Genomic DNA, 56543 nt, shown 5'->3' with positions numbered 1-56543 from the left:
GTCTCGGAGACGAGCACAGTTCCGTCGATCCACAGGTCGTCGAGGATACTTATGGCGCCGAGATCGTCCGTGACCTGTTCGAAGGCCTGATGAACCAGGACGAGGACGGAAACCTCGTGCCGGGTGTCGCGACCGGCTACACCACCAACGATACCAAAGACGTTTATACCTTTACCCTGCGCGACAACGCCAAGTGGTCGAACGGAGACCCTGTGACCGCAGGCGATTTCGTCTACGCCTGGAAACGCGCCGTGGATCCAGCACTATCGTCGCCATACGCGTGGTTCATGGAACTGATGTCGATCGAAAACGCCGCTGAGATTATTGCTGGCAACGCACCCATCGACGATCTGGGCGTCAAGGCCATCGACGATCACACGCTGGAAGTCCGATTGAGCGCACCACTGCCCTATTTCCCGCAGATGACGACGCATTCCACCACGTTCCCCTCCCCGCAGAAAGTTGTCGAAGAATTTGGCGACGCCTGGACGAGACCCGAGAATATCGTCTCGAACGGAGCCTATATCTGGACCGAGCACTTGCCGCAGGAACGCTCGGTACGTGAGCGCAATGAAATGTATTGGGACAACGAAAACACGATCCTCGATAAAGTCGTGACGTTGGTGATCAACGACGAAAACGTTGCCCTGACCCGTTATCTTGCAGGTGAATTGGACCGTACTGAAATTCCGGCCGGTCAGTTTCCCCGCCTCCGCGAAGAACACCCGGATCAAGCAATCAGCTTCCCGCGCCTTTGTAACTACTATTACACGTTCAACCTGACAGAAGACGGTCCCGAGGCGTTCAAGGATCCCAATGTCCGTCAAGCACTGTCATTGGCCGTAGACCGTGAAATCATCACCGAAAAAGTCATGGCTGGCGGTCAACCGCAGGCCTTCACCTTCGCGCCCGAAGCGACCGCCGGTTTCACTGTGCCAGAGGTTGAGATGGCATCAATGACTCAGGCCGAGCGGGATGAGTTGGCGAAAGAGTTGCTGGCTGAGGCTGGCTATGGCCCGGACAATCCGCTGAGTTTTGAAATGGTCTACAACACCAACGAAGACCACAAGAAAGTTGCGGTCGCGCTGAGCCAGATGTGGAAACAAAAGCTGGGCGCCAATGTCGAACTGGCCAACATGGAATGGAAAGTGTTCCTGGAAGAGCGCGGCAACCAGAACTTTGATCTGGCCCGTGGTGCCTGGTGTGGCGACTATAACGAGGCGTCCACATTCCTGGACCTTCTGCAATCGCAGTCTGGCTACAACGACGGCAAATATGCCAACGCTCGCGTAGACGAACTGCTGGCCGAAGCGAAAACCTCGGATGACCCGGCCCCTCTGTACACCGAGGTGGAACGGATCATCGCGCAAGAGACCCCCGTTATACCGATTTATCACTATGCTGGCGTCTACATGATGGACACCGATGTCGGAAACTGGCCGATCAACAACGTCGAGCAGAACTGGTACTCGAAGAACCTCTACAAGCTCGCCGATTAATCGTCTTTGAACCACGCCCTGTCCCGGGGTCACCCCGGGGCAGGGCCAATAAACACGGGGGCATGAAATGCTTGCCTATAGTCTACGGCGACTTCTAATCGCCATTCCGACGATCCTGTTGCTGATCGTCGCCTGTTTCTTTCTGATGCACTTCGCGCCCGGCGGGCCTTTCACGTCTGAACGCCCTCTGCCGCCAGCCGTTCTGGCCAATATCGAGGCACGCTACGGGCTGGATCAGCCGCTATGGAAGCAGCTGTGGGATTACCTGTACAATATCGTCGTGCATTTTGACTTCGGCCCATCCTTCAAGTTTAAGGACCGGGACGTGAACGACATCATCGCGCAGGGTTTCCCAATCTCGCTGACCTATGGCTCATTGTCCTTCCTGGTTGCGACCTTCATCGGCGTAAGCCTTGGGATTGCCGCCGCAATCAAGCACAATAGCTGGATCGACTATTTCGCCGTCGGCTTGGGGATCGCAGCGCAGGCGCTGCCGAACTTCATCATGGGCCCGATCCTGATCCTGACTTTTACCTTGTGGCTGGGATGGCTGCCGGGTGGCGGCTGGCACGGCGGTCAGTGGCAATATCTGATCATGCCGGTGATTGCACTGGCGACCTCTTACATGGGGTCGATTGCACGGATCACACGCTCTTCGATGCTTGAGGTCTTGAACTCGAATTTCATCCGCACCGCCCGCGCCAAGGGGCTGCCTACCAGAACCGTGATCTGGCGTCATGCGCTGAAACCTACTCTGTTGCCTGTCGTGTCCTATCTGGGTCCGGTCTTTGTCTACGTTCTGACAGGATCGGTCTTTGTCGACTTGTACTTTTCGACTGGTGGTCTGGGTCAGTCTTACGTGAGCTCTGCACTCTCGCGTGACTATGCAGTGCTGTTGGGGGTCACGATCCTCTATGGCGCGCTGACCGTCATCGTGAACCTGCTGACCGACCTGGCTTATGCCTGGTTCGATCCGAAAATCCGCTACTGAGGGGCTGGCAATGCTTGGAAAATCACAAAAAGCCGCCCAGCTGGCCGACGATGTCACCGATTACACCGTCATTCAGGGGCGATCACTTTGGCAGGACGCACGCATGCGGTTTGTCCGCAACAAGGCCGCTATGGCCAGCGTTTTCATTCTGGGCTTGATCGTACTGTTTACGATCATCGGCCCGTATTTTGCCGTATGGAACAACGAGGAAATCGACTGGAACGTCATGGGTGACGTGCGCGGCATGGGAATGCCCTCGATCGAGACAGGACACTATTTCGGTGTCGATGATCTTGGGCGCGATCTCTACAGCCGGGTTATTCAGGCGACAACGACCTCGCTGCTGGTAGGGCTGATTGGGGCGGCGACCGCTTTGTTCGTTGGTACGTTCTATGGCATCGCCGCGGGCTATATCGGCGGCCGCACCGACAGTGTGATGATGCGTTTCGTAGACATTATGTTGGCGATCCCGGCGACTTTGATCATCATCCTGTTGCTGGTTGTGGCGGGGCGATCCTTCATGATGCTGTTCATCGCCCTTGGGGCCGTTGGCTGGCTGACCATGGCCCGGATCGTTCGGGGGCAGACCCTGACCCTGAAAAACCGCGAGTTCATTGAGGCCGCCCGCGCCGCGGGCGTCAGCGAGTTTACCATTATGTACCGCCACATCCTGCCCAATCTTCTGGGTGTGGTGATCGTCTATGCCTCACTTCTGGTGCCAGAGATGATCCTGACGGAAAGCTTCATCTCGTTCCTTGGGCTTGGCATTTCAGAACCCTACACATCACTGGGTCGCCTGATCGCCGAAGGCGCAGGAACCATGGCTTATGGTACCCTTTGGCAGCTGATGTATCCCCTGACATTCTACGTCGCCATTATCATTTCGATGTTCTTCATCGGAGATGGTCTGCGTGACGCTCTGGACCCGAAGGATCGCTGATATGAGCCTGTTTTCTGTTAAAGACCTGAGCGTCCAGTTCAACACCCCCGATGGTGTGGTAGAGGCCGTCAAAGGTATCAGTTTTGACATCAATCCGGGCGAGTGCCTTGGCATCGTCGGTGAAAGCGGGTCGGGCAAAAGCCAGACCTTCATGGCCGCGATGGGGTTGTTGCCACCAGCCGGGCGCGCGCATGGCTCGGCAATGCTGAACGGCAAGGAAATCCTGAACCTGCCTATCAACAAGCTGAACAAGGTCCGCGGCTCAGATGTCGGCATGATCTTCCAGGATCCGCTGACTGCTCTGACCCCACATTTGCGGGTTGGACAACAAATGCGTGAAGTTCTGCAAGTTCATGAAGGACTGCAGGGCTCGGCGGCGCGGGCGCGGTGTCTGGAGTGGCTTGAACGTGTCCGCATCCCCGAGGCAAAGCGGCGGTTGAACCAATATCCGCATGAGCTGTCGGGCGGGATGCGCCAGCGGGTTATGATCGCCATGTCGATGCTGTGTAACCCCAAGCTGTTGATTGCGGATGAGCCAACAACAGCGCTGGACGTGACGGTTCAGGCCGACATTCTGGACTTGATGGTGCGCCTGCAAAAGGACGAGGGCACTGCAATAGCTCTGATCACCCATGATATGGGCGTCGTCGCCCGTATGTGCGATCGCATTCAGGTCATGCGGCTGGGTCAGTTTGTCGAGGCCGGAGATACGCGCGAAATATTCCGTGCGCCGCAACACGACTATACCCGTACGCTGCTCGAGGCGATGCCGCGGATCGATGCTGGCGACGCGCCCAAAGCGCTGGAAAATGTCGATGAGCCGCTACTCAAGGTCGATGACGTCAAGGTGCACTTCCCGATCCACGTCTCAGGCGGTTTGTTTGGGCACAAAGTACCGCTGAAGGCCGTAGATGGCGTCAGCTTTGACATCCGCAAGGGGGAAACGCTGGGCGTTGTGGGTGAATCCGGCTGCGGCAAGTCCACCTTGGCGCGGGCAGTACTGCAACTCATCGAACCCAGTGCGGGCAATGTCAGCTGGTTGGGCCACCCTATCGTCGGACTGAAGCGAGCGGAGTTGAACAAGTATCGCAAGGATCTCCAGATTGTATTCCAGGATCCGCTGGCCAGCCTTGATCCGCGGATGACGATTTCAACCTCGATAGCGGAACCCCTAAAAACGTATCGCCCTGACCTCACTGATCGCGAACGCAAGGACATGGTTGCTGAAATGATGGAGCGGGTCGGCCTGAAGGCCAACATGATCAACCGCTATCCGCACGAACTGTCAGGCGGTCAGAATCAGCGGGTTGGAATCGCACGGGCGATGATCAACAAACCTAAACTGATCATCTGCGACGAGGCAGTTTCCGCTTTGGACGTGTCTATTCAGGCTCAGATCGTGGAATTGTTGCGCGAGTTGCAACAGGAATTCGGGCTGTCGATGATCTTCATCAGTCATGACCTTTCAGTGGTGCGCGCGGTCTCGAACCGGATCATGGTTCTTTATCTGGGGCGGATCGTCGAACTGGGTGACGGAGAGGTTATCTGTTCCGATCCGGTCCACCCATACACCAAGTCCCTAATCTCGGCCGTTCCAATCCCGGATCCGGATGTTGAACGCAGCCGTCAGCGTCTGAAACTGCCCGGTGAACTGCCCTCGCCAATGGATCCGAAAGCTGCATTACGGTTTCTTCCCAGCCGGTTGGCCGCAGGTGAAACCGATTATATTCCACAGCTCAGTGAAGTGAGGCCTGATCATTTCGTGGCCGAACATGATCCATTGGAAACCATCATGAATGGCGTCTGAGCCACCGCCCCGAAGTCGTTAAACCAACTTCGGGGCTGGTTGCCGCCGTCAACCAATCAAGACCGGGCATGTCGACCGGGACAGCAAGAAATTGGGGCGCATTTCCACAGATACAGTGCAGAAATCCGCGGGATTCCAGTACGTGGATCCTGATCATTTTGACTTATGCCACCTCGAGTGGCACCATCTGCGGAATTCGCGACATACTGATCCGTTGGCGTTGAATAATCAGGTCGCAAGCCCTATGAGGTTTGGTTAGCAAACACTCTGTTAAACATTGTTTTAGTAGATTGAGAGGTTATATGACACGCAAGGTTACAAAGGCGATCTTCCCAGTAGCAGGACTTGGTACGCGGTTCCTTCCAGCAACAAAGTCAGTCCCGAAAGAGATTATGACTTTGGTTGACCGCCCACTGGTGCAATATGCCATCGACGAGGCGCGCGCCGCCGGTATCAAAGAGTTTATTTTTGTAACGTCACGCGGCAAGTCCGCTTTGGAAGACTACTTCGACCACAACCTCGTTCTTGAGCAGGAATTGAAAGCCAAGGGCAAGGACAAGTTGCTGGAAACGCTGAACGCGACCAATATGGAAAGTGGCGCCATTGCCTACATCCGCCAACACAAAGCGTTGGGATTGGGTCACGCGGTCTGGTGTGCACGCCGACTGATAGGTGATGAACCTTTTGCCGTCATGCTACCGGACGACGTGATCGCCGCCGACAAACCGTGTCTGCAGCAGATGATCGAAGCCTATGAGGAAACTGGCGGCAACATGGTTGCAGCCATGGAAGTTCCTAAAGACAAAACCAGCGCTTATGGCATCCTGGACGTGGGTGAGAACATTGGTTCGGTTGTACGCACACGCGGTATGGTCGAAAAACCGAAAACGGAAGATGCACCTTCGAATCTGGCTGTCATCGGGCGCTACATTCTTGGCCCATCCGTCCTGTATAACCTGAACCAGATGAAAAAAGGCAGCGGTGGTGAAATCCAACTAACCGACGCCATTGCTGAGGACATCGGAAACGGTGTGCCGGTCTTTGGCTACAAGTTTGATGGTCGGCGCTTTGACTGCGGGTCCAAAGCTGGCTTCCTGCAGGCCACGGTTGCCTTTGCTCTGGCCCGAGATGACCTGCGTGAAGACCTGAACCGGTACCTGCACGACATCGTCGCCACGGGGCAGGCTGCGCAGTAACGGGCTGCATTCAATTCAGTTTTCCGTATTTTGGCCGGGGCGTTCAACGGCCCGGCTTTTTTGTGCCCTCAGACGGGTGCTGTCAGATGAATTCGAACGGATGTGTCGCAAACTTTTGAAGCGGCCAGAGCCATCGATTTACTGGGCACACTTTTCCTGCGATCTCGGCAAATAGCCCAAAGCCGGATGTCGTAGTGCTGGCCAATTGCTGCTTTCGGATCATGTTGGCGACCTCAATGCCGTCCAAAGTAGCCGAGGCGGATCTGAACGACTTGAACCCGCACATGTGCCGCATGCGACGCTTGATGAACCGATGATCCTGTTCGATCATGTTATTCAAATACTTGGACCTGACAGTTTGGATTTTGGCTGGGCATCAAAATCGAACAAGGGTTATGTCCACTTCTCGAATGCCCGCCGCGTTAGCACCGCTTTTGTCGATGACGATCTTGCTCGGGATTCCATTTGACGACAGCGCTTTGGCAAAGAACCTGGCTGCTGCTGGTCGGTTCCTCCGCTCGGGCAGCATGAAATCAAGGGTATTTCCGGTTTTGTCTACGGCCCGAAAGAGGTACATCCATTTGCCGCGAACACGAATATATGCCTCGTCCATGCGCCAGGAATTCAGCGTTGGGCGTTTCTTCAATTGCGCTCGCGCAGCAACCATCGGTGAATACTTCACAACCCACCAGTTGAGAGTTGCGTGGTCCACCTGTACGCTGCGTTCGGCCATAATATCTTCCAAATCCCGATACGACACCGTCTACCGCAAATAGAAATAAACAGCGTACAAAACTGCATCCTTGGGAAAATGGCAGCCTTTCAATGAAATCATGCTGAAACCTGTCAAAGAACTATACTCTGAGAACAATCGACGGAACCTGCGGACTCGTCAATCCAGACAAAAAGTTGCGACACATCCGGTTCCGAGTGCCTCAATTATTGTGTTGGTGGTGTTTTCCAGAGTAAACACTCCCTTAGCCGGGCATGTCAGACGCAATACCAGCTTCACTGGTCGCTCGCCGACAACTTTCCGTAGCGTCCAAACGCATCGAACCCATCTGTTTTTTGACAGTTCATCCAGCCTGAAAAGTTCAGGCACATCATAACACAAATGGGACTTGGCACGCCCGGTTCATGGATATAAAGGGACGCATCCCGGTCGCAGCCTACCCGGGTAACAAAACAAGGGTTCAAAATATGAAAACGATTGTAATCTGCTCAGGCGGGCTGGATTCGGTGTCGCTGGCGCATATCGTGGCGCGCGATCACCAGTTGTCCGGGCTGATTTCCTTTGATTACGGCCAACGCCACCGGAAAGAGCTGGACTACGCCGCGCTTTGCGCGCAACGGCTGGGTGTACCACACGACATAATCGACCTGCGCTCTGTCGGGGCGGTTCTGACCGGGTCGGCGCTGACCGATGATGTGGACGTGCCCGACGGGCATTATGCCGAAGACAGTATGCGCGTAACCGTGGTGCCCAACCGCAACGCGATCATGCTTACCGTGGCCTTTGGTGCGGCAGCCGCGCGTGGGGCAGATACGGTGGCGACGGCAGTGCATGGCGGGGATCACTTTATCTATCCAGATTGCCGCCCATCGTTCACGCAAGCCTTTGAGGCCATGCAAAAACACGCGCTGGACGGTTATGCCGATGTGTCGCTGTTCACGCCGTTTGTCCATCGCAGCAAGGCCGATATCGTGACCGAGGGCGCGCGTGCGGACACGCCCTTTGCGCAGACATGGTCCTGCTACAAAGGCGGTGAGCATCACTGCGGCCGTTGCGGTACCTGCGTTGAGCGGCGCGAGGCGTTCCATCTGGCCGGGGTCGAAGACCCGACCTTCTATGAAGACCCCGATTTCTGGGTCGCGGCCACGGCGCAGAAGGAAACCGCCTGATGTACCGGATTACAAAAGAATTCCACTTTTCCGCGTCGCATCAGTTGACCCACCTGCCGGATGATCACCAATGCGCCCGGATGCACGGGCACAACTATATCGTCGAGGTCGAGTTGGCCGCGCCCGAACTGAACGCCGACGGATTCGTGCGGGACTATGGCGAATTGAAGCCGTTCAAGACCTATATCGACGAGACCTTCGACCATCGCCACCTGAACGACGTGATGAGTTTCCTGACCACAGCGGAAAACATGGCGCGTCATTTCTATGACTGGTGCGCCGCGCGCTGGCCGGAAACCGCCGCCGTGCGGGTCAGCGAAACGCCAAAGACCTGGGCCGAGTACCGCCCATGACCCGTCTGCGCATCGCCGAGATATTCGGCCCCACGATCCAGGGCGAAGGCGCGCTGATCGGGGAGCCCACCGTGTTCGTGCGCACCGGCGGCTGTGACTATCGCTGCAGCTGGTGCGACAGCCTGCACGCGGTCGGTACCGCCTATCGCCACGATTGGGCGGCGATGGATACGGATGCGGTTTGGGACCAGGTACGCACCTTGTCGGGCGGGCGGCCTCTGACCGTATCGCTGTCGGGCGGCAACCCGGCCATTCAGGACTTTGCCCCTCTGATTGCGCGAGGTCGGGCCGAGGGGTATCGGTTCGCCTGCGAAACTCAGGGCTCGATTGCAAAGCCGTGGTTCGGTGATCTGGATACGATGGTTCTCAGCCCAAAGCCGCCCTCAAGCGGTGAAACCGTGGATTGGAACGCCTTCGCGGCCTGTATCGAGGCCGCACAAAATGGTCCGAAGGTGGTAATGAAAATCGTGATCTTTGATGAGGCTGACTATGATTGGGCGCGCGCCGTGGCGGACCGCTATCCGGCGCTGCCGCTTTATCTGCAACCGGGCAACGCTGAGGTCGACCCCGACCTGCCCGTTGATCCTCAAACCCTGTCGGACCGGTTGCTGTGGCTGGTGGAAAAGGTGACCGCCGATGGCTGGTTCACGCCACGAGTTCTGCCGCAACTGCACGTCCTGCTATGGGGCAACAAACGCGGGGTCTGACCCCGAAAGGAGCACATGATGGAAACCATTTACAGCGACCTGACCCAACTGGGCGGGAAAACCGAACTGCCCGCATCACCCGAGCAGGCCGAACTGGAGCGGGTGCAGAATCCGCAGGCCGATATCGACTATTGCGTACGCTTCACCGCGCCCGAGTTCACCTCGCTTTGCCCGATGACTGGGCAGCCGGACTTCGCCCATCTGGTGATCGATTATGTGCCGGGCGACTGGCTGGTGGAATCGAAATCCCTGAAACTGTTTTTGGGGTCTTTCCGTAACCACGGGGCGTTTCATGAGGATTGCACCGTGTCCATCGCGCGCCGTCTGGTCGAGTACCTGTCGCCCCGCTGGCTGCGGATCGGCGGCTATTGGTATCCGCGTGGCGGCATACCGATAGACGTCTTCTGGCAGACCGGAGCCACACCTGACCACGTCTGGATTCCCGATCAAGGCGTGCCCCCATTTCGTGGGCGAGGTTAGGCTGTCACGTCAAACCAAGACCGATACTCGATACGTTTCAAGGCTCATCCGGCGGGTCTTTGTCCCGGTCGCAAGGATTGTCGGTTGCGCGCGAGGACTGAAGCTGCAAGCTGGCCTGACCCCTCTTTGGGGTTAGGAGCCATTGGTTTCGGGCACCGCAGACACACGCCTTAGGGTGGGATCACTTCAATCGGCCATAGTTTCAAACGCAGGTTGGTGTCGTAAGATACTATTCCATCCGCATTTTTCACTATTCCAATCGCCTCAAAAACCGCATCTGCTGCGCTATTCGAGATCGCTTGGCTAATGCCTGAGACATGCAAAACACGCGTGGATCGCAGTGAGTCTACCGGCAGATCGTCCGGACTGATTTTGCTGCTGGCGGAACCTGCTCGAAAATAGTTGAATTCGTGCCCGTTTTCGCCATGAGTTACGATGTAGACACCGGTTTGAGAATGCGTCTGGGAATTCAAGGATTACCGTAAAAGCAAGCCATCAGCTGGCCCATATTCTCTGTCGATGGACAGGCAAGAAACATCTCCTTTTTGCTCATCTACCTGTTCTTCTTTGGAAAGCTTTGGGGCGTTAGGCAAAATCGCCCCTTGTCCCGCAAAATCCAACATTCTGATCCTTCAAAAACCGCGGCGGTTAGCGGATTGCCATATCCTGCTCCGGTATCGATGTTCACGCGGTTGCCATGATGTTCAGGTGAAGTGACATGGGTATGGCCGTGGACGACCAGCCATGGGTGATGCATCTGGTGGATCAGGAACTCTTCCCGAATCCAGATCAAGTCATCATGGTCTTGCTGTTGCAAAGGAACGCCGGGGCGTATGCCTGCGTGAACAAACAGCAGGCCATCCTTTAGATAGTAGGGCAGCAGCCGCGCCAGAAAATCGACATGGGCCTGCGGAACAGCGGCTTTGGCTTCACCGTGAACCTGATAGGTTCGATCCCCGTCTCTCACTTCAACACCATAGGATTTCAGCGTTTCGATCCCTCCTATCCGAGGGTGGAGCCAATGATACCCCACCAACAGGCGCGCGTCGTTTCGTGGGTAATCCTCAAGAAACATTGCGCACATCTGGTCGTGGTTACCGCGCAGAAATGTCCAGTTTTTGCCTTCGGACTGCCCTTTCACCAAAAAGTCCAGAACCTCGCGGCTGTGGGGACCGCGATCAGTATAGTCACCGATAAAGACGATTTTGGCATCGGGTCCGCCGTCTTTTTCGATACGCGCCAGCGCGTCCTCCAACATGTGCAACTGACCGTGGATGTCGCCGATGGCGTAGATGGGTTCTGGCATGTTACGGGCGCTCTTACTCAGACCAGTCGATGCGGAACTCTTCTCGAAAAGCAAAGCGCACCAGATGGGCTTCGATCACGTCTTTCCAGCGCACCAAATCCCCGCGCGGACCAGTTGCAGCGGTAAGGCTCAGGCAGTCACCGTTCGCTTCGAGAGTCACACTGTCGCCATCCGCGAAAGCCACGCTGCCCTGCGTTTCGTCAAAGAAAACCTCGGCCCTGTGCGACCAGTGTTTGCACAGCTGCTGCAGGTATTTGCTGGCCGCAGCGGTTTGAGCAACGCCCGAGGCGGTCTGGTCCGGCAACAGGTTCAGCCCAGCTTTGGCGGCGTTGCGCATTGCTGTTGCAAACAGGGTCACGTCGATATTGGTGGCAACGAATGTGGCCCCCAGATCCAGGCACTTGCGCTGCATCGCCGGATCAAGGGTCAGGATACCTGCCGCTTTGCCCACCGCCACGATCCGGGTCAGCGCGTCCAGCACGGCCTCAACCACATCGGGGTGACCGGCATTGCCGATATGGCCCATATCGGCGGCCAGATCGGACGGGCCGATGAACACCCCATCCACATCGGTGGCCAGAATATCATCCAGCGCCGTCAGACCCTTTTGGTTTTCCACCTGCACTAGCAGACAAATCTGTTCATCCGCCGTTTTCAGGTAATCCGGGATCGCCGCAAACCGCGAAGCCCGTGCCAGTGCCGAGCCCACGCCCCGCACGCCATGTGGTGGGTATTGCACTGCGCGTACCAGTTCACGCGCCTGATCGCCGCTTTCGACCATGGGCACCAGAAGGTTCTGCACGCCCGCGTCCAGATACTGCTTGATCACCCATGTCTCGCCAATCGGCAGGCGTGCAACTGGAGTGCTGCCCGAACCTTCGATCACCTGCACCTGCTCAAGGATCGACCGCAGATCGTTCGGCGCATGTTCACCGTCAACCAGCAGCCAATCGAATTGCGCGGTTGCTGCAATCTCGGCCGTATAGGCGTTGGCCATCCCGATCCAGCAGCCGATCTGCGGCTGCCCGGCCTTGAGAGCGGCTTTGAACGTATTCTTCGGCGCAGGCATGTGCGGCGTTCCTTTCAGGCGAAATTGATATCGACCGAGCCAAACGGCCCGAATTCGGCATGGATTTCAGTACCGGAGGGGCATTCGACCGGCCGAATAAAGCTGCCGGACAGGATGATCTGACCGGGTTCGATGCTTTGGCCGTATTGCGCCATGCGGCGGGCCAGCCAGACAACGCTTTCGACCGGATCGTTAAGTACGCCCGCGCCCAGACCGGTTTCCTCGATCTCGCCGTTGCGGAAGGTCAACGCGCCGACCCAGCGGAGATCAAAGGCATCCACGGCGTGGCGTTCCGCGCCCAGCACGATGCCTGCATTGGCCGCGTTGTCGCTGATCGTGTCGAACACCGTGCGGGCCTTGCCAGACGCGGGGTCAACCCGTTGAATACGGGTGTCGAGGATTTCGATCGAAGGTGCGACGTAATCCGTGGCGGCGATAATATCATCGCGGGTGACATTTTCGCCCCCAACTGCGGATTTCATGACAAAGGCGATCTCGGCCTCAATCCGCGGCTGGATATAACGGCCCGCCGGGACCATTCCACCATGTTCAAAGGCCATGTCGTCGAACAGGATGCCGCTGTCAGGGATGTCGATGTTCAGCGCGTATTGCATTGCTTTTGAGGTCAGGCCGATCTTCCAGCCGATCACCTTGCGCCCTTCGGCCAATTTCTGGCGATAGATGGCGTTTTGAACCTCATAAGCGTCGTCCATACCCATCTCGGGATGGCGCAGGCTCAGCAAGCCGATCTGCTCGCGCGTACGCTCTGCCTGCAGCAGATCTGCGGCGGCGCGTGTGTGATCCTCGGGCGTCATACCTATTCGTCCTCAACCGTGTTGCGCAGCGTGCCGATACCTTCGACCGAGACCTCGACCACGTCACCCGGTGTCAGATATTTCGGAGGATCAAACCGTGCCCCTGCCCCGGTGGGCGTGCCGGTGACGATGATGTCGCCCGGCTGCAGGGTCATGAAAGTCGAGATATACTCGATCTCACGCCGGATCGGGAACATCATGCGGTTCAGGGTATCGTCCTGACGCAGCTCGCCGTTCACATGGGTCTGGATGCGGGCGTCATCAAGTTGCGCGGCATCGGTGAAGGGCACCAGCCAGGGTCCGATGGCACCAGTATTGTCCCAGTTCTTGCCTTGGGTAACGTTGAACTTGGCATGGCGCACCCAGTCGCGGATCGTGCCTTCGTTGCAAAGGGTCAGGGCCGCGACGTGGTCATAGGCATCTTCTTGCGAAATCCGGCGGCCAGTCTTGCCAATGACAATGGCAACCTCACCTTCGTAGTCCAGCGTGTGGTTTTCCGGCGGACGGATCAGCGGACGGTCATGGCCGGTAAACCCGCTGGCAAAGCGCGGGAACAGTGACATGTATTTCGGTTGCGCGCTGCCATCCTTGTATTCCGCATTGCGATCCGGAAAGTTCACCCCGACACACAGGATGCGGCGGACGTCGGGCATCACCATCTCATAGGTAAAATCGGTATGGGTCACTGGCCTGCCTTCAGCGGCGGCTGCCAGTTGATCAAACGCCCCAGTTGCGATCACCTCATAGAGGGTGCCTTGATCAGGAAAGGCATCATTCAGAGCAATCGCGCCGCTATCCGTGATGGCGCCAAAAAAGGTCTCGCCGTTGGCAGAGTAAGTCGCAAAGCGCATCAGGCCTCCTCGGCGGGTTCGATGCCGCCCATGCAGATGTATTTGAGTTCCATGAAGTCATCGAGCCCATAGCGGGAGCCTTCGCGGCCCAGACCCGACATCTTGACGCCACCAAACGGGGCTTCGGCGGTCGAAATCAGGCCAGTGTTGACCCCGACCATGCCGTATTCCAGATCCTCGGACACACGCCAGACACGGGCCATGTCGCGGGAGTAGAAATACGAGGCGAGGCCGAACTCGGTGTCGTTGGCGGCAGCTACGACTTCGCGTTCGGTATCGAACTTGAACAGGGGCGCGACAGGGCCAAAGGTCTCTTCGGATGCTACTGCCATGTCCGAGGTCACACCAGTCAGGACGGTGGGCTCGAAGAAGGTGCCACCCAGCGCGTGGGGATTTCCCCCAAGCGCCACATTGGCGCCTTTCGAGGTCGCGTCCTCGACATGTTCGGCCACTTTGTCCACGGCGGCCTGATCGATCAGCGGGCCAAAGATGATGCCCTCGTCGAACCCGTTGCCGGTCGGCAGAGTCGCCACTTTGGCCGCCAGCTTTTCCGCGAAGGCATCATAAACCCCGGCCTGCACATAGATGCGGTTTGCACAAACGCAGGTCTGGCCGTTGTTGCGGAACTTGGCGATTACGGCGCCTTCGACGGCGGCATCCAGATCGGCATCGTCGAACACGATGAACGGCGCGTTACCGCCCAGCTCCAGCCCCAGTTTCTTGATCGTCGGGGCGCATTGCGCATAGAGCATCGCGCCGATCTCGGTTGATCCGGTAAAGGTCAGCTTTTGCACGATCGGGCTCGACGTCATCTCACCGCCAATGGCGCGCGCCGAACCGGTGATGACCGAGAACAGACCAGCAGGCAGCCCCGCGCGTTCGGCCAATACAGCCAGAGCGATGGCCGAGAACGGTGTCTGCGACGCGGGTTTCAACACCATCGAACAACCCGCAGCAAAGGCCGGACCAGCCTTACGGGTGATCATGGCGTTGGGAAAGTTCCAAGGAGTAATCGCGGCCACGACACCAATGGGCTGCTTGACGGTGATGATCCGCTTATCCGGCGCATGGCCGGGCGTGACATCTCCGTAAGCACGACGGGCCTCTTCGGCGAACCACTCGATGAAGCTGGCACCGTAAGCGATCTCGCCTTTCGCTTCGGCCAATGGCTTACCCTGTTCGGCAGTCAGGATGGCACCCAGATCATCCTGGTTCTCCATCATCAGATCGTACCAGTGCCGCAGGGTCTGGCTGCGATCTTTCGCGGTACGCTTGGCCCAGTCTTTCTGGGCACGCTGCGCATCGGCAATTGCCTCGGCCGTTTCCGCGGCACCCAGGTTGGGCACCCGACCGATCACCTCACCCGTCGCCGGGTTGGTCACATCAATCGCGTTCGCAACCTCGGATGCATCCACCCATCTGGACCCGACCCGCGCCTTTTCGGCAAGCAGGCTGGGATCGTTAAGACGCAGTTCTGTCATTCGATTTTCCCTGTGGTTCCGGTCTTAGACCGAGAAGCTGATATTGGCCTGACCCGTTCCGGAGCTTCCAAAATACGGGGTGTAGATGTCGATCTTGCCCGTGTAGCTGCCCCATCCAAGGGCGCCGAACAGCAAGGCGGTATCGTTCATGGCGCATTCGCCCGCGCATTTTTTGGCGTAGTCGGGCAGAAGTTCCAGAAATTCCTCGAACCGGCCCTGCTCCCACAGATCCAGCACACGCATATCCATCTGGCGGTTGAACTCGCCATTCACCGAATTCAGACCATCGACCGACCGTTCATTGGGCGTGAAGTCATGGCTCAGCGACCCCGAGGCCAGAATCGAAACGTTCCGGTCCGAGCGTCGGATACCTTCGGCAATGGCCTCACCCCAAACCCGATTTTCAGCGATCGACGAGAACTGGTTGACCGCCACGGGCAAAACCCGCGCGTTCACACCGTCATTGATAAAGTGCATCGGCAGCAAGGTACCGTATTCCATCCCCATATCGGGATGCGAATGCCCCAAAGCCCGCTCGCCACGCTCGCGTAGAACGTCAAGGATGGTCTCCCCAAGTTCGTGATCGCCGCGATAGTCGAACTCCATATCCGCCAGCATGTGCGGCAGTTCGTGGCTGATGAAACGACCCTTGTGGTGTTCTTTCGTGTTCAAGTGAAAGCCCTGATTGGTGATCCAGTGGGTGTCGAAGATGACGAAGGTATCGACCTTGCGATCGATCGCATCCTGACGCAGGCGCGCATAGCCATCGATGGCAGGTTGGCGGATGCCTTTGTATTTCGGCATTGTGTGGGACATCCAGATACTTGGCACATGCGTAATCTTCGCGGCCTGTACAATCTTTCCCATGATCGTCTCCTCTCCAATATGCGTTGCGCGCCTGTCAACCCGTTCAAGTCACCGGGAAGATCACGTTGGTCTGTCCAGTGCCGGAGGACGGGAAATATTCGGTTACAACCTCACATTTCGCGTCATACGAGTCCCATCCCAGCGCACCGTAAAGCATGGCGGTGTCGTGCATCGAGCCTTCGCCGCAGCAGAAATTGGCATATTCGTCCAGCATTTTTAGGAACGTGGCGTGATCTCCGACTTGCCACATGTCCAGAACATGCAAATCCACCTGGCGGTTGAACTCGGAACTGATGGTGAATGTACCATTATTTGCGGCATAGTCCTTATTCGGCCAGATCTTGTGGCTCAACGATCCGGATGCAACAAGCAGAACCTTGCTGTCGCTGGCCTCGACCGCCTCGCGGATGGCTTCGCCGACAAGGCGGCTTTCGTCGTGGCTGTGTACGGTACACCATGCCGCAATCGAGACGACCTTGAAATCCGCCTCGCGGCTCATGAAACGCATCGGAACAAGAGTTCCGTATTCCAGCTCAAGGCTGTCCACCTGATGGCTGAGCGTGTGCACGCCCTTTTTTGTGGCGATGTCGGCAATGGCATCCCCCAACGCCGGGTCACCGTCATAGGCGTAAGGCAGGTCCTTGATGAATTGCGGGAATTCGTTCGAGGTGAAAAGGCCCTCGAAATGCTTGTTCGCGTTGATATGGAAACCCGCATTTACGACCCAGTGCGTGTCGCAGATCACCACCGTATCGGCACCCAGTTCCTTGGCGCGCCGAGCAATTTCCCGATGCCCATCAATCGCGGTTTGACGCGCACCCTTGACCGGGCCTTCCTGTTCCGACATCAGCATGGTCGGCACATGGGTCATTTTGGCGGCGAGAACGATTTCTCCCATTTTCTCCTCCTGAAGGTTGAGATGCGCGCGTTTCCAGGTTCTGTCAGGGCTGACCGTTACAGCTTGCCCAACTGCATGATCTTGTGCTGACCAGTGGCAAAGCCGATGTGCTTTTGTTCCATGTAGAACTCGAACGACCAGTCGCCGCCGTCGCGACCGATGCCCGAGGCCTTGACCCCACCGAAAGGCGTGGGCAGGTGACGCACGTTTTCCGAGTTCACCCAGATCATCCCGGCCTCAAGCTTATCGGTAAAGCGCAGCGCGCGCGTCAGGTCGTTGGTCCAGACATAGCCGGTCAGACCATAAGGCGTGTCATTGGCCATTTGCAGCGCCTCTTCCTCAGTCGAGAATGGGATAGAGGTCAAGACCGGGCCAAAGATTTCCTCACGCGCGATACGCATCTGGTTGGTGGCGTCGGTGAACAGGGTTGGACGGATGAAGTAGCCCTCATCGCCCAGCTTCACACCACCGGCCGCGACGGTCGCGCCGTCCTCTTTGGCGATGTCGAAATAGCTGGTGACCTTGTTGTAATGCTCTTCCGTGACCAGCGGGCCGATTTCGGTTGCCGGGTCCAGCGGGTGACCAACCTTGATGCTGTTGACGCGTTCGATCAACTTGGCTTCGAATTCTTCCTTGATGCTGTCCTGAACCAACAGGCGGGAAGACGAGGTGCAACGCTCGCCGTTGATCGAATAGATCATGAAGATAACAGCATCCAGTGCGCGATCCAGATCTGCGTCGTCGAACACGATGACCGGGTTCTTGCCACCCAGTTCCAAATGCATCCGCTTCAGCGTATCCGCACCCTGCTTGGTGATGATGCTACCGGTGCGGCTTTCGCCGACAAACGCGATGGCCTTGATCAGAGGATGCTCGGTTAGCGCCTTGCCCGCATCCGGGCCAAAGCCGTTTACGGTGTTCAGCACGCCCTTGGGCAGACCGGCCTCTTCGGCGATTTCCACCAACAGGCGGGCTGACAGTGGCGAATCCTCGGCAGGTTTGTGAACCACGGTGCAGCCTGCGGCCAGAGCGGGCGCGATTTTCCAGGTCGACAGCATGAAGGGCGTGTTCCACGGGGTGATCACGCCAACCGGGCCGATCGGCACGCGAGTGGTGACATTCATTAGGGTCGGCGATTTCAGATGCTGCCCGTCGCGCGCCTGCACCACCTGGTCCGCGAAATAGCGGAAGTTCTCAGCACCGCGCAGCGCCGCCTTGGACATAAAGCGCAGGGTTTGGCCTGTGTCCCAGCATTCGCACAGCGCGATTTCCTCGGCGCGCGCTTCGATGGCGTCCGCGACGTTCAGCAGAATGCGGCGGCGTTCGGTGGCGGGTATGTCGCGCCATTCGGCAAAGGCCGCATGGGCCGCTTTGGCCGCGGTGTCGATATCCTCGGCGGTGCCATGGGCAACATCGCAGATCACCGACTTGTCGACCGGAGAGGTGGATTGAAACACGCCGGCAGCCCCGGCAACGTCCTCACCTGCGATGCGGTTCTTGATGCCTGTTTCTTTGAACCGCGCCAAAAAGCCCGCCAGTTTTTCGATGTTTGTGTCCAGTGCGCTCATGGTTCAGGTCTCCTGCGTGGTCGCGCCAAGGTGATCGCGGATCGTACCGGTCTTGGGCGAAAGCTTGGGGTCGATGTCGCGCATCTCAAACGAGAGCGCGATGGATTGGTGCGAGAAGGCGGGGGCCAGATACACTCTGACCGCTTTGAAAATGCGCTGGGTGGCATCCTGTTTGACGTCGTCCGGCCGGCCTGCGCGCAGACGGATCGAGATATCGATGAAGCCATGCGCCGAATTACCGTCCGCGATGGCGTAGTGATCGACACGTGTGGCGCGGACACGAATGCCTGGCATCGGAAAGGTTTCGATCCCGGCAGCCGTTGCCCGGATGCATTCGCACAGGCCAGCCATGTCGATCTTGTCCTCCAGATTTCCGGAATATTCGACGTGAAAGTGTGGCATGTATCCTCCCCTTATTGCTTAACATGTTTAGTATTTAACAGTGACGTTGTCAAGAACTTGCCTTGTTAATCTTTGCAATTTCCAAATTGCCGATTTAGAAGGCCGCATGACCACGCAAAGCCACACCAAAAGTACCGCCCGATCCCTTCCGATTGCGCTGTTGCGCGCACGGGAAACCGTCATGGCGCCGATCCGGGATATGCTGCATGACATTCAACTCACCGAACAAAAGTGGCGCATCCTGAGGGTTCTGGACGAGCTCGGCGAGGTTGAACAAACCGCAATCGCCCACGAGGCCTGCCTGCTGCTGCCCAGCCTCACCCGCATCCTGCGCACTATGGAGGCCGAGGGCCAGATCACCCGCCGACAGGACAAACAAGATAAGCGCCGGACCATGGTTCGGATCACCGATGCCGGCCGCGCGGTACTGGAGGACAACCTTGCCACGTCGCTGGCGATCTCAAACAATATCGAGTCGCAGATGGGCCGCGAGAAACTGAACCAACTGCTGGACCTGCTGGAAGAGCTGCAGGCGGTCAAAGTCTGACCCCGCCCGGGGTGGGCAAGGTCAGGTGAGTGGTGATCAAAGAGTCCCCAGACCGGTATCCAGCGCCGACAGAATCTTGGCCACATCCTCGGATGTGATGATCAGCGGTGGCGACAGGATGATGTTGTTGCCGGACACACGCACCATCACACCGTCCTCATAAGCTGCTTTCTGAACCTGCAGCGGCAGGTGTTTCGCAATAGGCGCCTTGGTCGCGCGGTCCGAGACCAGTTCCAGCGCACACATCAGCCCCTCGCCGCCTCGCACATCTCCGATCACGTCGTATTTCTCGGCCAGTTTCTGCAGCCCGGCAAACAGTTCATCCCCGCGCGCGGCGGCGTTTTCCCAAACGCGCAGGCGCTTGATTTCGGAAAGAGCAGCAAGGGCCGCTGCGGCGCCAACCGGGTGGCCGGAATAGGTATAGCCCTGATCAACCGACGCCTTGCCGGTTGTGTCACTTTCGAACAACTCGGCGACCGCACCCGAGATCATCGCCGCCCCAAACGGGAAGTAACCATTAGTGATCGCCTTGGCCGTGGTCATGATGTCGGGCTGCACCCCCCAATGCCGCGCGCCGCTTTCGCTGCCGGTGCGACCAAAGGCGGTGATGATCTCGTCCGAGATCAGCAAAATACCGTTCTTGGAGCAGACTTCACGCACCATTGGCATGAAACTCTTGTGCGGCGGGATCACGCCCCCTGCCCCAAGGACCGGCTCCATGACGAAGGCCGCAACGGTGTTGGCCCCCTGAAACGCAATCTCGGCCTCAAGCGCTTTGACGCAAAGCTGCGCCAGACGTTCGGGATCGGTCTCGTCAAACGGGTTACGATAGGCCCATGGGGCAGGCACATGATAGCAACCGGGCATCATCGGCTCATAAGCCGCGCGGAATTTTTGATTGCCGTTGACCGAGGCGGCGGCGAAATGGGTGCCGTGATAGCCCTGTTTCAGGCTGATGAACTTGGTACGCCCGGCCTCGCCCCGCACTTTGTGATATTGCCGCGCCAGTTTCAGTGCGATTTCAACCGAATCTGAACCACCCGAGGTAAAGAAGGCACGGGTCAGGCCGTCAGGTTCGAAAAACTGCGCCAACTCATAGGACAGCTCGATTACCTTGTCGTTGCTGGTGCCGCGGAACGTCGAATAATAGGGCAGCGCGTTCAACTGATCGGCAATGGCCTGTTTAACCGGTTCGCAGGAATAACCCAGATTGACGTTCCAAAGCCCCCCGACCGCATCCAGCGCCTTGTGACCATCGACATCGATAATGCTGACACCTTCACCTCCGTTCAGAATTGTCGGCGGATTCTTCTGACTGTCGGCGGGATGCGCCATCGGGTGCCAGAAGTAACGCGCGTTGTTTTCTTTGAGAAAGTTCGAGTCTTTCATGTCTCGGGTCTCCGGGGTTAGTGTCCACCCGCTCACGGATGGAATTCGGTTGGAAAAGTGTCGGGGAGCTGACCGCCGAAGCTTGCGGTCAGATCAGTCGAGAGGGCGTGTAGGGTGGTCAGGATTTCCGGCAGTCTTTCGCCGCTGGCGCGGCCTTCGGGAACGGCAATCGCTATGGTACCCAGCGCTACCTGATCAATGCCGAATATGGGCGCCGCATAGCCATAGACGCCATTTTCATAGCTTCCATTGCTGTTGGCCCAACCGGCTTGGCTGATTGTCGAGACCCGATCCTTGATCTGCGCCGGGTCGGTCAGCGTGGTGTCCGTGTATCGCGCTTGTTCTTCCTGCTCGAGACGATCCAGCAGGAAGGACGGACCAAAGCTGAGCATACACAGGCCCGAAGCCGTCGCATTGATTGGAAGGATCTCACTAGGATCAAGACTGACACGCACGCTGTGGCGGTTCGTTTCGACCACCAGCGCGGTTTGCAACGAATCCTTTTCAAGAAGCGACAGATGCAGGCTTTCGCCGACATCCTGCATCGCAACCTGCATTCTCTGGCGGGCACTTTCGATGCCGGGACGGGCGATCTGACGCAGCGCGGCCAGGCGCAGCGCGGCAGGTCCGACCGCATAAGATTTGGTCATGGGGTTCTGTTCGATCAGCCCGTATTCCTCGAGCGCCCGCAGGTGGCGTAGCGCGGTGGCTTTGTTCAACCCGGACAGCCGCGCAAACTGACTCAGCCCGATCTCTGGCCGAGCGTTTGAAAAGTAATTGAGCATTTTCAGGGCGTTCAGGGCTGTACCCATGTGATTCACATCCTCCCGTTAAGGTAATACTTGACAGAACAAGGTTAACAAAGCAACATTATTCTTGTTAACGCGGATCAAATAATGAACCACTTACGGGAGGTGTCAATGAAGAAAGTCCTAACAGCCGCAGCGTTTGTTGCTTCTGCAACGGCCGCACTCGCCGAATATCCAGAGAAGCCGGTCTCTTTTGTCGTTCCGTGGCCTCCGGGTGATCTGGAAGACGTCCTGACGCGGATCATCGCAGACGAGTTCCAAGCGATGTATGGCGTTCCGGCCGCAGTCGTGAACAAGCCCGGCGGCGGCGGCGGCCCGTTCCCCGGCGCTGTCGAAGTGGCAACCGCTCCGGCCGATGGCTATACCATCGGGTCCTTTGTGACGGACGTTCCCATCGGCGGCCCCCAGATCGGCATCCCTGAACTGTCCCCCAACCCGTTCGAGCCGATCGGTATCTTCATGACCTATCCCTTCGTGATCGCGTCAGACAAAGACGCTCCGTTCACGAACTGGGAGGAACTGGTCGCCCATGGCAAGGAAAACGACGTGGCGCTGGGTCATTTCGGGTCGTTCCTGCCGCCCACCCAGGTGACCTTTGCCGCCGCGATCAGCTCGGGCTTTGATTTTGCAAGCGAGGCTGCATTCGACGCGCTGGACTGCAATACGCTGGCCTCCGGTGATGTCGACGTGATCAACACCACGCTGCAGCTGATCCTGCCCTGTCTGGACGACGTCAACGTTCTGGCCAGCATTGGCAACGAGCGTATTAGCCTGACGCCAGACACGCCGACCGTTAGCGAACTGCATCCCGATCTGAACGTGGCGCTGTGGAATGGTCTGTTCGTCCACAAGGACACTCCGGCAGAGGTTCGCGAAAAAATCTCGGCGGCGGCGCAAAAGGCCTTGCAGACCGAGAAAGCTCAGAACCTGATCGGCGAGACTGGCGTTCTGATCTACTGGCTGGATGCGGACGCATCAAACGCCCAGATTGCGAGCGACAGCGAAACGATCGGAGCCATCCAAGCCCTCGTAGGCGAATAAGCACATTACTGAGTCGCGCGGGCGTTTCCCGCGCGGCTTTTTCATTGGTCAGGGAGGGGACTATGATAGCCAAAACACTTCAGGACATGTTCAAACGATACCGCCGACCCGGCGACGTTGTTTTTGCTTTGGCCTTTCTGGTTTTTGCCGTTTTCCTTCTAAGCCAACTGGGCGAACAGACCAAGGTCGTCAAACGGACCAAGTGGTTTGCACAGCCCGGCTTCTGGCCGATGGTCTCGCTTTGGGCAATGGCCATCTTTGCCTTTCTGCACTGGCTCAGCTCGGCCATGTCAGACCGTATTCCGGGTCGCTGGCCCGAAGTGGCGTTCTGGTTTCGGTCCCTTGAATACGTCGCCTATTTTCTGGTTTATGTCGCGGTTGTCCCGTTTTTGGGATACCTGCCGTCGACCGTTCTGTTCGCGGTTTTTCTTGCGGTCCGCACCGGGTTCCGAAGCGTCAGAGCCATTGGCCTTGCCGCGGCGTTCGGTGTCGCAGTGACGGTGATCTTCCGGGCCTTTCTGCAAGTCAAAATCCCCGCCGGCGCTGCCTATGAGTACCTGCCGGAATCCGTGCGCGCCTTTGCGCTGACTTATCTCTGAGGGTCACTATGGAAACGCTTCTGTCCGGTCTTTCTATCCTGACGCAATGGCAGGTGATCGTCGCCCTTCTGATCGGCTCGATCGGTGGGGTCATCATCGGCGCGCTACCTGGTGTCGGCGCGGCGGTAGCTATCGCCATCCTTTTGCCCGCAACATTTGCCTTTGAACCCATTGTCGGCCTGACGCTGTTGCTGGGCATCTATGGCTCCTCCATGTATGGCGGCGCCATCCCCGCCATTCTGATCAATACGCCGGGCACGGCTGTCAACGCGTTGACCACTTATGACGGCTATCCCATGACCAAACGCGGTCAGGGGCATCGCGCACTGTCGCTGGCCTATTCCGCGTCGTTCTTCGGCGGTGTCTTTGCCATAATCTGCCTGATGATCCTGTCGCCGGTTCTCGCGCTGATCGCCCCACATTTCGGCAGTCGAGAGATTTTCCTGGCCGCCCTGTTGGGCATCATTCTTGTGATCCTCGCCCACCGTGGACAGATTTTTGCCGCCGGTATGCTAGCCGCCTTCGGGATATTCCTGAACACCGTCGGGCTTGAGCCTGTCAAATACACCCGCCGCTTTACCTTTGACCAAAGCTGGCTGGCCTCGGGCGTCGACCTGATCGTGGTCGTTCTGGGCCTGTTTGCCATCAGTCAGGCGCTGCTTTTGCTGCTGGAAAAGAACCACGCCCCGGGCGAGGCGCATGTCAGCGGCAACATCTTTACTGGGCTCAAGGAGCTACTGGGCATCAAACGGGTCGCCACCGTGTCCTCGAGCATCGGCGTTTTCATGGGCATGGTGCCGGGTACGGGCGAGTTTACTTCGCAGTTCCTGTCCTACACCTATGCGCAGAAGACCTCGAAAGACCCCGACAAGTTCGGGGATGGCTCGCCCGAGGGACTGGTCGCATCCGAGGCCGCTAACAACGCCGTTCCGGGTGCCGCCATGATCCCGCTGCTGGCGCTGGGTATTCCGGGCGAGGCGCTGACCGCGATGATGCTATCGGTGTTCTACGTGCACAACGTCATCCCCGGCCCGCAGCTGTTCGAAAACCAGATGGATTTTGTGATGGCGCTCTATATGGCGCTGATCCTGCTGAACGTCATCGTTCTGGTCTTCCTGCTGTTCTCGACCAACCTGTTGCTCAAGATCATCCAGATCCCGACCCGGTTTCTAGGCATCATGATCCTGATCCTGGCCTTTGTCGGCGTCTATAGCTTGCGCAACTCTATCACCGACTGCGCCATTGCCGCCGGGTTTGGCGTGTTTGGCTTGATCCTAAAACGGCTGGACCTGCCGATTGTACCGATCATCCTGGGCATGGTTCTGGGCGGCATCATGGAGGTCAAACTGCGCAGCGCCATGGCACGGGTCAAATCCCCGCTGGATTTCGTCGATCGCCCGATTGCAGCGATCCTGACGGCGCTGATCGTGCTGATCCTACTGCTGCATTTGCGCACCCTGTACTTCGAATTCCGCAACAAGCTGCGGCCCGAGCCAACCGCGCAACCGGTCGATTCCGATCACCCCAATCAGCAAGGGTAACACTGTCATGAACCAATCCGATATTGACGCCCTCCGCGCTCAGGTTCTGTCGCCTCGGTCACACTTCATCGGGGGGCGCTGGGTTGCCGCCTCGGAAGGTGGCCATCGGGATGTGCTGTCACCGATTGATGGCACGGTTTTGACCCAGATTGCCGAAGGCACTCCGACGGATATGGAGGCCGCGATTGCATCAGCTCGGGCCGCGTTCGAAGATGGCCGCTGGTCGCGCCGCGCCCCGGTCGAGCGCAAGAAAGTGCTGTTGAAACTGGCCGACCTGATCGAAAAACACGCCCTTGAACTGGCGGTTCTGGGTGTGCGCGACAATGGCACCGAGATCACCATGGCCATGAAGGCTGAGCCGATGTCGGCAGCCGGAACTTTCCGCTATTACGCCGAGGCGATCGACAAGGTCTATGGCCAAATCGCCCCCACCGCAGAAAGTGTGCTGGGCCTGATCCATCACGCGCCGGTGGGCGTTGTCGGGGCAATTGTGCCGTGGAACATGCCCCTGATGATCGGCAGCTGGAAGCTGGCCCCGGCGCTGGCCACCGGAAACTCGGTGGTACTGAAACCGGCCGAAAGCGCATCCTTGTCGCTGCTGAAACTGGCCGAACTGGCAGCCGAAGCCGGAGTGCCCGACGGGGTGCTGAACGTCGTCACCGGCTCGGGCCAGGTGGTGGGCGAAACGCTGGCGCTGTCAATGGATGTGGACATCATGGTGTTCACCGGCTCGGGTGCGACGGGTCGGCGGCTGCTCGAGTATTCGGCGCGCTCGAATATGAAACGCTGCTATCTGGAACTGGGCGGCAAATCCCCCAACATCGTCTTCAATGACGCCCCGGACCTGAGCGAGGCTGCCAAAGTGTCGGCGGGCGGTATCTTCCGCAATGCAGGCCAGATCTGCATCGCCGGATCGCGTCTGCTGGTGCAAGAGGACATCCACGACGATTTTGTTGCCGAACTAGTCAAACATGCCGAGGCGATGCGCGTCGGCAACCCGCTGGATCTGGACACGCAAATCGGCGCCGTTCATTCGATGTCTGAACTGGAGTCCAACCTGGATTTCGTCACCAAAGCCGAGGCCGAAGGCGCCGAGCGCCGCACCGGCGGCGGGCGTATCCTTGAGGAGACCGGCGGCTACTATATGGCGCCGACGGTGATGACCGACGTGGAACCCACCGACAACCTGTTCCAGAACGAGGTGTTCGGCCCGGTTCTGGCGGTGACCCCCTTCAAGGACGAGGATGAGGCGATCCGGCTGGCCAATGACTCGGTCTATGGTCTGTCTTCGGGTGTGTGGACTTCGAACCTAAGCCGCGCACACCGCATGATCGCGGGTATCCGCGCAGGCGTGGTGCATGTGAACACCTATGGCGGGTCTGACTTGACCGTGCCGCTGGGTGGCGTGCGCCAGTCGGGCAACGGGCATGACAAATCCCTGCACGCGCTTGAGAAGTATCTCGACCTCAAGACCGCTTGGATAAAACTCTGACCTAAGGCCGACCGCATGACGCTTCCCCCGAAATCCGCCGAGCTTGTTGAACGCCGGGCCAACCTGCTGGGACCAAATGTCTCGACCTTTTATGATGAGCCGCTTCATATCGTGAAGGGTGAAGGGGTTTGGCTGTGGGATGCGGACGGACGCAAATATCTGGATTGCTACAACAACGTTCCCCATGTGGGCCACTGCAACCCGCGTGTGGTCGAGGCGATCTGCCGTCAGGCCTCGACGCTCAACACCCATACGCGCTATCTGCATGACGGCATTCTCGACTATGTCGAGAAGCTGACCGGCACGATGGATGCATCGCTGGACACCGCCATCCTGACCTGCACCGGGTCCGAGGCAAACGACATTGCCCTGCGCATGGCCGAAGGCATGACCGGCAAGCGCGGCATCATCGCTACGGATGCGACCTATCACGGCAATACCTCTCTGGTCAGCCAGCTAAGCAAATCGAACGTGCCGACGGTTGGCTTTGGCTTGGATCAGTATTTCCGGTTTGTGGCGGCCCCCGACAGCTATCGCAATCCGGACCCGGATGGCCGCAAATTCGCCGATGCAGTGGCCGAACAGATTGCCGCGCATGAAAAGTCCGGCATCGGCTTTGCCGCTTTGGTCCTCTGCCCTTATTTCCTGAACGAAGGTTTCCCGGACCACCCTGACGGCTGGCTGAAACCGGTGGCCGAAGTGGTGCGCAAGGCCGGTGGCCTGCTGATCTGTGACGAGGTCCAATCGGGCTTTGGCCGCACCGGCACCCATATGTGGGCACACCAGAAGATGGGCGTGGTGCCGGACGTCATGACCATGGGCAAACCGATGGCCAATGGGCATCCGACGGGCGGCGTGGTAACGCGACACGAAGTTCTGGCCACCTTCCGCAAGGGCTATCGGTACTTCAACACGTTTGGAGGCAACCCGGTCTCTTGCGCCGCGGCCATGGCGGTGCTGGAAGAGATTGAGGACAAAAACCTTGTCGCCAATGCCAAAGCGGTAGGTGATCACGCTCGCGCACGTATGGTGGCGTTGCAGCAGAAATATGAGTTCATCGGCGACGTACGCGGCTCAGGCCTGATCTTCGGGGCCGAGATGGTTCTGAACCGTCAAACCAAAGAACCGGCCAGCGAGTTCACCGATCGGGTGATTAACGCGATGCGGCATCGGGGGATAATCCATTCGAAACTGGGCCGTCACAAGAACACGCTCAAAATCCGGCCACCGATGCCGTTCTCGAAAGAGAATGCCGATCTTTTGTTTGACACACTGGACGAGGTTTTGGCCGAAACCCCGCTGACCCTATGACCCCGATTGTCGAACAAGCCCTGACCCTTTGGGGCCTGGACGGTGCCGATTGGTCGCTGGTCGCGGCCCGTGAAAACCATGTTTATCGGGTCCAGGCCGACGGGCAAAGCTATGCCCTGCGTCTACACCGTCAGGGGTTGCATTCGGATGCCGCCCTGAAGTCCGAGCTGCAATGGATTGCAGAACTTGCTGCAAAGGGCGTCGGCGCCCCCACCCCCGTACCGGCCAAGGATTGCGCCTATCTGCACCTGCTGGACGGTGTTCAGGTCGATATGCTGGACTGGCTGCCCGGTCGTCCTCTGGGCTCTACAGGCGGCGGGATCGACCATGACGACCGCACCGGAGTCTTTCAAGCTCTAGGTTGTGAGATGGCAAAGCTGCACGAGGTCAGCGATAACTGGACCCGGCCAGATGATTTTGCACGCTGGTCCTGGGACCGCACTGGGCTGTTGGGCGACGCGCCTCTGTGGGATCGATTTTGTGAAAACCCGACGCTTTCGGATGAAGATCGCACCCTGTTCGCTGCGTTTCGCGAGACAGCAAACAGTGACTTGCAACAGGTCGAAGACCAACTGGATTACGGCCTGATACACGCCGATCTGGTGCGCGAAAACGTCATGGTCCAGGGCGATAAGCTCTGGCTGATCGACTTCGACGATGCCGGGTTCGGATTCCGCCTGTTCGACATCGCCACAACGCTGCTGAAAAACCTGCATGAGCCGGACTATGACGCTCTGCAAGACGCATTGCTTGACGGATATCGGTCGGTAAGAGCACTCGATACCGAGCATCTCGATCTGTTCATAGCCCTGCGCGCAGTGACTTATGTGGGCTGGATTTCGTCCCGGATGGGCGAAGACGGATCAGAGATACGCAATATGCGGTTCAAAGATACCGCCCGGGGCCTGCTGAAACGCTACCTCGGATAAAACGCATGGACGGGAGGAAAACATGAACAACAAAACGATCCTGCTAATTGGGACATACGATACCAAAGACCCCGAGATGCGCTTCATCGAAGACGCCGTTCGGGCACAGGGTGCAGATGTGCTGACTATGGACGTCTCCGTTCTGGGCGATCCGCAAACACCAACCGATATCTCGAAGCACGAGGCCGCCGCCGCCGAAGGCATGACCATCGACGAGGTGATCGCACTGGGGGATGAGAATAAGGCGTTCCGCGTGATGTCCACCGGGGCCGCCAAAGTGGTGGCAAAGGCCTATGCCGATGGCCGCTTTGACGGGATGCTGGCCACCGGCGGCACCATGGGCACCGACCTTGCGCTGGATTGTGCCCAAGCGCTGCCGATGGGGTTGCCAAAATACATCGTCTCAACCGTTAGCTTCTCACCGCTGATCCCGCCGCACCGGCTGGCTCCGGACATTCAGATGATCCTGTGGGCCGGGGGGTTGTATGGTATGAATTCGATCTGCCGGTCCTCGCTGGCTCAGGCGGCAGGTGCCGTGGTTGGCGCAACCAAAGCCGCCATCGCACCGGATCGAAGCAAACCACTGATTGGCATGACCAGCCTTGGGTCGTCCTGCCTGCGCTATATGAAAACTCTAAAGCCTGCTCTGGAAGACCGCGGGTTTGAGGTCGCGGTGTTTCACTCGACAGGCATGGGCGGCATGGCCTTTGAGAAACTGGCCGCCGAGGGCGCCTTTGCCTGCGTAATGGATTTCTGTATGCAGGAGTTTGGCAATCTGCTGGCGGGTTCGGTTGTTTCAAGCGGAGAAGATCGTGTGACTAATGCCGGGCGCGTCGGCACGCCGCAAATGGTTGCCCCGGGCGCGCTTGATCTGCTGGACTTTGCGGGATGGCAAGAGATACCGGACCAATATGCCGATCGTCCTTTCCACGAACATAATCGCCTCATCAAAAGCTCAGTCTTCAATGGCGACGAACGCCGCGCTTGGATCCGGGAACTGGCAAACCGGCTTGAGGCCGCCACCGGCCCTGTCCAGTTCTTCCTGCCGGTTCAGGGTGTGGAAGCGTGGGACAAGGAAGGCGAAGAAGCCCATGATCCCGCAGCCCTTGCGGACATGGTGGACGAAGCCCGCAAGGTCATGCCGGGCCGGGTGCCGATGACTGAGCTGGACGCCCATATCAACGACGCCGCGTTTTGCGACGCCGTTTTGGCTCAGTTCGATGAGTGGGTCAGGACCGGGATCGTCAGCAAAACCTAGCGGACGTTGATGCAAGTGCTGGTCGGGGTTCAGCGTTCCTTTGAGTGATCCGAAAAAGGTTGCGGAGCACTGTAAGGTGCCCCGCCCGTCACTCTCACTCAGCCGGATACCCAAACACATCGTTTTCGTTGGCGGAAACACCGATCTGGGCTTCTTCGATGTCCCAATGCTCGACGATCAGACCTTCGTCGTTGAAGCGGAAGATATCCATGCACCCGATGCCCAGATCACCCTCGACCGACGGATCGGTCACTTTCGAATGCACCAGAACGAAATCACCCATGGCGATCGTCTTGGCGAACTGGGTCTCATAACGTTTTCCCTCGCCCGCCATAGAGTCCAGATACCCGATAAAGGCGTCGCGGCCATCGGGAACGTAGGGGTTGTGTTGAATATACGTCTCTGCCGACACGTAGTTTTCGACCGCAGAAGTGTCACTTGGGTTGTTGAAGGTGCTCAGAACAGCAATCGCGCGTTCGCGGTTCTGATCGGTATCCTGCTTCGAATAGATATCGGCCGCCGGGCCCTGGAACATGGTGTTTGCGTTGGCGGACTCGGCAGGCACCTGTTGGTAGTGATCCCAGTGCTCAACCAGCAAGCCATTTTCAACGCGCCAGATATCCACGTAGACATATTGCTCACCGCTGCTGGTGGTCCAGACCGAGTGGATAGCAACATAGTCATCCTCGGCAATTGTACGGTACAGATCGACCTGCACGTCCGGGTCAGCCGTTAGTTCACCTGAAACCGCTTTGATCAGTTCAACGGGGCCGTCGCCATAGGCGGTGGCGTGCTGGATGTAGGTCTTACCGATGTATTTGCTGAAATTGTTCAGGTTACGGTAAACCAGCACATCCTGATAGAACCCTTCGGCCAGTTTGATCGAGGCTTCGGTTTCGGTAGTAATGGTGCGCAGGTCGGCAAAGGCGGGGCTGGACAGAGCCAGCAACAGAGCCGTCGCCGCCGTTTTGAATAGGTGTTTAGCAGACATTTCAGACCTCCTTAATGCATCTGCAGGCTAGGTAGGGAAATCCATTGATTGAAACTACGCCAATGGTATTCATGTGACTCATGAACGAACTTGATGAGTTGGCGCTGGACGGGCGACTTCTGACCATGCTCGTAAAGGTACACGAGACGGGGTCCGTGACCGCTGCCGCACATGACCTGAACGTGACGCAATCCACCGTAAGCCACGGGTTGAACCGTCTGCGGTCGATTACGGGCGATGATCTCTTTGTGCCAATGGGCCGCACGATCACGCCCACCGAAAAAGCCGATACCCTTGTCGCCGAGGCCAAAGAGATCCTGCACCGAATGCAGTGTTTTTCGCGGGCAGACACCTATGACCCAGCGCAGGACACGCGCCCTTTTTCGATCGCCGCAACCGATTACGAGATTGAACTGATCATCCGCCCATTCATTCATCGTCTGCGACGGCTCGCGCCGCAGGTTCAAATCCGCGTCAGGCGGGCGTTGCCGGATCGGGAGTGGGTCCAACTGCTACGGTCCGGCGAGGTTGATCTGGTGCTGGCACCCGAGCTCAAGACGCTTGAGACGGACATCAAACAGCGACGCGTCCTGGAAGATGATAGGGACGTGGTCTATTTTGATGCGTCGCAACGAACGGCCCCAGACAGTCTTGATAGTTATTGCACTGCGGATCACGTGATCATGGCACTCAGCGCGTCCGGGAAAACGAGTGTTGATCAGATTTTGGCAACGATGGGCCGGTCCCGGCGCATCGCTGTCAGCCTGCCGGGGTTTTCCAGCATTGCGGCGGTGCTGGCGGGTTCAGACATGGTAGCGTTAATGCCAGTGCGGTTGCGGGATTCCACCTTTTTAGGTCTTGCGTTCTGCCCCCCGCCCTTCGCGATGCCGACAGAGACGATTTCCTGCATCTGGCATGTGCGATCGGATGCCTCAGAACGTCACATCTGGATGCGTAAGCAAATTCAACTCGGTTCGGAACCAAGATAACTGCGAATCGTCAGTCTGTGCGTGGGTCCAATTCCTACTTAAAATCGGCCGAAACATGTGACGAGGTTCGCCTCAAACCCGCGCCGGAGCTCTGCCAGCAAGATTTGAGCTCCGCCAAGGTTATCACTTAGGATCCTTCAAAAGTCATTTAAAACCAAGCACTGAACAGACCGCTGCCCATGAGCGCTGGTTTTTCGTTGACTTTCGTTTCAAATGAAACGAAATTGTTGCAAATGCAACCAAATGCCTGACCTCGGCAAAAACAGACTGGGTTTTGGCAGCATCGCATCTTTGGAGGAACCTCATGGCCAAAGCATTCGCGTCCCAGGGGGACATGTCGGAAAAGAAGATCTCGTTCACCGAGGTTGGCGAAGGCCTTTATGCCTTCACTGCCGAGGGCGATCCAAACTCGGGCGTAATCATCGGCGATGACAGTGTGATGATTGTCGAGGCGCAGGCGACCCCGCGTCTGGCAAACAAGGTGATCGAATGCGTCCGCTCTGTCACCGACAAACCGATCACCCATGTGGCGCTGACCCATTACCACGCGGTCCGCGTGCTGGGCGCGAGTGCCTTTGGCGCGCAACAGATCCTAATGTCCGACATGGCGCGCGCGATGGTCGTGGAACGCGGCAAAGAGGACTGGGACAGCGAATTCCAACGCTTCCCCCGCCTGTTCGAAGGGCACGAAAGCATCCCCGGCCTGACCTGGCCTACGACCACTTTCAGCGACACGATGACCGTTTACCTGGGCAATCGCCGGATCGATCTGATGCATCTGGGCCGCGCCCATACGGCGGGCGATATCGTCATCCATGTGCCCGACCAGAACGTCATGTTCACCGGCGACATCGTCGAATACCACTCGGCCTGCTATTGCGGCGACGGGCATTTCAGCGATTGGGGCGATACGCTGGATGAAATCAGGTGGTTCGACGTCGACGCCATCGCACCGGGCCGCGGGAACGCCTTGGTCGGCAAGGACATGGTCAACGCCGCCATCGAAAACACCCGCGACTTCGTCGAAAGCACCTACCGCCCGGCGGCAAAAGTTGCAGCGCGCGGGGGATCGCTGAAAGAGGCATGGGATGCCGTGCGCGCCGAATGCGATCCGAAATTCGCCGACTACGCAATTTACGAACACTGCCTGCCCTTCAACGTCGCCCGCGCCTATGACGAGGCCCGCGGCATTGACACCCCCCGTATCTGGACCGCTCAGCGCGATCTGGAGATGTGGGAGGCCTTGCAAGGCTAAGGTAAACGGCCCGGCCGTGTGGCCGGGCTTCCTGAAAAACGAAACGCGCGCAGCCAGAGGACAAAACCGATGTTCGATGACCGATACACGCTTGCCTACAAGCGCTATCCCTACAAGAAATCGACCGATCAGGACACCGCTGCACCGGTCCGCCACCCTGTCGTGGTAATGGGCGGTGGCCCAATTGGCGTGGCGACCGCGCTTGATCTTGGTCGTCAGGGCATTCCCACACTGGTGCTGGACGACCACGAAGGCGTCGGTATGGGGTCTCGGGCGATCTGTTTCGCCAAACGCTGTCTTGAGGTTGCGGGCCGCTATGGCTGCGGCAAACCGATGGTAGACAAAGGGGTGGTCTGGAACCTTGGCAAGGTCTTCCACAAGGACGACCAGGTCTTCGAATTCAACCTGCTACCCGAAGAAGGCCATGAATACCCCGCCTTCATCAACATGCAGCAGCCCTATTACGAAAGCTATCAGCTGGACCGCTTCGAAGAGCTGCAGTCGCAGGGCGCACCGATTGAAATCCGCGGCAAGAACCGCGTGGATACGGTCGAAGTGCATGACGATCACGTCACCCTGACCATAATGACGCCCGACGGTCCCTACACGCTTGAAGCGGACTGGCTGATCGGCTGCGACGGCGCCTCGTCACCACTGCGTACGATGCTGGATCTGGATTTCACCGGCAAAGTTTTTCAGGACAGTTTCCTGATCGCCGACATCAAGATGAAGAACGACAGCTTTCCGACCGAACGCTGGTTCTGGTTCGAACCGACCCACGGATCGGGCGCGTCCACCCTGCTGCACAAGCAGCCCGACGATGTTTGGCGCGTTGATTTCCAGATCGGATGGGATGTCGACCGCAAAGAAGAGATGAAAGAGGAAAACATCCGCCGCCGTCTCGACGCGTTCCTGGGGGATGGCGTCGAATACGACCTGGTCTGGTCCTCGATCTATACCTTCCAGTGCAAGCGCATGGACAGTTTCCGCCATGGCCGCGTGTTCTTTGCCGGCGATGCGGCACACCAGGTGTCGCCCTTTGGCGCACGCGGCGCCAACTCAGGCATGCAGGATGTCGACAACCTCGGCTGGAAACTGGGCATGGTTATGCGCGGTGAGGCCCCTGAAAGCCTGCTGGATACGTATAACGACGAACGTATCCACGGCGCGGACGAGAACATCCTGAACTCGACCCGTTCTACCGATTTCATCACCCCGAAATCCGAGACCAGCCGCCTTCTGCGCGACGCCGTGTTGTCTCTGTCCGAAAAGTATGAATTTGCGCGCCCGATGGTGAATTCAGGCCGTCTTTCAGTGCCCTGCACCTATGACGGCTCGCCGCTTAATTCGGCGGATGCGCTGAACGGGCCCGCGCAGTCGCGCCCCGGTTCGGTCTGCCCGGATGCGCCTCTAGGCGATGATTTCCTGCTGTCCAAACTGGGTGACAAATTCATCCTTTTGACCATCGACGCCGACGCCCCCGACATGATCGAGGAAGAAGGTGTTCAGGTCACGCGTCTGGCCCTTTCGGTCAAGGATGACAAAACCGGTGCGTTGAAAAAACGGTATCTCGGCGACGCCGAAAGCGCAGTTTACCTGATCCGCCCGGATCAGCACGTGGCCGCCCGCCGCCCCAGCTTTGAAGAAAACGCAATCCGCGCTTCGATTCGACGCGCGGTCGGTAAGGAGTGAGCCCCATGACCGACTTGATCCTGACCCCAAACATTGATGGCGTCGATGATTTCTATGCCGAACTTCTGGTCGCCCATGACGGGTTGGAAAAGGACCAAAGCGACGCGCTCAGCGCCCGCCTGATCCTGATCCTGGCCAATCACATCGGCGAGCGCACGGTTCTGAGCGCTGCAATCAAAGCCGCCGAAATCTGACACTTCATAGGGAGGAGACTATGAAAATGACCCTAAAAACCCGTGCCCTCGCTTGCGTTGGCGCAACAGCCATCGCCCTGTCGTTCGCATCCAGCGTGATGGCCGAAACCACCTTGGCCCTGTCCAGCTGGCTGCCGCCGCGCCATCCGATCGTGTCGGGCGCGATCAAACCCTGGGCCAAACAGGTTGAAGAAGTCACTGATGGGCGCGTGACCGTTCGCGTTCTGGCCAAGCCGCTTGGCCCGCCGCCAGCGCATTACGACATGGCCGCAGACGGTATTGCCGATATCACTTACGGCCTGCATTCCTTTACCACAGATGACCGTTTCACGCGGTCGCGGATCGGCCAGTTTTCCTTCATCGGCGATGACGCCGTAGCAGGTTCCAAGGCTTTCTGGAACGTTTACACCGGTCCACTCGAGGCGCAGAAAGAACATCAAGGCACCAAGCTTCTAGGTCTGTTCGTGCATGGCCCCGGTATGTTGCACAACAACGTGCGCAAGATCGAAACGACCGATGACTTTGCCGGCCTGAAAATCCGCGTGCCCGGCGGCTATATCTCTGATCTGATGTCGGGCATGGGCTCAACGACGCTCTTCATGTCCTCGGGTGAGGTCTATGAGAAACTGTCGCGCGGTGTGATTGACGGGGTGACTTTCCCCTATGACGCTTTGGCCGCGTTTAAGCTGACCGAAGACGTCAAATACACGATGAAAGTCCCCGGCGGCCTTTATAACACCACCTGGTTCATGGTCATGAACGAGGACAAGTGGAACGAAATCTCCCCCGAGGACCAGGCCGCGATCGAAGCAATCTCGGGTGAGGCTTTTGCCGCGCTAGTGGGTGAAGCCTGGATCGGTGCAGATGAAAAAGGCAGCGCAGCGGCTGAAAAGGCGGGGATCGAGGTCTATGACGCCCCGGCCGCCGTGGTTGATGCGATCAAGTCGCAGGCCGCAGACGCCGAAACAGCATGGTCCGAGGCGATCTCGACTGACGGCTATGACGGTGCAGCAGCCCTGCAAGAACTGCGCAAGCAAGCTGGCGTGGACTTCTGATCCATGGAGCGGCTTCGCCATCGTTTCCCCGACCAGCCCCCGGAAGAGGGGCTGGATATCGGGCTGCTGCTTGACAGGACGCTTGGTGCCGGTGCCGCTCTGATCCTGTTCTGCCTCATTCTCATCACCTGTGTGGATGTGATCGGGCGTTACTTTCTGAATGCGCCGCTGGCTGGCGCATTCGAGCTGACCGAAATTCTGCTGGCTGCTCTGGTTTTTCTGGCTTTGCCACTGACCACAGAGCGGCGCGAGCATATCGAGGTCGACTTGCTGAACATGGCCCTCGGCAAGCATACCCAGCGTCTGCTGTCGGCCTTTGCCGGGCTGTTTTCCGCGGCCCTGTTGGCCACCTTCGCCTGGCGGCTGTTTACCCATGCGGCCAAGGCGGCCCATGACGGTGCAGTTAGCAACGCGCTGGAAATTCCGCTGGCCCCATTTGGCTATTTGGCGGGCGTGTCCTGCATGGTCTCGGCCTTCATCGCCTTTTTGCGCGGGTTGCAGCCGCCGAAACAGCGTGACACCGACCAAACCCCTCCGGAGGCTTTGCCATGATTGAATCGCTGATCGGTTTTGCCGTCCTGCTGGGACTGATCCTGTTGCGGGTGCCGATTGCCTTTGCCATGGCAGCTGTCGGCGGGTTCGGCTTTGCCTATATGCGCGGCTGGGAACCAGCCTGGGCGATGACCGGGCAGGTGGCCTTCGACACCGCGCTGTCCTACAGCCTGTCGGTCATTCCGCTGTTTATCTTCATGGGCAACGTGCTGGCTGGGTCTGGCGTGGCGCATGGCCTGTTTGCAGGCGCTGACCGGCTGTTCGGCAAGCTGCGCGGTGGCCTAGCCATGGCCTCGGTCTTCTCATGCGGGGGCTTCTCTGCCGTCTGCGGATCCTCGCTGGCAACGGCGGCGACCATGTCCAAGGTCGCGATGCCCTCGATGCGCAAGTTTGGTTATGATGACCGGTTGGCCACAGGGTCCATTGCGGCGGGCGGTACGCTGGGCATCCTGATCCCGCCCTCGGTGATCCTTATCATTTATGGTCTGCTGACCGAAACCAATATCGCCAAACTGTTCATCGCCGGGATCATCCCGGGCATCATCGGTGTGGTGCTGTATCTTGGCGCTGTCATGGTCGCGGTCCGCGTGAACCCGGCGTTGGCGCCCGAGGAAGAGAACACAGAACCGATGAGCCGAACTGATCTGGTTGGTGTCTTCTGTGTACTTGGCCTGTTCCTTTTCATCATGACCGGCATTTACGGGGGGTTCTTCACGCCAACCGAGGCTGCGGGCATGGGCGCAGGTGCGTCTGTGCTGATCGCTGTCGCCTTGCGGTCGATGACCTGGAATGGGTTCTTCGCCGCGACGATGGACTCCATCCGCGCCACAGCGATGATCTTCGCCGTCATCATCGGGGCCGAGCTGTTCACCAACTTCATCAACTTCGCCGGTCTGCCCGATGCGCTGTCCAGCTTTGTGATCGACAACGAAATGCCGGTTTGGGCGGTGATCGTGTTCATCATTCTGGTCTACATGGTGCTTGGCTGTGTTCTGGAAAGCCTGTCGATGATCCTGCTGACAGTGCCGGTCTTCTATCCGCTGATGTTCGAGTTGGAGTTTGCCAACGAACTGCTGCTCGACCCCGAAAACGCACTGATCTGGTTCGCCATCGTCGTTGTTGTCGCAACCGAGATCAGCCTGATCACACCCCCGGTTGGCATGAATGTCTTTGTGCTCAAAGGCGTGCTTCAGGACGTGTCGCTGGCGACCATCTTCAAGGGCGTCCTGCCCTTCTGGATCGCCGACATCCTGCGGCTGGCCCTGCTTATCCTCATCCCCTCACTGTCGCTCTGGCTTGTGGGATTGATGTGAACCGCCAAGACCTAACCCCTTCGGAAAGGAGGACACGATGAAAATCGAGAAAATTCACCACGTCGCCTATCGCTGCAAAGACGCTAAGGAAACCGTCGAGTGGTACGGCAAGATGCTGAACATGGACTTCATTCTGGCCATTGCCGAGGACCACGTGCCCTCGACCCACGAGCCGGATCCTTACATGCATCTGTTCCTGGATGCTGGTGACGGCAACGTTCTGGCGTTCTTCGAGCTGCCGACCAAGCCCGAGATGGGCCGCGATCCGAATACGCCGATCTGGGTGCAGCACATCGCCTTCAAGGTCAAAGACCGTGCAACCCTGATCGAGTTCAAGGAACATCTCGAGGCCAACGGCGTCGAAATTCTTGGGGTTACCGACCATTCGATCTTCCACTCGATCTATTTCTTCGATCCCTCCGGCCACCGGATTGAACTGGCCTGCCCCGACCCAGAGGAAGAGGCGATGCTGGCACGGATGGACGAGGTGAAATGGCTGATGCTCGAAGATTGGTCAAAGACCAAGAAAGCACCAAAACACGCGGATTGGCTGCACGCCAAAGAGCTTAACAAAAGCGCCTGATGCGCCGTCCCGTGCCGTGCGAACGGCGCGGGACCTGCCTGCCAGCAGGGCTTGACCATACATTCAGAATGACTGGGTGAGGTGATGAAACTCTACTCTTATTGGCGTTCTACGACCTCCTACCGGGTCCGGATTGCGCTGAATCTCAAAGGTCTCAGCTATGACACCTGCCCGGTCAATCTGGTTGCCGGAGAGCAGCGTGCGCCGGATTACACTGCCCTCAACCCCGGCAAAGGTGTTCCGACCCTTGTTCTTGAGGATGGCACCGTTCTGACCCAGTCGCTTGCGATTATCGAGTATCTGGACGCCAGGGTGCCAGAGCCGCCGCTGTTGCCGAAAGACCCGCTGCAGCGCGCCCGTGTTCAGGCCGCCGCACAGACCATTGCGATGGATATCCACCCGGTCAACAACCTCAAGGTTCTGACCCACCTCAAGACGCATCTGGGCCTTACGGCTGACGGCCAGCTAGACTGGTTCCGCCATTGGATGACCGAAGGGTTTGCCGCCTATCAGACCCTGCTGCCAAAGGGCACGGCGTTCAGCTTTGGCGACAGCCCCAATCTTGCCGATATCTGCCTTGTTGGGCAGCTCTACAATGCGCATCGCTGGGGCGTTGATATGGCCCCCTTCCCCCGCCTTCTCGAGATTGAGGAACGCGCCCTTTCCTTAGCGGCGTTCAACGACGCCCGCCCCGAAAACCAGCCCGACGCGGCTTAAAGGTGTAACCATGACCAAACTCCTGCCCTCCTGGGTCGAAAGCGCGAACTCTGCCACGACCGACTTCCCGCTCAACAACCTGGCCTATGGCGTTTTCAGAACCGAAGCGGACGCTCTGCACTGTGGCGTCGCCATCGGGGACATGATCCTTGACCTCACGCGGATGGAAGCGGACGGCAAACTTGATCTGCCCGAGGCAAACGTGTTTGCAAACGGATCATGGAATGGCTTCATGGCGCTTGGCGCTGGTGTTTGGGGTAAATTCCGCTCTATACTGATCGAGGCGTTAGCCGCTGGCTCGACCCAACAGGACGAACTGACAAATTACCTTGTGCCGATGGTCTCTGTCACGATGGCAATGCCCTTCGACGTTGCCGAGTACACGGATTTCTATGCGGGCCGCAATCATGCGTTCAACGTCGGCACCATGTTCCGTGGCCCCGAAAACGCCCTGCCCCCGAACTGGCTGCATATCCCGATTGGCTATAACGGTCGGGCGTCCTCGGTCGTGGTCAGCGGCACCGATGTGCGCCGCCCGTGGGGACAGCTGAAGGGCCCCGATATGGAGGCGCCGATCTTTGCGCCGTCTCGGCGGTTTGATCTGGAACTTGAGATGGGCGCGATTGTCGGTCAGCCTTCGAACGGCCCCGTATCGGTTCAGCAGGCCGATGACATGATCTTTGGCTATGTCCTGCTGAACGATTGGTCCGCGCGCGACATTCAGGCGTGGGAATACCAGCCGCTCGGCCCGTTTCAGGCCAAGGCCACAGCAACCTCGATCAGCCCATGGATCGTGACCAAAGCGGCGCTGGAATCTTTCCGCACCTCGACCCCCGAGCGTGAGAAGGAGTTGCTACCTTATCTACAAGAGCCCGGCCCGATGCTTTATGACATCGCGCTTGAAGTCGGTCTGGCTCCGAATGATGCAGCAGAGACGGTTATCGCGCGCACCAACTACAACGAAATGTATTATTCGGCGGCCCAGCAACTGGCCCATCACACGACCAGCGGCTGCCCGATGCGGGTGGGCGATCTGCTTGGGTCGGGTACGATTTCCGGCCCGGAAAAGGAAAACCGTGGCAGCCTGCTGGAACTCAGCTGGGGCGGCAAGGAACCCCTGACGCTGGACAGTGGAGAGGAGCGCAGCTTTCTTGAAGACGGCGACACGCTCACCTTACGCGGCGCGGCGCGTGGCAACGGTTTTCGTATCGGGTTTGGTGCCTGCACAGGCACGCTGCTTGCGGCCATCGATCGTCAGTAACGAGCACGGGCAGAGGTCACTTCGGCCTCTGTCCTCTTTTTCAGCAGGTTTTGGCCACTTTCATCAGCGCCGATATACCCCGCTCCAACGCCTCGCGATCTTCAGGGGTCAGCGCGTCAAGCATACGGTCGGCCCGCTCCCGCACCTTTGGCTCCAGATGCTGAAACTGGCGAAACCCTTCGGGCGTACAGCGGTAGACCCGGATTCTACGGTCCTCATCTGAGATCTCACGGACGATCAGCCCCTTCTCATCAAGGCGCTTGGCCGCCCGGCTGACCTGCACTTTGTCCAGTGTCGTACGCCGCGCAAGATCCAGAGAGGTCATGCTTTCTGCGTTCGCCAGCAGAAACAGCAATCGCCATTCCTCGCGCGAAAGGCCCAGTTCACGCTCATAGACGTCTGTCAGATTTCTTGAAAAAGCTTCGGACGCCACAGCCAGTCGGTATGGAAAAAATGTATCGAGTTGCATGCTTCACGTAGAATAGGTCAAAATGGTTTCATCTGCAACGATATGTTCGCCTTATGTAGCGTCAGCACCAATTGGACCGTGTAGATTGGTTTGAAACCCGAGGGCTTCCGGCTCTTTGTAACCCCCGAAGAGCGAAGGTGAGAAGTAAACTCAGGCATCTTTAGAGCCGCTGTGCAGAGGTTGCCTGAGACATTCGCCATGCGATGCGCAAACAAGTTTTCTTCCTCGTGTTCGTGAAACTCAAATCTGCGAAAGAAGTCACTTCTGTTTCGCTTGATTGCCAATTCAATCAGGTATATACATATGGATACACGCAGGAGGCCGTCATGATAGAAACCAAAATTCGCAAAGTCGGGAATTCTGCGGTCATGACTTTGACGACTGAGATGCTGACAATTTTGGACGTCAAGGAAGGCGATAGTCTTTTCGTGGTGCGCAGCGATGATGGTGCATTGAAAGTTATGGCGCATGATCCTTCTGTTGCCGAAGCACTAGCTGCCGCAGAGATTGTAATGGATGAAAACAGAGATCTTCTTGAGGCGCTTGCGTGAAGCAGTTTACCTGGGTTCCGTTCAGCGCAATCATCGTCATCCACGACAGGCAAATTGCAAGACACGGCGGAGCCCCCGGATTACGAGATGTAGCTCTTCTTGAGATGGGCTGTGCTCGGGCAATGAACCTCGCCGCATACACAGATGCGGACCTTTCAGAAATTGCAGCTGCTTACGCTTTTGGCATCGCCAAGGCTCACGCGTTTGTAGATGGCAACAAACGCACCGCATTTGTGACTGCGGCAACCTTTCTCCGGCTCAACGGGCTTTCAATTCGCCCTGATCCTGTCCAAGGCGTCAGGATGATGGAAGACCTGGCATCCGGAGATGTGTCAGAAAGAGAGTTCTCGAATTGGATCAGAGAACTTGCCCGGCCGATATGAGCAGGGTGTACTGATAGCTTTTTCCACTGCAATTCAGTCTGAGTACTGTCTGACGTCAGAACTTATGGGTCCCTTCAGAGCAATTTGATAATATAGAGTTTCTGGCTCATCGTCACCACCGAGGAGTGGACGATGAGAAAGACAACCTGGTGATCTTCGGTCGCGTTCTGCGCGCCACCAATACTCCAAACTCCAGTAAAAAGCACTTCCAAACTTGGAGCAGACACACGTCGCTATATCACTTTTGCGACGTTTTGTTGTTTGGACACGACACGAATCGTCGTAAACTTATTAGTTGTCAGCCTGCCTTTCTGAATTTTGTTCTTCCGTATTTTTGTACTGGGCGACACGTAATTTTATACAGAGAAAGGATTTGTAAGATGCCTTGGAAAACCTGCGAAGTCACTGCGGCCGGACCGGCTGAAAACGGTGTGATCTACATTTCTCTGCGTGCAACTGATGGAAGCTTCCATCATTGGTTCAACGCAAATGCAACCTATGAGCGGGAAATGTTGGCGACGGCTTTGACGGCGATCAGTGCGACCAAGACCGTTTGGGCCCTGCTGACCGCGACATCTGCTTACAGCACGATTAACAGACTTTACGTGCGGGCCTGATCGCGCGGCAATTGTTACTCTAGCTGTGCGAAAAGGAGAATGTAATGTCGGATATAGAGAACCCACCTCTTGACACCGCCACTGAGACTTCTGCCGCCAAGTCAGTTGCAGGCAACGTGCAAAATCCACCGCTTGGCGGGGAGGCAGGGCCTGTTGGGAAGTCTGCCGTTATCATGAACCCAGAGTTGGAAGCCGCGGGATCATCACCCAGGGTGGCTCCGACAGGGGGCCCACCGTCCATAGAGAACCCCGTTCTAACGGCGCCCTCTTCCGTACCATCCAGTGCCAAAACGTATGTGGACAATCCCGAACCCGCGGCCAAGGCCGCCTCGGCGGGTGATGCAAAAAAAGCCGAGGCAAAGCCGAAGGCCAAAACCACTCGTCGGCGTACGACCAAAAAGACGCGCTAGACTTCGCGCTTGGCACATGCTCGGCGGAAGTAGTTCGTGTCTGCCGGGCAACCTTTAGCTTTTGGAGTTTTTGTTATGCCTATGCCATTTGATGGAGAAGAATTCACCTTTCACAATCCAGATGGAACGTCATTCAAGGTTCGTGGGAGTGGAAACCAGTTTTATGCGACCTTCGAAACTGAAGACGGCTTTACGATCGTCAAATGCGAGACCAGTCGCGAGTGGCGTTTTGCCGAAGCGGCCGCCGATGGTGCGCAGCTTGTAGCGTCTTCGTTGGCACCTGGTCGCGATGATCCCAGTGCAGCCGGTCTGGCCCAGCATTTGAGACCTTCACATGAGGTCGCAAAAGCTGATGCCTTACGGTCGCAAATGATCAGTGGGCGCCGACGTTGGGAAGACCGCTGGGCGGAGCGTGTGATGGCAAAGAAAGCTGCCCCCGGCGGCCCATTTGCCGCTCCGCCGTCAGGCCCGACAACCGGCACCTTTGTAGGGCTTTGCGTTTTGATCGATTTTCCGGACGTCGCAGGGACAATCTCGCAAAACGAAGTTACCAAGTATTGTAACGACGTTGGGTATTCCGGTTTTGGCAACAATGGTTCCGTGCGCGACTATTTCTTCGATGTGTCGGACGGAAAGCTGACCTACACCAATATCGTGACGGCATATTACACAGCCCAGAACAACCGCAGCTACTATACTGATGAAACGGTCAGCTTTGGAACGCGTGCCCGCGAACTCATCACTGAAGCCCTTGATGATTTGGTCGCCAACGGATTTGATTTCAGCGGACTGACTGCGGATGGGTTAGGTTTCATACATGCGCTGAATGTTTTCTATGCAGGCGATCGGGTAAACAATTGGGCCGAAGGGCTTTGGCCGCATTCCTGGTCGCTGGCGTCCGCTTACAATATTGGGGGTGGCAGAAAGTTCTTCGACTACCAATTCACCAATATGGGAGACGAGTTAACCCTTGGCACGTTTTGTCACGAAAACGGGCACATGATCTGCGATTTTCCAGATCTGTATGACTACGGGTACGAATCCCGTGGAACAGGGCGCTACTCGCTGATGTCGTCCAGCGGTAATCCCAAGAACCCAGTCCAAATAGATGCCTATTTAAAGCATGCCGCGGGGTGGACTTCGAACTTGACGACGCTGGCTCCGGGAATGACAGCAACCGTAAACGCCGGTCAGAACGACTTCTGTATCTTTCCACGCAGTGATACCGAGTATTTCATCATTGAGAACCGTCAACAAACGGGACGTGATACGGCGCTGCCAGATTCCGGCTTGGCGATCTGGCACGTTGAGGAAAGTGGAAGCAACAATAACGAGCAGATGACGGCTGCCTTGCACTACGAGTGCTCGCTGGAACAAGCCGATGGAAATTTCGATCTGGAGAACAATTCCAATTCAGGCGATTCCACCGACCTTTTCCCTGCCTCTGGGATAACAGAGTTCGATGACGCGACAACGCCAAACAGCAAATGGTGGGATGGTACAAGCTCGGGTCTGGAGGTCAGTAACATTTCCGCCTCGAGCAACACAATGACCTTCCAGGTCGGCGGTGCGGCAGTAGCAACATCACCCGCACTGACAGGGGTTTACAAATTGTTGCTGTTGAGCGCTTAAAACGGACCGGAAAGCTCTGCTGGGGCTTTCAGGCGCGGTCTGCGCGGCAACTGGGTTCGCCGAGAGCCTGTATCGCTTTTGGTCGAGGCACGAGCGAACGCACATCGAGGTCCAATAATTGCGCCTACACCTTTAACATCTATTTTTAGATGATCGTGCAGGCGCAATACTGGTCTAGCTATTATTCGTTAACAGGTACGTACAAGTCTCCACCCTCGCGGAACTTGGCGGCCATTGCCTCCATGCCCTCTTTTTGGGCTTCTGCCCGTATGTCGTGACTGATCCGCATTGAACAGAATTTCGGGCCGCACATGGAACAGAAATGCGCGACTTTGTGCGCTTGCTTGGGAAGAGTTTGATCGTGAAACTCCCGGGCTGTTTCGGGGTCCAAAGACAGGTTGAATTGGTCTTCCCAACGAAACTCGAACCGTGCGCGGGACAGGGCATCATCGCGACGCTGAGCGCCCGGCAAACCTTTGGCGAGATCGGCCGCATGCGCAGCGATCTTATAGGTAATGACCCCGGTTTTGACGTCGTCCCGATCAGGCAGGCCCAAATGTTCTTTGGGCGTGACATAGCAAAGCATCGCGCACCCGAACCAACCGATCATTGCGGCTCCGATTCCACTGGTGATGTGGTCATAGCCCGGAGCAATATCCGTGGTCAGCGGACCAAGCGTATAGAAGGGCGCCTCGTGGCAGCATTCCAATTGCTTGTCCATGTTTTCCTTGATCTTGTGCATGGCAACATGGCCCGGCCCTTCGATCATCACCTGACAATCTTTGGCCCAGGCAATTTTGGTCAGTTCGCCCAGTGTTTCCAGTTCGGCGAACTGCGCCTCATCATTCGCATCAGCGATTGAGCCGGGACGCAGACCATCGCCGAGGCTGAAGGAAACGTCATAGGCGCGGCAGATGTCACATATCTCGTCGAAATGTTCGTAGAGGAAGCTTTCCTTGTGATGATGCAGACACCATTTCGCCATGATCGAGCCACCGCGTGAAACGATGCCCGTCACGCGGTTTACCGTCATCGGCACCATGTGCAAGCGAACCCCCGCGTGGATGGTGAAGTAATCCACACCTTGTTCCGCCTGTTCGATCAGCGTGTCGCGGAACACTTCCCATGTCAGGTCTTCGGCGATGCCGTTTACCTTTTCCAGCGCCTGATACAGAGGAACCGTCCCAATCGGTACCGGGCTGTTGCGAATGATCCATTCGCGGGTGTTATGAATGTTGCGACCCGTAGACAGATCCATAACAGTGTCAGCGCCCCATCGGATCGCCCAAACCATCTTGTCGACTTCTTCCTCCATCGAAGAAGTCACGGCCGATGTACCCATATTTGCGTTGATCTTGACCAAGAAATTGCGCCCGATGATCATCGGTTCGCTTTCGGGATGGTTGATGTTGGCCGGGATGATGGCGCGCCCTGCGGCAACTTCATCCCTCACGATTTCCGGCGTTACATAGTCGGGAATGCTGGCGCCCCAGTCGTTGCCTTCGCGCGGCTCAACAACGGCTTCGCGCAGCTGGTTTTCACGGATTGCGATGAATTCCATTTCAGGCGTGATGATACCGGCGCGGGCATAAGCCAATTGGGTAACCGCCTTGCCGTCCTTTGCACGCAAAGGAAGCGGGCGCACTGGGAATTCGGGAGTCAGCCGATCTCCTTCAACAAATCCATTGTCTTCGGGTTTAATCTCGCGCCCCTGATACTCCTCAACGTCGCAACGTGCCTCGATCCACTTGCGACGGAGAGCAGGCAAGCCCTGCCGAATGTCGGTGGTTACATTGGGGTCGGTATAAGGACCGGAACTGTCATAGACCGGCAGGGGCGGCTCACCTGCGGTTGGATGAACGGAAATCTCACGCATCGGCACGCGAATGTCTGGATGCAGCGCTCCGTTGACAAAGAACTTGCGCGACGCGGGCAGTTCATCCGTAGTGATTTTGGGGTTGGGGACGTTCATGTTGGTGCTCCTCAAGCAGTTCAACTCAAAAAGACACCAGATGAGTTTGGCTTGGGGAAACGAGAGGGCAGTTTACCCCCTTGTTCGGAGAACGCCTGCCCTGTTCTGCAGCCTGCGCGCCCTAGCTTCCTACGCCAGTATCAACTGGGTCAGGTTCAAAGGGTCGCGTCGCCGGGCAATGCCCTGTCAGCCTCTCAGTCCCCTCGGTGGGACTCCCCTGCGTGTGCAAGACTTACTCTGAGAAGAGGCAAAGAGACAAGCATCAAAGATGCCAATCTTCGGTTTCAATCGGTTCGGGCAACTCATTTTAGCAAGATATCTGGCTCAGACCGAAATGGCGCATCGGATTACGAGCAGAGCACGATTTTGGCGCCTGCATTTCAAGTGCTTGAAACACGTATCGCTGAATGAACACTCAACTTTGAAGCCACCACCCAAGCGAGAAACAAACCCGCACTTCTGTCGCTCTACAAGGTTGGTTTGGTGTCTTCGTTGCCGACAGGAATAATGGGCACTATTGTCTTAGACATCAGCTCAATTCATCATATCAATGAACCGATGAAAAAAGAAGAAATGACCCTTGGAATCCTGGTATTTCCGGGATTTCCCATGGCATGCCTGACCTCGTGTATCGAGCCATTGCGAGCTGCCAATGAAATTTCTGGGCAGGATGCGTTCCGCTGGATGGTGGTTGCTGAAAAAAACGAGCCAGTGCAATCCTCTGCCGGGGTGGCCTTTTCACCCGACTGTACGCTGGCTGAAGTACGGGGTCTGGGTCGCTTGCTGTTTGCGTCCAGTCCAAACAGCGTTTTCGAAGACCCCTCAAAAGCGAACGCGGCCCTGCAACGATTGTTGCGCGGAAACACCAAACTTGGCGCAATTAGCGGCGGGGTATTCCCGCTTGCAAGAACCCGTCTGACCGAGGATCAACCCTTGTCCGTCCACTGGTGTTATGAGGCAGCTTTTAAGGCCGAATTTCCTGCAATCCCGATAAAGGACACCGTAGTTTGTACTGAAGGTAGTTTTACGACCATCTCAGGTGCATCGGCCGTGTTTGACCACATGCTGACATTGATTGAAGACAGCCTAGGCGGCGACGTGATGGCTGAAGTCGCCTGCTGGTTTCAGCACCCGTTTATCCGCAGCGCAACGATGTCACAAAAGGTTCCCGCCATTTCTACGGCGAAAAGCCAGGATTTACTGCCAAAGCAGGTGGCACGCGCCATTCGGCATTTTGCCGAACATATCGAAAGCCCTATTCAAATCAGCGAAGTGGCCGAGGCAGTCGGTTTGTCGGCACGCTCTCTGGAGCGTGGGTTCAAGAAAGCGACCGGTCAAAGCCCTCTCAATTATTACCGAAAGATGCGAATGAATCAGGCGCGGCAGTTGGTTCTGTATACCAACGATCCGATTACCGAAGTGGCTTATATGGTCGGATATTCCACGCCCGGTTCCTTCATGCGCCATTACCGCGAGACGTTTGGGGTGACGCCAATCAGCGACCGGCGTGCCAAGAATTCAATGCGTGTCGGCAGTGATGACGTGCTTCCATCGGGCTGAGCTCAGGCGATTGACCGCGCCGCAGCCACAAGCCCGTGGTGCAACGAACCCGCAGCAGACCGGGGGGCTAAGATGGCCATATGATCATCGGCCAACCGCCACAAAAACACCCCCAAATGTTCCATTGTTGTACGAATGGCCGAACCGGGCGCCATCGTACGCACCGGCGCATTGCTAAGCCGTTCGAACAGATCGCACAATCCAACCCCCGCCACATCAAATCGGCACCAGCCATCTGTCTGCTCGACCACCGAAGCGCTGCGTCCGGCTATTTCCTTCACCTCGGACGCCAGCAGTTCATGACTGTCATGCGGGGCGGTGATCATCCATTGATCAGGCCCCATCCAGATTGCGCCAAAGGGTGCTGCAATCACGGCGTGACCAGGTTCAGGCAGGTGCAATCCGATGTGATCAGCCAGCGCTTGCTGCATTACGGCGGATTGTCCCTTTCGGGCCGCGACCGAAGCCAGGGCCTGATCCACGACCTCGGTGATGCTGATCGTACCGATGTGATCAAGGCGAGGAGTAACGCCACGCAGTGGGGTGATTGCTTTTAGGTTATGCACGGAGCCTCTCCCCTTCCGGGTCAACGAAATGAGCACTGACGATTTCCACCAAGATTTCCTTATCTTCCAACGGATTGACCAAACGCAACTGCTCGCCATTGCGGTCGAACCCGCCTTTAACAAAACCCAAAGCGATGGAGCTTTGGAGGGTGGGAGAATAGGCTGCGGAGGTGACATAACCCTGATCATTTGCAACATCGACCGGCCCGGTCTTGTTCATCAGGTGCCCGCCCGCCAGCAGGGTGTCCTTAGCGTCCACAGGCTTCAGGCCAACCAGAGCCAGCACATCCGGAGCGTTCATTCCCTCACGACGACTGAGCACATTGCCAATACAGTCTTTCTTGTCGCTGACCATCCGACCAAGGCCAAGATTCAGAGCGGTGGTTGTTCCGTTAATTTCGTTGCCCGTAGCGTGACCCTTTTCGATGCGCATGACGCCAAGAGCCTCAGTACCGTAAGGCACCACATCAAACTCTTCGCCCGCTTCCATAAGCGCCCGCATCATGGCATCGCCATAACGGGTGGGCACGGCGATCTCATATGCCAGTTCGCCCGAGAACGAAATTCGAAACAACCGCGCGCGCAACCCGCCGCAGACGGTGACCTCGCCGCAGGCCATAAAGGGAAATGCCTCGTTCGATATGTCGAATTCGGGATCGACGATCTTTTGCAGCAGCTTGCGACTGTTCGGACCGGCGACGGCGTATTGCGCCCAGGCCTCGGTGGTTGAGATAAGTTGCACATCCATATTCGGGCACAGACATTGGCGCACGAATTCCATGTTGCGATAGACCAGAACCGCGTTAGCAGTGGTTGTCGTCACGACGAAATGGTCCTCGGCAAAACGTGCGGCTGTCCCGTCATCATAAGCCACGCCATCCTCGCGCAGCATCAGACCATAACGCACTTTGCCCACCGGTAGTTTGGCGAATCCGTTGGCGTAAACAAAGTTCAGGAAGTCAGCGGCGTCAGCACCCTGCACGTCGATCTTACCCAGTGTCGTTACGTCACAGACACCAACTGAATTGCGGGTCTGAAGAACCTCGCGATCAACTGACTGGCGCCAATGAGTCTCACCCTTGCGCGGAAACCATTGTGCTCGCATCCAATTGCCGACTTCGACGAACACTGCGCCCTGATCCTCGGCCCATTTGTGGCTGGGGGTCAGCCGGGTCGGGTGAAAGTCCTTACCAGTTGCGCGCCCCGCCAGAGCCCCCATCGCCACAGGCGTGTAGGGTGGTCGGAAGATGGTGGTGCCGGTTTCAGGGATCGACTTACCGGTCAGTTCCGCCATCACCGCAAGCGCACCGACGTTAGAAGTCTTCCCCTGATCGGTTGCCATACCCAGCGTTGTGTACCGCTTGAGGTGCTCGACCGAAGTGAAATTCTCCTGATGCGCCAGTTTGACGTCCTTTACGGTCACGTCGTTCTGGAAATCCAACCAAGCCCGTTTTGCGTCCTTCACATGCCAGAACGGCGACAGAGAGACTGGCGCATCCTGTGCGGCTGGCAAGTCAGCTGGCGTCGCGGTGATCCCAAGATCAGCAAGTGCGGAAACTGCAGCGGCCGCTCCACCCCGGAGTGCTGCGTCGGTTGTCAGCTCACCCTTTGCCGCTCCGGCTACGATCTGTCCGACGGGCAGACCTTCCCCCGGAACAAATGCATGAATATCCGCGTTCCAAACCGGTCGGCCTCGCTGATGACAGGTCAGGCCAAGGTTGGGGTTCCAGCCGCCTGACATCGCCAGCGCTTCGCAAAACAGATCGCGTGTATATCCTTTGGCGACCCTGACCCGAACCGCACTCAGACCGAGACGACCGGATGTGTTGATGATCTCGGCCCCCTTCAGAACTTCAGTCCCCTCAACATCTGGCGCATCGGGCCGCGTGTCGATGATGGCGGGCACCTTGACGCCCTGCGCCATTAGATCACGGGCCGTTTGGTGGGTGTCATCGTTATTGGCAAAAACGACAACAGATTGCGCAGGCGTTGTGGCCCAGCGATTGACATAGGCACGAACGGCGCCAGCCAGCATGATCCCGGGGCGGTCGTTGTTTTCAAACGCGATGGGGCGTTCGATCGCGCCAGTCGCAATCAACGCGCGCTTAGAATAGATGCGCCACAAGGTTTGACGCGGCTTGCCCGGAGCGGGTTCAGCAAGATGATCCGTGTTGCGCTCGACCGCGCCGTAAATCCCATGATCATAGGCTCCGAAAACAGTGGTCCGAGGCATGAGACGCACATTGCTCATGCCCGCCAGTTCCGCCTGCGTTTGCATAACCCAATCCGCACCTGAGTTTTCTGCCAAGGTGCAGGACTCGGCGATCAGACGTCCGCCCAGCTCGAAATCTTCTTCGGCCAGAATGACCTGAGCGCCCGCGCGACCTGCTGTCAGTGCCGCCGCCAAACCTGCTGGCCCCGAGCCGATAATCAGCAGATCACAATGCAGAAACCCTTTGTCATAAAGGTCGGGGTCGTCCTCTCCGGTCAAACTGCCCAAGCCGGCGGCCTTGCGGATGATGGGCTCATACAACTTTTCCCAGAAAGCCTTGGGCCACATAAACGTCTTGTAATAAAAACCTGCCGTTAGAAAATTCGAAAACCGGTCGTTGATCGCCATGAAATCGCGTTCCAACGACGGCCAGCGGTTTTGCGAACTCGCGTCCAGCCCGTCATAGAGTTCGGCAACCGTGGCACGGGTATTCGGTTCTTGCCGCCCGCCCGAGCGTAGCTCGACCAGCGCATTGGGTTCCTCGCTGCCTGCCGTCAATACGCCCCGAGGCCGGTGGTACTTGAACGACCGCCCCATCAGTCGCACGCCATTTGCCAGCAAAGCCGAGGCCAGCGTATCACCCTGAAACCCGCTGTAGGTCTTGCCGTCAAACCGAAAGTTCAGGCTGGTGCTGCGGTCAATCAGGCCGCCATTCAAACGATTCACCTGAGTCATTTAGCAGACCTTCCTGCGGTAACCGCCTTCGCCACGTCATGGGCAAGTTCGACACTCAGAATTTCATGAGTAACTGTGTTCCGCGTGACGACAAGCCACGAACGATCGCCCTGCTCGTGGTACCAAAGCTCACGGTGTTCGCCTGCTGGATTGTCGCGCAAATACAGATAGTCGTGGAACTCGCTCAGCGCGTTTTCACACTGCCAATCGGGCCGGTTGATAAGCGAGGCATCACCCAGATAGGTAAACTCCTGCGCATCACGCGGGCCAAGCAAAGGATGGTCAATAATCATCTGGTTTGCCCCTCAATGCAGGTTCGGTTGGGCGCCCTGCCCTTTTTCGTCGATCATGCGGCCGGTTTTAAACCGATCCAGCCTGTAAGCGGTGGCTACTTCATGCGGGCGGTCGGTCTTCAACAAATGCGCAAAGCAGTAGCCCGAAGCAGGCGTCGCCTTGAACCCGCCGTAACACCAACCGCCATTGAAATAGAGGCCGTCGATATGCGTCCTGTCGATGAAGGGCGAGCCGTCCATGGACATGTCCATGAGCCCTCCCCAACTGCGCAAGAGGCGCGCGCGTCCAAGTGCCGGTATCAGAGAAATCCCGCTTTCCACGACATCTTCGACAACTGGCAAGTTACCCCTTTGGGCGTACGTGTTGTACATGTCGATATCGCCCCCGAATACCAGCCCGCCCTTGTCGGATTGGCTACAATAAAAATGTCCAGCGCCATAGGTGATTACGCCCGGGATGAAAGGTTTTAATCCTTCAGAAACAAAGGCCTGCAGAACGTGGCTTTCGATGGGAAGGCGCATTCCGGCCATCGCCATCACCCGGCTGGAACTGCCCGCAACCGAAACACCAACCTTTCCGGCCCCGATGTATCCGCGGGTTGTCTCAACACCCCGAACCGCACCGTTTTCGATGCGAAATCCGGTGACTTCGCAGTTCTGAATAATATCTACGCCGCGCATATCGGCCCCGCGGGCGTAACCCCAGGCCACCGCGTCATGCCGCACTGTGCCGCCGCGCCGATGCAACAAACCGCCCCGGATTGGAAAGCGTGCATCGTCGAAATTGAGGAACGGGTACATCGCCCGAACAGCCTCGGTATCCAGAAGCTCAGCGTCCGACCCGTTCAGGATCATGGCATTCCCCCGACGCCGCGCCGCATCGCGTTGCGCATCTGAATGGACAAGGTTCAGAATTCCACGCTGGCTGACCATCGCATTGTAGTTAAAGTCTTGTTCCAGATTTTCCCAAAGCTTGAGTGAAAACTCATAGAATGGCTCATTTCCGTCCAGCAAATAGTTCGACCGAATGATTGTCGTGTTCCGCCCGACATTGCCGCCGCCTATCCAGCCCTTCTCCAGAACTGCAATACGTGCCGCACCGAATTCCTTGGCAAGGTAATAGGCTGTCGCCAACCCGTGGCCGCCACCTCCGACAATGACATAGTCGTAGGCCTCCGCTGGAGCGACGTCACGCCATTGCGGGGTCCACCCTTTGTGACCGGTCAGGGCCTCTTTGAGGATTCTCAGAGCTGAATAGCGCATGAAAGCTCCTGTTCGTTGCAGCCCTCAATCTGCGCTGAGAAAAGTGCTTTTTGCAGATGTTGTTTCGGACAGAAAATTATTCAAATACGACAAATTTGCGATTAGCGCCGGTTGTGTCGCCAAGTTTTGATCGCGGGTGACCTGATCACGTGTGTTGGCCCCTGTTGCTTTCAACTCAATCGCGAGCATTATTAATATGACACATATGAAAGGCTGCCCTTTTCACAAAGGCGTAGGTTTGCCCTTTGGTTATTTCCGGTCGCACCTCTCTGTGTCCTGTCGTGACATGGAAGAGATCGTGGAGGAAAGGGCCTTGAAATCATGTTCGGACGCTTCAAAGCCTGGCGCCGCATCGCTACCCGATACGCAGGTCCTCCTGTCGGCAATCGCTTTCGCAGCTGCCATTCTGTTCAGGCAATAAGTCTGGAGCCTAACAATCAAATTGAACCATCCAAGTGGGCCTGATCAGAGGGGCAATTCAAGCTTGCAAGCCATAGTCAGTCGATTTGGATCGACAATGTAAGGCAGCCCATCAAAATCGCGCAATGCAGTTCCTCTGCGCTCATTGTAAATGCAGATGCACCCAAAGCCCATTCAATGGGAAGGTTCACGCCCCAGGAACGGTTTACGTCACTCAGACAAGTCTCGTATGACAAAGTGCTTTGTCGTTGTCTCAACAACTTCCCAATAGCCCTGAAAGCCGTTTGGAATCATAAAGCTGTCACCGGTGCGAAAATCCTGCCGCGTCCCGTCTTGGTGAATCAACGCGCAATGTCCTTCAACGATGTAGCAATACTCATCCTTGTCCGTGAACGCGTGCCATTTCCCAGGAGTTGATGTCCACGTGCCCGCCGAGAGTGCACCGTCGGGGCTGGTGAAATGCATTCCGACCTTGTGGTGAGGATCCCCCTCTACCACGCGATCCGGCAGGTCGGAAAGGCGGCGCTCGCTGCGCGTTGCGGGTTCGTCGAACAGGTTGATGACTTGTACATTCATTGCAAAACCTCCGAATTCGGTTGCATCTTTGTTTCGTTTGCTTCGGCCTGGGCTGCGGTTACGGCGATCATGTGCAGTATATCCTCGGCCGAACATCCGCGGGACAGATCATTGGCCGGTTTGTCCAGCCCCTGCATGATCGGGCCGACGGCCACTGCTCCTCCGACCCGCTGGGCGATCTTGTAGGCGATGTTGCCGGATTCGAGGTTGGGAAAGACAAAGATGTTCGCATCGCCACCCAGTGGCGAGTCCTTGGCCTTTTTCTCCGCGACTTCGGGCACGAAAGCTGCGTCAAACTGCAACTCACCGTCGATGAGAAGGTCCGGTGCCGCCTCCTGGGCCAATCGCGTGGCCTCAACGACTTTGGTCACGGCTGCACTGCTGGCGCTGCCACGGGTCGAGAACGACAACATCGCGACCCGCGGAGTATCCTGCGTCAACGCCCGGAAACTACTGGCTGAAGCCAGTGCGATCTGGGCCATTTCTTCTGCAGAAGGATCAACGACCAGACCGCTATCCGCAAAGACATGCGCGCCTTTTTTGATGTGGTGACCCTCGCAGAACAGCATCAGAAAAAAGCTGGATACAAGCTTTTCGCCGGGTTTTGGACCAATGACCTGAATGGCAGTCCGCACGATCTCAGCCGTGGTTGCTACGGCACCGCCAAGGGTTCCGTCCGCAAGCCCTTTCTTCACCATCAGCGCGGCGAAAACATGCGGTTTGCGCGTTTCAATCCTGGCCTGTTCCTGCGTGACGCCCTTGTGCTTGCGCAGTTCAAAAAACAACGCTGCCAGATCATCGAAACGTGCTGACGAGGCGGGATCTTCGATTTCTAGTCCGCCACCCGGTTGGGCGTTCAGTGATGCGAGCTGGCGTAAGATAAGCTCCTCTTCCCCCACCAGCACAATTCGGGCGACACTCTTCTCCCTTGCTTCAACCGCAGCTTCGACCGCGCGGGGGTCAGACCCTTCTGACAGAACAATTTTCTTTTGCGATTGCGCAGCATTTTTGAGCAGTTCTTCCAACGGCTTCATGACAGGTCCTTTTAAAAATGCACGAGGTAGACGCCCACCAGAACCAGCACGGCGATAAAGACGGTCTCGGCGACGATCAGTGCGATAGCCTGTCCCCCGACATCCAGAATGCGCTTGAGCGAAGTTTTCATCCCAACCGCTGCAATCGACACCAGAAGCGCCCAGCGGCTGAGGCTGGCCATGGCCGAAGAGATGACCTCGGGGATGAAACCAAGAGAGTTCAAGGTCGCGAAGATCAGAAAGCCCACGACAAACATCGGCAAAATCGGAGGCCGTTTCCCCTCGTCTTCACTGAACTCCGCATAGCGGCGGACAAGGGTAGAAATCACCAGAACGACCGGGGCCAGCATCGCAACACGGATCAGTTTAACCATCGTCGCAACTTCGCCAGCCTCATCCGAAACGGAAAAACCGGCACCGACAACCTGAGCGACGTCGTGAATGGTACCGCCCAGAAATACTCCCGAGATCTGATCGTCGAAATCAAAGGTCTCGGTCAGGATCGGGTAGGCGATCATCGCAACCGTGGATAGCACGGTCACCGACAGAACGGTGAAGATCAGATTGCGTTCGGAGTGTTCGTTCTTTGGCAAAATGGCGGACAAAGCCATCGCGGCAGAGGCACCGCAAATCGCAACCGAACCGCCGGTCAGAACACCGAACCGCCAGCCACGACCAAGCAAGCGCGCGCCGAGCAATCCAAACAGGATCGTCAGAATGACACCCGTTATGACAACTGCGATCAATTGCGGCCCAAGGCCAACCATCAACTCAACAGAGATACGTGCACCCAACAGCGCGACGCCAAAACGCAGAACGGTACGTGCGGTAAACTCGATCCCGGCCTTGCAGCTTCCGCTGTCTTCCTCGGCCAGAAAATGAAACGCAATGCCAAGCAAAAGCGCCATCAACATCGCTGGCGCACCGTAGTGTTCCGACAGAAACTGCGCAGCTACAGCCACAACCACGGAAATCAGAAATCCATGACCGTTTCTGCGAACGAAATCTTGCGCCCACGACAGGGGCGTCCGGGATGCATTTAACGCCTGCATCATGTTTCCTCTGTGCAAAAATGCGCCCTCCAGACCGGAAGGCTGAATGAAACCCGGACCCGTTTGAGCCCGGGTTTCATACCTGCTTAGGCGACCCCGGCCTGTTGGTTCATGTCGTCGGCGCTGATGCCTGCGACTTCGACGGGCT

54 protein-coding genes, 1 pseudogene and 1 riboswitch (1 of these 56 running past the window's edge) are annotated in these 56543 nt (G+C 57.4%); of the genes and pseudogenes, 32 read left to right on the top strand and 23 right to left on the bottom strand.

Features of this window, described 5'->3' with window-relative positions; translation table 11 throughout:
• The 5 genes from GOW98_RS06585 to galU all read left to right on the top strand — a co-directional run.
• Positions 1-1499: the 3' portion of a peptide ABC transporter substrate-binding protein gene (locus GOW98_RS06585; RefSeq protein WP_170330276.1), read on the top strand. The gene continues 130 nt to the left of window position 1, outside the view; 1499 of the gene's 1629 nt are visible here — the last part of the coding sequence; its start codon lies off the left edge, out of view; the stop codon is at positions 1497-1499.
• Between the two features lie 67 nt (positions 1500-1566).
• Complete coding sequence (gene oppB / locus GOW98_RS06580) at positions 1567-2490, top strand: oligopeptide ABC transporter permease OppB (protein ID WP_170330275.1); 924 nt, start codon at positions 1567-1569, stop codon at positions 2488-2490.
• Between the two features lie 10 nt (positions 2491-2500).
• On the top strand, positions 2501-3430 hold the full coding sequence (locus GOW98_RS06575; RefSeq protein ID WP_170330274.1) for an ABC transporter permease subunit: 930 nt from the start codon (positions 2501-2503) through the stop codon (positions 3428-3430).
• Position 3431: 1 nt separating this feature from the next.
• On the top strand, positions 3432-5237 hold the full coding sequence (locus GOW98_RS06570) for an ABC transporter ATP-binding protein (protein WP_170330273.1): 1806 nt from the start codon (positions 3432-3434) through the stop codon (positions 5235-5237).
• A 302-nt stretch (positions 5238-5539) separates the two neighbouring features.
• Complete coding sequence (gene galU, locus GOW98_RS06565) at positions 5540-6433, top strand: UTP--glucose-1-phosphate uridylyltransferase GalU (protein ID WP_170330272.1); 894 nt, start codon at positions 5540-5542, stop codon at positions 6431-6433.
• A gap of 154 nt (positions 6434-6587) precedes the next feature.
• Here galU and GOW98_RS06560 read toward each other — a convergent pair.
• Positions 6588-7268: pseudogene (locus GOW98_RS06560) on the bottom strand (IS6 family transposase); the annotation flags it as partial.
• Positions 7269-7633: 365 nt separating this feature from the next.
• Here GOW98_RS06560 and queC point away from each other — a divergent pair.
• From queC to queF, 4 genes are read left to right on the top strand one after another with little or no spacing between them, the layout of a single operon-like run.
• Positions 7634-8335: a 7-cyano-7-deazaguanine synthase QueC gene (gene queC, locus GOW98_RS06555; RefSeq protein WP_170330271.1), complete on the top strand. Its 702-nt coding sequence runs from the start codon at positions 7634-7636 to the stop codon at positions 8333-8335.
• A complete protein-coding gene (gene queD, locus GOW98_RS06550; RefSeq protein WP_170330270.1) occupies positions 8335-8688 on the top strand; it encodes a 6-carboxytetrahydropterin synthase QueD in 354 nt (117 codons plus the stop codon). The genes queC and queD overlap by 1 nt, the downstream gene beginning before the upstream one ends.
• On the top strand, positions 8685-9395 hold the full coding sequence (queE, locus tag GOW98_RS06545; protein WP_170330269.1) for a 7-carboxy-7-deazaguanine synthase QueE: 711 nt from the start codon (positions 8685-8687) through the stop codon (positions 9393-9395). The genes queD and queE overlap by 4 nt, the downstream gene beginning before the upstream one ends.
• Before the next feature lie 15 nt (positions 9396-9410).
• Positions 9411-9875, top strand: a complete 465-nt coding sequence (gene queF / locus GOW98_RS06540; protein WP_170330268.1) for a preQ(1) synthase — start codon at positions 9411-9413, stop codon at positions 9873-9875.
• Between the two features lie 170 nt (positions 9876-10045).
• Here queF and GOW98_RS06535 read toward each other — a convergent pair whose 3' ends face one another.
• The 10 genes from GOW98_RS06535 to GOW98_RS06490 form a co-directional block, all read right to left on the bottom strand.
• The gene (locus GOW98_RS06535; protein ID WP_170330267.1) at positions 10046-10348 is read right to left on the bottom strand and encodes a hypothetical protein; all 303 of its coding nucleotides are present in this window, start codon (positions 10346-10348) and stop codon (positions 10046-10048) included.
• A gap of 80 nt (positions 10349-10428) precedes the next feature.
• Positions 10429-11181 (bottom strand): metallophosphoesterase family protein, encoded by a 753-nt coding sequence (locus GOW98_RS06530; RefSeq protein ID WP_170330266.1) that lies wholly within the window; start codon positions 11179-11181, stop codon positions 10429-10431.
• A 13-nt stretch (positions 11182-11194) separates the two neighbouring features.
• The gene (locus GOW98_RS06525; RefSeq protein ID WP_170330265.1) at positions 11195-12250 is read right to left on the bottom strand and encodes an aldolase/citrate lyase family protein; all 1056 of its coding nucleotides are present in this window, start codon (positions 12248-12250) and stop codon (positions 11195-11197) included.
• 14 nt (positions 12251-12264) lie between these two features.
• On the bottom strand, positions 12265-13065 hold the full coding sequence (hpaH, locus tag GOW98_RS06520; RefSeq protein WP_170330264.1) for a 2-oxo-hept-4-ene-1,7-dioate hydratase: 801 nt from the start codon (positions 13063-13065) through the stop codon (positions 12265-12267).
• Between the two features lie 2 nt (positions 13066-13067).
• Positions 13068-13916, bottom strand: a complete 849-nt coding sequence (locus tag GOW98_RS06515) for a fumarylacetoacetate hydrolase family protein (RefSeq protein ID WP_170330263.1) — start codon at positions 13914-13916, stop codon at positions 13068-13070.
• Complete coding sequence (locus tag GOW98_RS06510) at positions 13916-15397, bottom strand: NAD-dependent succinate-semialdehyde dehydrogenase (protein ID WP_217359428.1); 1482 nt, start codon at positions 15395-15397, stop codon at positions 13916-13918. Before GOW98_RS06510 ends, GOW98_RS06515 begins: the two co-directional genes overlap by 1 nt.
• A 24-nt stretch (positions 15398-15421) precedes the next feature.
• Positions 15422-16264, bottom strand: a complete 843-nt coding sequence (hpaD, locus tag GOW98_RS06505; protein WP_170330262.1) for a 3,4-dihydroxyphenylacetate 2,3-dioxygenase — start codon at positions 16262-16264, stop codon at positions 15422-15424.
• Positions 16265-16307: 43 nt separating this feature from the next.
• The gene (gene hpaD, locus GOW98_RS06500) at positions 16308-17162 is read right to left on the bottom strand and encodes a 3,4-dihydroxyphenylacetate 2,3-dioxygenase (RefSeq protein ID WP_170330261.1); all 855 of its coding nucleotides are present in this window, start codon (positions 17160-17162) and stop codon (positions 16308-16310) included.
• A gap of 56 nt (positions 17163-17218) precedes the next feature.
• On the bottom strand, positions 17219-18730 hold the full coding sequence (gene hpaE, locus GOW98_RS06495) for a 5-carboxymethyl-2-hydroxymuconate semialdehyde dehydrogenase (RefSeq protein ID WP_170330260.1): 1512 nt from the start codon (positions 18728-18730) through the stop codon (positions 17219-17221).
• A gap of 3 nt (positions 18731-18733) precedes the next feature.
• Entirely contained in the window at positions 18734-19132 is a 399-nt protein-coding gene (locus GOW98_RS06490; protein WP_170330259.1) for a 5-carboxymethyl-2-hydroxymuconate isomerase, read from the bottom strand.
• A gap of 106 nt (positions 19133-19238) precedes the next feature.
• Between GOW98_RS06490 and hpaR the strand changes: the two genes are divergently transcribed.
• Positions 19239-19679, top strand: coding sequence for a homoprotocatechuate degradation operon regulator HpaR (gene hpaR, locus GOW98_RS06485; RefSeq protein WP_170330258.1), 441 nt, complete (start codon positions 19239-19241; stop codon positions 19677-19679).
• A gap of 36 nt (positions 19680-19715) precedes the next feature.
• Here hpaR and GOW98_RS06480 read toward each other — a convergent pair whose 3' ends face one another.
• A complete protein-coding gene (locus GOW98_RS06480) occupies positions 19716-21068 on the bottom strand; it encodes an aminotransferase class III-fold pyridoxal phosphate-dependent enzyme (protein WP_170330257.1) in 1353 nt (450 codons plus the stop codon).
• A gap of 32 nt (positions 21069-21100) precedes the next feature.
• Positions 21101-21880: an IclR family transcriptional regulator gene (locus GOW98_RS06475; protein ID WP_170330256.1), complete on the bottom strand. Its 780-nt coding sequence runs from the start codon at positions 21878-21880 to the stop codon at positions 21101-21103.
• 108 nt (positions 21881-21988) lie between these two features.
• Between GOW98_RS06475 and GOW98_RS06470 the strand changes: the two genes are divergently transcribed.
• The 7 genes from GOW98_RS06470 to GOW98_RS06440 all read left to right on the top strand — a co-directional run bounded on the left by GOW98_RS06470 (position 21989) and on the right by GOW98_RS06440 (position 30048).
• Complete coding sequence (locus tag GOW98_RS06470; protein ID WP_170330255.1) at positions 21989-22918, top strand: tripartite tricarboxylate transporter substrate binding protein; 930 nt, start codon at positions 21989-21991, stop codon at positions 22916-22918.
• A gap of 62 nt (positions 22919-22980) precedes the next feature.
• The gene (locus GOW98_RS06465) at positions 22981-23517 is read left to right on the top strand and encodes a tripartite tricarboxylate transporter TctB family protein (protein WP_170330254.1); all 537 of its coding nucleotides are present in this window, start codon (positions 22981-22983) and stop codon (positions 23515-23517) included.
• A gap of 8 nt (positions 23518-23525) precedes the next feature.
• Positions 23526-25058, top strand: a complete 1533-nt coding sequence (locus tag GOW98_RS06460; protein ID WP_170330253.1) for a tripartite tricarboxylate transporter permease — start codon at positions 23526-23528, stop codon at positions 25056-25058.
• Positions 25059-25065: 7 nt separating this feature from the next.
• A complete protein-coding gene (locus tag GOW98_RS06455; RefSeq protein ID WP_170330252.1) occupies positions 25066-26550 on the top strand; it encodes an aldehyde dehydrogenase in 1485 nt (494 codons plus the stop codon).
• A 15-nt stretch (positions 26551-26565) separates the two neighbouring features.
• A complete protein-coding gene (locus GOW98_RS06450) occupies positions 26566-27861 on the top strand; it encodes an aspartate aminotransferase family protein (RefSeq protein WP_170330251.1) in 1296 nt (431 codons plus the stop codon).
• Positions 27858-28790 carry a phosphotransferase enzyme family protein gene (locus GOW98_RS06445; RefSeq protein WP_170330250.1) on the top strand — a complete coding sequence of 311 codons (933 nt, stop codon included), beginning with the start codon at positions 27858-27860 and terminating at the stop codon, positions 28788-28790. The genes GOW98_RS06450 and GOW98_RS06445 overlap by 4 nt, the downstream gene beginning before the upstream one ends.
• Before the next feature lie 22 nt (positions 28791-28812).
• Positions 28813-30048 carry a Tm-1-like ATP-binding domain-containing protein gene (locus tag GOW98_RS06440; RefSeq protein ID WP_170330249.1) on the top strand — a complete coding sequence of 412 codons (1236 nt, stop codon included), beginning with the start codon at positions 28813-28815 and terminating at the stop codon, positions 30046-30048.
• 94 nt (positions 30049-30142) lie between these two features.
• Here the strand turns inward: GOW98_RS06440 and GOW98_RS06435 are convergent, their stop codons facing one another.
• Positions 30143-31039, bottom strand: coding sequence for a nuclear transport factor 2 family protein (locus tag GOW98_RS06435; RefSeq protein WP_170330248.1), 897 nt, complete (start codon positions 31037-31039; stop codon positions 30143-30145).
• Between the two features lie 80 nt (positions 31040-31119).
• Between GOW98_RS06435 and GOW98_RS06430 the strand changes: the two genes are divergently transcribed.
• The 10 genes from GOW98_RS06430 (at position 31120) to fahA (ending at position 40650) form a co-directional block, all read left to right on the top strand.
• On the top strand, positions 31120-32028 hold the full coding sequence (locus GOW98_RS06430; RefSeq protein WP_170330247.1) for a LysR family transcriptional regulator: 909 nt from the start codon (positions 31120-31122) through the stop codon (positions 32026-32028).
• Positions 32029-32332: 304 nt separating this feature from the next.
• A complete protein-coding gene (locus GOW98_RS06425) occupies positions 32333-33283 on the top strand; it encodes an MBL fold metallo-hydrolase (RefSeq protein ID WP_170330246.1) in 951 nt (316 codons plus the stop codon).
• Positions 33284-33352: 69 nt separating this feature from the next.
• Complete coding sequence (locus GOW98_RS06420; RefSeq protein WP_170330245.1) at positions 33353-34975, top strand: FAD-dependent oxidoreductase; 1623 nt, start codon at positions 33353-33355, stop codon at positions 34973-34975.
• A 5-nt stretch (positions 34976-34980) separates the two neighbouring features.
• Positions 34981-35169, top strand: coding sequence for a DUF2783 domain-containing protein (locus GOW98_RS06415; protein ID WP_170330244.1), 189 nt, complete (start codon positions 34981-34983; stop codon positions 35167-35169).
• A 26-nt stretch (positions 35170-35195) separates the two neighbouring features.
• On the top strand, positions 35196-36224 hold the full coding sequence (locus GOW98_RS06410) for a TRAP transporter substrate-binding protein (RefSeq protein WP_254437923.1): 1029 nt from the start codon (positions 35196-35198) through the stop codon (positions 36222-36224).
• Between the two features lie 3 nt (positions 36225-36227).
• Entirely contained in the window at positions 36228-36776 is a 549-nt protein-coding gene (locus GOW98_RS06405; protein WP_170330242.1) for a TRAP transporter small permease, read from the top strand.
• Positions 36773-38089, top strand: coding sequence for a TRAP transporter large permease (locus tag GOW98_RS06400; RefSeq protein ID WP_170330241.1), 1317 nt, complete (start codon positions 36773-36775; stop codon positions 38087-38089). Before GOW98_RS06405 ends, GOW98_RS06400 begins: the two co-directional genes overlap by 4 nt.
• Before the next feature lie 37 nt (positions 38090-38126).
• Positions 38127-38672: a VOC family protein gene (locus GOW98_RS06395; protein WP_170330240.1), complete on the top strand. Its 546-nt coding sequence runs from the start codon at positions 38127-38129 to the stop codon at positions 38670-38672.
• A gap of 84 nt (positions 38673-38756) precedes the next feature.
• On the top strand, positions 38757-39389 hold the full coding sequence (maiA, locus tag GOW98_RS06390) for a maleylacetoacetate isomerase (protein WP_170330239.1): 633 nt from the start codon (positions 38757-38759) through the stop codon (positions 39387-39389).
• A gap of 10 nt (positions 39390-39399) precedes the next feature.
• A complete protein-coding gene (gene fahA, locus GOW98_RS06385; RefSeq protein WP_170330238.1) occupies positions 39400-40650 on the top strand; it encodes a fumarylacetoacetase in 1251 nt (416 codons plus the stop codon).
• Positions 40651-40690: 40 nt separating this feature from the next.
• On the opposite strand, the gene GOW98_RS06380 is transcribed toward fahA, so the two are convergent.
• Positions 40691-41119: a MarR family winged helix-turn-helix transcriptional regulator gene (locus GOW98_RS06380; protein ID WP_170330237.1), complete on the bottom strand. Its 429-nt coding sequence runs from the start codon at positions 41117-41119 to the stop codon at positions 40691-40693.
• 203 nt (positions 41120-41322) lie between these two features.
• Between GOW98_RS06380 and GOW98_RS25695 the strand changes: the two genes are divergently transcribed.
• The 4 genes from GOW98_RS25695 (at position 41323) to GOW98_RS06360 (ending at position 44712) form a co-directional block, all read left to right on the top strand.
• Entirely contained in the window at positions 41323-41670 is a 348-nt protein-coding gene (locus GOW98_RS25695; protein ID WP_254437922.1) for a hypothetical protein, read from the top strand.
• Positions 41667-42053, top strand: coding sequence for a type II toxin-antitoxin system death-on-curing family toxin (locus tag GOW98_RS06370; RefSeq protein WP_170330236.1), 387 nt, complete (start codon positions 41667-41669; stop codon positions 42051-42053). Before GOW98_RS25695 ends, GOW98_RS06370 begins: the two co-directional genes overlap by 4 nt.
• 380 nt (positions 42054-42433) lie before the next feature.
• The gene (locus tag GOW98_RS06365) at positions 42434-42670 is read left to right on the top strand and encodes a hypothetical protein (protein WP_170330235.1); all 237 of its coding nucleotides are present in this window, start codon (positions 42434-42436) and stop codon (positions 42668-42670) included.
• Positions 42671-43116: 446 nt separating this feature from the next.
• Positions 43117-44712, top strand: coding sequence for a M6 family metalloprotease domain-containing protein (locus GOW98_RS06360; RefSeq protein ID WP_217359426.1), 1596 nt, complete (start codon positions 43117-43119; stop codon positions 44710-44712).
• 181 nt (positions 44713-44893) lie between these two features.
• Here the strand turns inward: GOW98_RS06360 and thiC are convergent, their stop codons facing one another.
• Entirely contained in the window at positions 44894-46684 is a 1791-nt protein-coding gene (gene thiC / locus GOW98_RS06355) for a phosphomethylpyrimidine synthase ThiC (protein WP_170330234.1), read from the bottom strand.
• 109 nt (positions 46685-46793) lie between these two features.
• A riboswitch (TPP riboswitch) is annotated at positions 46794-46913 on the bottom strand.
• A gap of 329 nt (positions 46914-47242) precedes the next feature.
• On the opposite strand from thiC, the gene GOW98_RS06350 reads away from it, so the two are divergent.
• On the top strand, positions 47243-48244 hold the full coding sequence (locus GOW98_RS06350; RefSeq protein ID WP_170330707.1) for a GlxA family transcriptional regulator: 1002 nt from the start codon (positions 47243-47245) through the stop codon (positions 48242-48244).
• Between the two features lie 2 nt (positions 48245-48246).
• On the opposite strand, the gene GOW98_RS06345 is transcribed toward GOW98_RS06350, so the two are convergent.
• The 7 genes from GOW98_RS06345 to GOW98_RS06315 form a co-directional block, all read right to left on the bottom strand.
• The gene (locus GOW98_RS06345) at positions 48247-48810 is read right to left on the bottom strand and encodes a sarcosine oxidase subunit gamma (protein WP_170330233.1); all 564 of its coding nucleotides are present in this window, start codon (positions 48808-48810) and stop codon (positions 48247-48249) included.
• On the bottom strand, positions 48803-51757 hold the full coding sequence (locus GOW98_RS06340; protein ID WP_170330232.1) for a sarcosine oxidase subunit alpha family protein: 2955 nt from the start codon (positions 51755-51757) through the stop codon (positions 48803-48805). Before GOW98_RS06340 ends, GOW98_RS06345 begins: the two co-directional genes overlap by 8 nt.
• On the bottom strand, positions 51754-52050 hold the full coding sequence (locus GOW98_RS06335) for a sarcosine oxidase subunit delta (protein WP_170330231.1): 297 nt from the start codon (positions 52048-52050) through the stop codon (positions 51754-51756). The genes GOW98_RS06340 and GOW98_RS06335 overlap by 4 nt, the downstream gene beginning before the upstream one ends.
• A 12-nt stretch (positions 52051-52062) precedes the next feature.
• Entirely contained in the window at positions 52063-53313 is a 1251-nt protein-coding gene (locus GOW98_RS06330) for a sarcosine oxidase subunit beta family protein (RefSeq protein WP_170330230.1), read from the bottom strand.
• A 630-nt stretch (positions 53314-53943) separates the two neighbouring features.
• A complete protein-coding gene (locus GOW98_RS06325) occupies positions 53944-54309 on the bottom strand; it encodes a cupin domain-containing protein (RefSeq protein WP_170330229.1) in 366 nt (121 codons plus the stop codon).
• A complete protein-coding gene (pta, locus tag GOW98_RS06320) occupies positions 54306-55343 on the bottom strand; it encodes a phosphate acetyltransferase (protein WP_170330228.1) in 1038 nt (345 codons plus the stop codon). The genes GOW98_RS06325 and pta overlap by 4 nt, the downstream gene beginning before the upstream one ends.
• 11 nt (positions 55344-55354) lie before the next feature.
• The gene (locus GOW98_RS06315) at positions 55355-56398 is read right to left on the bottom strand and encodes a YeiH family protein (protein WP_170330227.1); all 1044 of its coding nucleotides are present in this window, start codon (positions 56396-56398) and stop codon (positions 55355-55357) included.
• Between the last annotated feature and the right edge of the window lie 145 nt (positions 56399-56543).

The organism is Ruegeria arenilitoris, from assembly GCF_013032445.1.
GTDB lineage: Bacteria > Pseudomonadota > Alphaproteobacteria > Rhodobacterales > Rhodobacteraceae > Ruegeria > Ruegeria arenilitoris_F.
Note: the sequence above shows the minus strand (reverse complement) of the source record. Positions and strands in the feature narration are given on the sequence as shown.

Excerpts from the sequence above, each read along its gene's own strand:
- GOW98_RS06470 (WP_170330255.1), top strand. The coding sequence starts at position 21,989 with ATGAAGAAAGTCCTAACAGCCGCAGCGTTTGTTGCTTCTGCAACGGCC.
- GOW98_RS06465 (WP_170330254.1), top strand. The coding sequence starts at position 22,981 with ATGATAGCCAAAACACTTCAGGACATGTTCAAACGATACCGCCGACCC.
- GOW98_RS06340 (WP_170330232.1), bottom strand. The coding sequence starts at position 51,757 with ATGACTCAGGTGAATCGTTTGAATGGCGGCCTGATTGACCGCAGCACC.
- GOW98_RS06510 (WP_217359428.1), bottom strand. The coding sequence starts at position 15,397 with ATGACAGAACTGCGTCTTAACGATCCCAGCCTGCTTGCCGAAAAGGCG.
- oppB (WP_170330275.1), top strand. The coding sequence starts at position 1,567 with ATGCTTGCCTATAGTCTACGGCGACTTCTAATCGCCATTCCGACGATC.
- GOW98_RS06410 (WP_254437923.1), top strand. The coding sequence starts at position 35,196 with ATGACCCTAAAAACCCGTGCCCTCGCTTGCGTTGGCGCAACAGCCATC.
- GOW98_RS06480 (WP_170330257.1), bottom strand. The coding sequence starts at position 21,068 with ATGAAAGACTCGAACTTTCTCAAAGAAAACAACGCGCGTTACTTCTGG.
- galU (WP_170330272.1), top strand. The coding sequence starts at position 5,540 with ATGACACGCAAGGTTACAAAGGCGATCTTCCCAGTAGCAGGACTTGGT.
- GOW98_RS06405 (WP_170330242.1), top strand. The coding sequence starts at position 36,228 with ATGGAGCGGCTTCGCCATCGTTTCCCCGACCAGCCCCCGGAAGAGGGG.
- GOW98_RS06515 (WP_170330263.1), bottom strand. The coding sequence starts at position 13,916 with ATGCGCTTTGCGACTTACTCTGCCAACGGCGAGACCTTTTTTGGCGCC.
- hpaR (WP_170330258.1), top strand. The coding sequence starts at position 19,239 with ATGACCACGCAAAGCCACACCAAAAGTACCGCCCGATCCCTTCCGATT.
- GOW98_RS06315 (WP_170330227.1), bottom strand. The coding sequence starts at position 56,398 with ATGATGCAGGCGTTAAATGCATCCCGGACGCCCCTGTCGTGGGCGCAA.
- thiC (WP_170330234.1), bottom strand. The coding sequence starts at position 46,684 with ATGAACGTCCCCAACCCCAAAATCACTACGGATGAACTGCCCGCGTCG.
- GOW98_RS06330 (WP_170330230.1), bottom strand. The coding sequence starts at position 53,313 with ATGCGCTATTCAGCTCTGAGAATCCTCAAAGAGGCCCTGACCGGTCAC.
- GOW98_RS06575 (WP_170330274.1), top strand. The coding sequence starts at position 2,501 with ATGCTTGGAAAATCACAAAAAGCCGCCCAGCTGGCCGACGATGTCACC.
- GOW98_RS06425 (WP_170330246.1), top strand. The coding sequence starts at position 32,333 with ATGGCCAAAGCATTCGCGTCCCAGGGGGACATGTCGGAAAAGAAGATC.
- maiA (WP_170330239.1), top strand. The coding sequence starts at position 38,757 with ATGAAACTCTACTCTTATTGGCGTTCTACGACCTCCTACCGGGTCCGG.
- GOW98_RS06430 (WP_170330247.1), top strand. The coding sequence starts at position 31,120 with ATGAACGAACTTGATGAGTTGGCGCTGGACGGGCGACTTCTGACCATG.
- hpaH (WP_170330264.1), bottom strand. The coding sequence starts at position 13,065 with ATGACGCCCGAGGATCACACACGCGCCGCCGCAGATCTGCTGCAGGCA.
- GOW98_RS06420 (WP_170330245.1), top strand. The coding sequence starts at position 33,353 with ATGTTCGATGACCGATACACGCTTGCCTACAAGCGCTATCCCTACAAG.
- GOW98_RS06365 (WP_170330235.1), top strand. The coding sequence starts at position 42,434 with ATGCCTTGGAAAACCTGCGAAGTCACTGCGGCCGGACCGGCTGAAAAC.
- GOW98_RS06525 (WP_170330265.1), bottom strand. The coding sequence starts at position 12,250 with ATGCCTGCGCCGAAGAATACGTTCAAAGCCGCTCTCAAGGCCGGGCAG.
- GOW98_RS06445 (WP_170330250.1), top strand. The coding sequence starts at position 27,858 with ATGACCCCGATTGTCGAACAAGCCCTGACCCTTTGGGGCCTGGACGGT.
- GOW98_RS06440 (WP_170330249.1), top strand. The coding sequence starts at position 28,813 with ATGAACAACAAAACGATCCTGCTAATTGGGACATACGATACCAAAGAC.
- hpaE (WP_170330260.1), bottom strand. The coding sequence starts at position 18,730 with ATGAGCGCACTGGACACAAACATCGAAAAACTGGCGGGCTTTTTGGCG.
- GOW98_RS06395 (WP_170330240.1), top strand. The coding sequence starts at position 38,127 with ATGAAAATCGAGAAAATTCACCACGTCGCCTATCGCTGCAAAGACGCT.
- hpaD (WP_170330262.1), bottom strand. The coding sequence starts at position 16,264 with ATGGGAAAGATTGTACAGGCCGCGAAGATTACGCATGTGCCAAGTATC.
- GOW98_RS06350 (WP_170330707.1), top strand. The coding sequence starts at position 47,243 with ATGAAAAAAGAAGAAATGACCCTTGGAATCCTGGTATTTCCGGGATTT.
- fahA (WP_170330238.1), top strand. The coding sequence starts at position 39,400 with ATGACCAAACTCCTGCCCTCCTGGGTCGAAAGCGCGAACTCTGCCACG.
- GOW98_RS06400 (WP_170330241.1), top strand. The coding sequence starts at position 36,773 with ATGATTGAATCGCTGATCGGTTTTGCCGTCCTGCTGGGACTGATCCTG.
- GOW98_RS06325 (WP_170330229.1), bottom strand. The coding sequence starts at position 54,309 with ATGAATGTACAAGTCATCAACCTGTTCGACGAACCCGCAACGCGCAGC.
- GOW98_RS25695 (WP_254437922.1), top strand. The coding sequence starts at position 41,323 with ATGCGCAAACAAGTTTTCTTCCTCGTGTTCGTGAAACTCAAATCTGCG.
- queC (WP_170330271.1), top strand. The coding sequence starts at position 7,634 with ATGAAAACGATTGTAATCTGCTCAGGCGGGCTGGATTCGGTGTCGCTG.
- pta (WP_170330228.1), bottom strand. The coding sequence starts at position 55,343 with ATGAAGCCGTTGGAAGAACTGCTCAAAAATGCTGCGCAATCGCAAAAG.
- GOW98_RS06530 (WP_170330266.1), bottom strand. The coding sequence starts at position 11,181 with ATGCCAGAACCCATCTACGCCATCGGCGACATCCACGGTCAGTTGCAC.
- GOW98_RS06450 (WP_170330251.1), top strand. The coding sequence starts at position 26,566 with ATGACGCTTCCCCCGAAATCCGCCGAGCTTGTTGAACGCCGGGCCAAC.
- GOW98_RS06335 (WP_170330231.1), bottom strand. The coding sequence starts at position 52,050 with ATGATTATTGACCATCCTTTGCTTGGCCCGCGTGATGCGCAGGAGTTT.
- hpaD (WP_170330261.1), bottom strand. The coding sequence starts at position 17,162 with ATGGGAGAAATCGTTCTCGCCGCCAAAATGACCCATGTGCCGACCATG.
- GOW98_RS06570 (WP_170330273.1), top strand. The coding sequence starts at position 3,432 with ATGAGCCTGTTTTCTGTTAAAGACCTGAGCGTCCAGTTCAACACCCCC.
- GOW98_RS06380 (WP_170330237.1), bottom strand. The coding sequence starts at position 41,119 with ATGCAACTCGATACATTTTTTCCATACCGACTGGCTGTGGCGTCCGAA.
- queE (WP_170330269.1), top strand. The coding sequence starts at position 8,685 with ATGACCCGTCTGCGCATCGCCGAGATATTCGGCCCCACGATCCAGGGC.
- GOW98_RS06415 (WP_170330244.1), top strand. The coding sequence starts at position 34,981 with ATGACCGACTTGATCCTGACCCCAAACATTGATGGCGTCGATGATTTC.
- GOW98_RS06490 (WP_170330259.1), bottom strand. The coding sequence starts at position 19,132 with ATGCCACACTTTCACGTCGAATATTCCGGAAATCTGGAGGACAAGATC.
- queD (WP_170330270.1), top strand. The coding sequence starts at position 8,335 with ATGTACCGGATTACAAAAGAATTCCACTTTTCCGCGTCGCATCAGTTG.
- GOW98_RS06435 (WP_170330248.1), bottom strand. The coding sequence starts at position 31,039 with ATGTCTGCTAAACACCTATTCAAAACGGCGGCGACGGCTCTGTTGCTG.
- GOW98_RS06455 (WP_170330252.1), top strand. The coding sequence starts at position 25,066 with ATGAACCAATCCGATATTGACGCCCTCCGCGCTCAGGTTCTGTCGCCT.
- GOW98_RS06475 (WP_170330256.1), bottom strand. The coding sequence starts at position 21,880 with ATGGGTACAGCCCTGAACGCCCTGAAAATGCTCAATTACTTTTCAAAC.
- GOW98_RS06460 (WP_170330253.1), top strand. The coding sequence starts at position 23,526 with ATGGAAACGCTTCTGTCCGGTCTTTCTATCCTGACGCAATGGCAGGTG.
- queF (WP_170330268.1), top strand. The coding sequence starts at position 9,411 with ATGATGGAAACCATTTACAGCGACCTGACCCAACTGGGCGGGAAAACC.